General features: G+C 60.0%; 56 protein-coding genes and 2 pseudogenes (2 of these 58 cut by a window edge). 33 read left to right on the top strand and 25 right to left on the bottom strand.

Going from position 1 to position 55299, the window contains the following annotated elements; genetic code table 11:
* The 10 genes from GVK32_RS10505 to nifM form a co-directional block, all read left to right on the top strand.
* A protein-coding gene (locus tag GVK32_RS10505) for a NifB/NifX family molybdenum-iron cluster-binding protein (protein WP_159869163.1) crosses the window boundary here: on the top strand, positions 1-144 show its 3' portion. It extends 519 nt beyond the left edge of the window; 144 of the gene's 663 nt are visible here — the last part of the coding sequence; its start codon lies beyond the left edge, outside the window; its stop codon occupies positions 142-144.
* A 194-nt stretch (positions 145-338) separates the two neighbouring features.
* Positions 339-1712 carry a nitrogenase iron-molybdenum cofactor biosynthesis protein NifE gene (gene nifE, locus GVK32_RS10500; protein WP_159869160.1) on the top strand — a complete coding sequence of 458 codons (1374 nt, stop codon included), beginning with the start codon at positions 339-341 and terminating at the stop codon, positions 1710-1712.
* 10 nt (positions 1713-1722) lie between these two features.
* A complete protein-coding gene (nifN, locus tag GVK32_RS10495; RefSeq protein ID WP_159869157.1) occupies positions 1723-3108 on the top strand; it encodes a nitrogenase iron-molybdenum cofactor biosynthesis protein NifN in 1386 nt (461 codons plus the stop codon).
* Positions 3095-3565 carry a NifB/NifX family molybdenum-iron cluster-binding protein gene (locus tag GVK32_RS10490; protein ID WP_076947533.1) on the top strand — a complete coding sequence of 157 codons (471 nt, stop codon included), beginning with the start codon at positions 3095-3097 and terminating at the stop codon, positions 3563-3565. Before nifN ends, GVK32_RS10490 begins: the two co-directional genes overlap by 14 nt.
* A gap of 195 nt (positions 3566-3760) precedes the next feature.
* A complete protein-coding gene (nifU, locus tag GVK32_RS10485) occupies positions 3761-4585 on the top strand; it encodes a Fe-S cluster assembly protein NifU (protein WP_159869154.1) in 825 nt (274 codons plus the stop codon).
* Between the two features lie 29 nt (positions 4586-4614).
* Positions 4615-5817 (top strand): cysteine desulfurase NifS, encoded by a 1203-nt coding sequence (gene nifS, locus GVK32_RS10480; protein WP_159869151.1) that lies wholly within the window; start codon positions 4615-4617, stop codon positions 5815-5817.
* A 13-nt stretch (positions 5818-5830) separates the two neighbouring features.
* A complete protein-coding gene (nifV, locus tag GVK32_RS10475) occupies positions 5831-6973 on the top strand; it encodes a homocitrate synthase (RefSeq protein ID WP_159869148.1) in 1143 nt (380 codons plus the stop codon).
* Positions 6973-7233 (top strand): nitrogenase-stabilizing/protective protein NifW, encoded by a 261-nt coding sequence (locus GVK32_RS10470; RefSeq protein WP_132511187.1) that lies wholly within the window; start codon positions 6973-6975, stop codon positions 7231-7233. Before nifV ends, GVK32_RS10470 begins: the two co-directional genes overlap by 1 nt.
* Positions 7230-7670, top strand: a complete 441-nt coding sequence (locus tag GVK32_RS10465) for a nitrogen fixation protein NifZ (protein ID WP_159869145.1) — start codon at positions 7230-7232, stop codon at positions 7668-7670. The genes GVK32_RS10470 and GVK32_RS10465 overlap by 4 nt, the downstream gene beginning before the upstream one ends.
* A 2-nt stretch (positions 7671-7672) precedes the next feature.
* Positions 7673-8473 carry a nitrogen fixation protein NifM gene (gene nifM, locus GVK32_RS10460; RefSeq protein ID WP_159869142.1) on the top strand — a complete coding sequence of 267 codons (801 nt, stop codon included), beginning with the start codon at positions 7673-7675 and terminating at the stop codon, positions 8471-8473.
* 23 nt (positions 8474-8496) lie between these two features.
* Here nifM and GVK32_RS10455 read toward each other — a convergent pair whose 3' ends face one another.
* Positions 8497-9027, bottom strand: a complete 531-nt coding sequence (locus tag GVK32_RS10455) for a flavodoxin (protein ID WP_159869139.1) — start codon at positions 9025-9027, stop codon at positions 8497-8499.
* 320 nt (positions 9028-9347) lie between these two features.
* On the opposite strand from GVK32_RS10455, the gene nifL reads away from it, so the two are divergent.
* From nifL to GVK32_RS10430, 5 genes are all read left to right on the top strand, one after another.
* On the top strand, positions 9348-10835 hold the full coding sequence (nifL, locus tag GVK32_RS10450; protein WP_159869136.1) for a nitrogen fixation negative regulator NifL: 1488 nt from the start codon (positions 9348-9350) through the stop codon (positions 10833-10835).
* Positions 10832-12406, top strand: a complete 1575-nt coding sequence (gene nifA, locus GVK32_RS10445; RefSeq protein WP_159869133.1) for a nif-specific transcriptional activator NifA — start codon at positions 10832-10834, stop codon at positions 12404-12406. The genes nifL and nifA overlap by 4 nt, the downstream gene beginning before the upstream one ends.
* 154 nt (positions 12407-12560) lie before the next feature.
* On the top strand, positions 12561-13967 hold the full coding sequence (nifB, locus tag GVK32_RS10440) for a nitrogenase cofactor biosynthesis protein NifB (protein ID WP_159869130.1): 1407 nt from the start codon (positions 12561-12563) through the stop codon (positions 13965-13967).
* Entirely contained in the window at positions 13967-14470 is a 504-nt protein-coding gene (locus tag GVK32_RS10435) for a nitrogen fixation protein NifQ (RefSeq protein WP_159869127.1), read from the top strand. Before nifB ends, GVK32_RS10435 begins: the two co-directional genes overlap by 1 nt.
* Positions 14471-14636: 166 nt before the next feature.
* Positions 14637-15182 (top strand): dihydrofolate reductase family protein, encoded by a 546-nt coding sequence (locus GVK32_RS10430; RefSeq protein WP_159869124.1) that lies wholly within the window; start codon positions 14637-14639, stop codon positions 15180-15182.
* 43 nt (positions 15183-15225) lie between these two features.
* On the opposite strand, the gene GVK32_RS10425 is transcribed toward GVK32_RS10430, so the two are convergent.
* The gene (locus GVK32_RS10425) at positions 15226-16560 is read right to left on the bottom strand and encodes a PLP-dependent aminotransferase family protein (protein WP_159869121.1); all 1335 of its coding nucleotides are present in this window, start codon (positions 16558-16560) and stop codon (positions 15226-15228) included.
* Positions 16561-16664: 104 nt separating this feature from the next.
* Between GVK32_RS10425 and GVK32_RS10420 the strand changes: the two genes are divergently transcribed.
* Together GVK32_RS10420 and GVK32_RS10415 are read left to right on the top strand one after the other, a co-directional pair.
* A complete protein-coding gene (locus tag GVK32_RS10420) occupies positions 16665-17552 on the top strand; it encodes a DMT family transporter (RefSeq protein WP_159869118.1) in 888 nt (295 codons plus the stop codon).
* 51 nt (positions 17553-17603) lie between these two features.
* Complete coding sequence (locus GVK32_RS10415; RefSeq protein WP_159869115.1) at positions 17604-18497, top strand: dihydrodipicolinate synthase family protein; 894 nt, start codon at positions 17604-17606, stop codon at positions 18495-18497.
* Between the two features lie 15 nt (positions 18498-18512).
* On the opposite strand, the gene GVK32_RS10410 is transcribed toward GVK32_RS10415, so the two are convergent.
* Complete coding sequence (locus GVK32_RS10410) at positions 18513-19739, bottom strand: MFS transporter (RefSeq protein WP_159869112.1); 1227 nt, start codon at positions 19737-19739, stop codon at positions 18513-18515.
* Between the two features lie 69 nt (positions 19740-19808).
* Here GVK32_RS10410 and GVK32_RS10405 point away from each other — a divergent pair, with 69 nt between their 5' ends.
* The gene (locus GVK32_RS10405; protein ID WP_159869109.1) at positions 19809-20258 is read left to right on the top strand and encodes a helix-turn-helix domain-containing protein; all 450 of its coding nucleotides are present in this window, start codon (positions 19809-19811) and stop codon (positions 20256-20258) included.
* 35 nt (positions 20259-20293) lie between these two features.
* Here GVK32_RS10405 and GVK32_RS10400 read toward each other — a convergent pair whose 3' ends face one another.
* Positions 20294-21493: an MFS transporter gene (locus GVK32_RS10400; protein WP_159869106.1), complete on the bottom strand. Its 1200-nt coding sequence runs from the start codon at positions 21491-21493 to the stop codon at positions 20294-20296.
* Positions 21494-21602: 109 nt separating this feature from the next.
* On the opposite strand from GVK32_RS10400, the gene GVK32_RS10395 reads away from it, so the two are divergent.
* Entirely contained in the window at positions 21603-22559 is a 957-nt protein-coding gene (locus GVK32_RS10395) for an AraC family transcriptional regulator (RefSeq protein ID WP_159869103.1), read from the top strand.
* 122 nt (positions 22560-22681) lie between these two features.
* Entirely contained in the window at positions 22682-23107 is a 426-nt protein-coding gene (locus tag GVK32_RS10390) for a hypothetical protein (RefSeq protein WP_159869100.1), read from the top strand.
* Between the two features lie 6 nt (positions 23108-23113).
* Here the strand turns inward: GVK32_RS10390 and GVK32_RS10385 are convergent, their stop codons facing one another.
* The gene (locus tag GVK32_RS10385) at positions 23114-23401 is read right to left on the bottom strand and encodes a VF530 family DNA-binding protein (protein WP_159869097.1); all 288 of its coding nucleotides are present in this window, start codon (positions 23399-23401) and stop codon (positions 23114-23116) included.
* Between the two features lie 289 nt (positions 23402-23690).
* Here GVK32_RS10385 and GVK32_RS10380 point away from each other — a divergent pair, with 289 nt between their 5' ends.
* From GVK32_RS10380 to GVK32_RS10365, 4 genes are read left to right on the top strand one after another with little or no spacing between them, the layout of a single operon-like run.
* Positions 23691-24719: an isopenicillin N synthase family oxygenase gene (locus tag GVK32_RS10380; protein ID WP_159869094.1), complete on the top strand. Its 1029-nt coding sequence runs from the start codon at positions 23691-23693 to the stop codon at positions 24717-24719.
* Positions 24720-24742: 23 nt separating this feature from the next.
* Entirely contained in the window at positions 24743-25549 is an 807-nt protein-coding gene (locus tag GVK32_RS10375; protein ID WP_041145614.1) for a MetQ/NlpA family ABC transporter substrate-binding protein, read from the top strand.
* Positions 25546-26337 carry a methionine ABC transporter ATP-binding protein gene (locus GVK32_RS10370; RefSeq protein WP_159869091.1) on the top strand — a complete coding sequence of 264 codons (792 nt, stop codon included), beginning with the start codon at positions 25546-25548 and terminating at the stop codon, positions 26335-26337. Before GVK32_RS10375 ends, GVK32_RS10370 begins: the two co-directional genes overlap by 4 nt.
* Positions 26334-26993, top strand: a complete 660-nt coding sequence (locus tag GVK32_RS10365; RefSeq protein WP_166646187.1) for a methionine ABC transporter permease — start codon at positions 26334-26336, stop codon at positions 26991-26993. Before GVK32_RS10370 ends, GVK32_RS10365 begins: the two co-directional genes overlap by 4 nt.
* A 44-nt stretch (positions 26994-27037) precedes the next feature.
* Here GVK32_RS10365 and GVK32_RS10360 read toward each other — a convergent pair whose 3' ends face one another.
* On the bottom strand, positions 27038-28093 hold the full coding sequence (locus GVK32_RS10360) for a nitronate monooxygenase family protein (protein WP_159869088.1): 1056 nt from the start codon (positions 28091-28093) through the stop codon (positions 27038-27040).
* Between the two features lie 95 nt (positions 28094-28188).
* Here GVK32_RS10360 and GVK32_RS10355 point away from each other — a divergent pair, with 95 nt between their 5' ends.
* Positions 28189-29031 carry a LysR family transcriptional regulator gene (locus tag GVK32_RS10355; RefSeq protein WP_159869085.1) on the top strand — a complete coding sequence of 281 codons (843 nt, stop codon included), beginning with the start codon at positions 28189-28191 and terminating at the stop codon, positions 29029-29031.
* On the opposite strand, the gene GVK32_RS10350 is transcribed toward GVK32_RS10355, so the two are convergent.
* The 3 genes and pseudogenes from GVK32_RS10350 to GVK32_RS10340 form a co-directional block, all read right to left on the bottom strand.
* Positions 29028-30209, bottom strand: a complete 1182-nt coding sequence (locus GVK32_RS10350; RefSeq protein WP_370461151.1) for a YbfB/YjiJ family MFS transporter — start codon at positions 30207-30209, stop codon at positions 29028-29030. The two genes, GVK32_RS10355 and GVK32_RS10350, sit on opposite strands and share 4 nt — an antisense overlap.
* A 257-nt stretch (positions 30210-30466) precedes the next feature.
* The gene (locus GVK32_RS10345) at positions 30467-30907 is read right to left on the bottom strand and encodes a VOC family protein (protein ID WP_159869265.1); all 441 of its coding nucleotides are present in this window, start codon (positions 30905-30907) and stop codon (positions 30467-30469) included.
* Between the two features lie 87 nt (positions 30908-30994).
* A pseudogene (locus tag GVK32_RS10340) lies at positions 30995-31581 on the bottom strand (LysE family translocator); the annotation flags it as partial.
* Between the two features lie 151 nt (positions 31582-31732).
* Between GVK32_RS10340 and GVK32_RS10335 the strand changes: the two are divergent.
* The 4 genes and pseudogenes from GVK32_RS10335 to GVK32_RS10320 form a co-directional block, all read left to right on the top strand.
* On the top strand, positions 31733-32971 hold the full coding sequence (locus GVK32_RS10335) for an MFS transporter (protein WP_159869082.1): 1239 nt from the start codon (positions 31733-31735) through the stop codon (positions 32969-32971).
* Between the two features lie 181 nt (positions 32972-33152).
* Positions 33153-33443, top strand: a complete 291-nt coding sequence (locus GVK32_RS10330; RefSeq protein WP_041145621.1) for a hypothetical protein — start codon at positions 33153-33155, stop codon at positions 33441-33443.
* A gap of 142 nt (positions 33444-33585) precedes the next feature.
* Positions 33586-34350 carry a trans-aconitate 2-methyltransferase gene (gene tam, locus GVK32_RS10325; RefSeq protein ID WP_159869079.1) on the top strand — a complete coding sequence of 255 codons (765 nt, stop codon included), beginning with the start codon at positions 33586-33588 and terminating at the stop codon, positions 34348-34350.
* A gap of 163 nt (positions 34351-34513) precedes the next feature.
* Positions 34514-34736 (top strand): annotated as a pseudogene (locus GVK32_RS10320) (EamA/RhaT family transporter); the annotation flags it as partial.
* Positions 34737-34759: 23 nt separating this feature from the next.
* On the opposite strand, the gene GVK32_RS10315 reads toward GVK32_RS10320, so the two are convergent.
* From GVK32_RS10315 to GVK32_RS10290, 6 genes are read right to left on the bottom strand one after another with little or no spacing between them, the layout of a single operon-like run.
* A complete protein-coding gene (locus tag GVK32_RS10315) occupies positions 34760-35365 on the bottom strand; it encodes an HXXEE domain-containing protein (RefSeq protein WP_159869077.1) in 606 nt (201 codons plus the stop codon).
* 18 nt (positions 35366-35383) lie between these two features.
* Positions 35384-36877, bottom strand: a complete 1494-nt coding sequence (locus tag GVK32_RS10310; protein WP_159869074.1) for an efflux transporter outer membrane subunit — start codon at positions 36875-36877, stop codon at positions 35384-35386.
* 13 nt (positions 36878-36890) lie between these two features.
* Entirely contained in the window at positions 36891-38006 is a 1116-nt protein-coding gene (locus tag GVK32_RS10305; RefSeq protein ID WP_227697841.1) for an ABC transporter permease, read from the bottom strand.
* Between the two features lie 6 nt (positions 38007-38012).
* Entirely contained in the window at positions 38013-39140 is a 1128-nt protein-coding gene (locus GVK32_RS10300; protein WP_159869071.1) for an ABC transporter permease, read from the bottom strand.
* Positions 39137-40909 (bottom strand): ATP-binding cassette domain-containing protein, encoded by a 1773-nt coding sequence (locus GVK32_RS10295; RefSeq protein ID WP_159869068.1) that lies wholly within the window; start codon positions 40907-40909, stop codon positions 39137-39139. The genes GVK32_RS10300 and GVK32_RS10295 overlap by 4 nt, the downstream gene beginning before the upstream one ends.
* 1 nt (position 40910) lies before the next feature.
* Positions 40911-41900 (bottom strand): HlyD family efflux transporter periplasmic adaptor subunit, encoded by a 990-nt coding sequence (locus tag GVK32_RS10290; protein ID WP_227697840.1) that lies wholly within the window; start codon positions 41898-41900, stop codon positions 40911-40913.
* A gap of 143 nt (positions 41901-42043) precedes the next feature.
* Between GVK32_RS10290 and GVK32_RS10285 the strand changes: the two genes are divergently transcribed.
* Positions 42044-42685 (top strand): TetR/AcrR family transcriptional regulator, encoded by a 642-nt coding sequence (locus GVK32_RS10285; protein WP_159869062.1) that lies wholly within the window; start codon positions 42044-42046, stop codon positions 42683-42685.
* Positions 42686-42954: 269 nt separating this feature from the next.
* Here the strand turns inward: GVK32_RS10285 and GVK32_RS10275 are convergent, their stop codons facing one another.
* Positions 42955-43395, bottom strand: a complete 441-nt coding sequence (locus GVK32_RS10275; RefSeq protein WP_159869059.1) for a GNAT family N-acetyltransferase — start codon at positions 43393-43395, stop codon at positions 42955-42957.
* 240 nt (positions 43396-43635) lie between these two features.
* Here GVK32_RS10275 and GVK32_RS10270 point away from each other — a divergent pair, with 240 nt between their 5' ends.
* Positions 43636-44646 carry a LacI family DNA-binding transcriptional regulator gene (locus GVK32_RS10270; RefSeq protein ID WP_159869259.1) on the top strand — a complete coding sequence of 337 codons (1011 nt, stop codon included), beginning with the start codon at positions 43636-43638 and terminating at the stop codon, positions 44644-44646.
* Positions 44647-44761: 115 nt separating this feature from the next.
* Positions 44762-45787 carry an AraC family transcriptional regulator gene (locus GVK32_RS10265; RefSeq protein WP_159869056.1) on the top strand — a complete coding sequence of 342 codons (1026 nt, stop codon included), beginning with the start codon at positions 44762-44764 and terminating at the stop codon, positions 45785-45787.
* On the opposite strand, the gene GVK32_RS10260 is transcribed toward GVK32_RS10265, so the two are convergent.
* The 7 genes from GVK32_RS10260 to sad all read right to left on the bottom strand — a co-directional run bounded on the left by GVK32_RS10260 (position 45741) and on the right by sad (position 53556).
* The gene (locus GVK32_RS10260; protein ID WP_159869053.1) at positions 45741-46793 is read right to left on the bottom strand and encodes an alpha/beta fold hydrolase; all 1053 of its coding nucleotides are present in this window, start codon (positions 46791-46793) and stop codon (positions 45741-45743) included. The genes GVK32_RS10265 and GVK32_RS10260 overlap by 47 nt on opposite strands.
* Positions 46794-47092: 299 nt before the next feature.
* Positions 47093-48544, bottom strand: coding sequence for a tagaturonate reductase (locus tag GVK32_RS10255; protein ID WP_159869050.1), 1452 nt, complete (start codon positions 48542-48544; stop codon positions 47093-47095).
* A gap of 103 nt (positions 48545-48647) precedes the next feature.
* Positions 48648-49178 carry a GNAT family N-acetyltransferase gene (locus GVK32_RS10250; RefSeq protein WP_123707980.1) on the bottom strand — a complete coding sequence of 177 codons (531 nt, stop codon included), beginning with the start codon at positions 49176-49178 and terminating at the stop codon, positions 48648-48650.
* 90 nt (positions 49179-49268) lie between these two features.
* Positions 49269-50681, bottom strand: coding sequence for a GGDEF domain-containing protein (locus GVK32_RS10245; protein ID WP_200842859.1), 1413 nt, complete (start codon positions 50679-50681; stop codon positions 49269-49271).
* A gap of 115 nt (positions 50682-50796) precedes the next feature.
* Positions 50797-51162: a DUF4186 domain-containing protein gene (locus tag GVK32_RS10240; protein ID WP_159869044.1), complete on the bottom strand. Its 366-nt coding sequence runs from the start codon at positions 51160-51162 to the stop codon at positions 50797-50799.
* A complete protein-coding gene (gene glsB / locus GVK32_RS10235; RefSeq protein ID WP_159869041.1) occupies positions 51162-52088 on the bottom strand; it encodes a glutaminase B in 927 nt (308 codons plus the stop codon). Before glsB ends, GVK32_RS10240 begins: the two co-directional genes overlap by 1 nt.
* 79 nt (positions 52089-52167) lie before the next feature.
* Entirely contained in the window at positions 52168-53556 is a 1389-nt protein-coding gene (sad, locus tag GVK32_RS10230) for a succinate-semialdehyde dehydrogenase (RefSeq protein WP_200842858.1), read from the bottom strand.
* A gap of 115 nt (positions 53557-53671) precedes the next feature.
* Here sad and GVK32_RS10225 point away from each other — a divergent pair, with 115 nt between their 5' ends.
* Positions 53672-54550, top strand: a complete 879-nt coding sequence (locus GVK32_RS10225) for a LysR family transcriptional regulator (RefSeq protein WP_159869038.1) — start codon at positions 53672-53674, stop codon at positions 54548-54550.
* On the opposite strand, the gene GVK32_RS10220 is transcribed toward GVK32_RS10225, so the two are convergent.
* Both GVK32_RS10220 and GVK32_RS10215 read right to left on the bottom strand, forming a co-directional pair.
* Positions 54504-54986, bottom strand: coding sequence for a GNAT family N-acetyltransferase (locus GVK32_RS10220; RefSeq protein ID WP_159869035.1), 483 nt, complete (start codon positions 54984-54986; stop codon positions 54504-54506). The two genes, GVK32_RS10225 and GVK32_RS10220, sit on opposite strands and share 47 nt — an antisense overlap.
* Before the next feature lie 97 nt (positions 54987-55083).
* Positions 55084-55299, bottom strand: partial view of a PhzF family phenazine biosynthesis protein gene (locus tag GVK32_RS10215; RefSeq protein ID WP_159869032.1) — the final stretch only. It continues 588 nt past the right edge of the window; the window shows 216 of its 804 coding nt (coding positions 589-804); the start codon falls outside the window, past its right edge; it ends in the stop codon at positions 55084-55086.

The raw sequence follows: 55299 nt of genomic DNA, 5'->3' as shown, positions 1-55299 counted from the left end.
CAGATCCATCCGATGAAAGCGCCGCCCGGTACCGCTATTCAGGCCCAGTGCGAGGCCATCAACACCCTGCTGGCCGGGCGCCTGCCGCCGTGGCTGGCGAAGCGACTTCACAGGGATAACCCGCTGCAGGAGCGTGTCTTTTAACCCCTGCTATTTGCCCGTTGCCCGCTGACCTCGCGGGCTTTTTCTCTCGTCCCCGGTCCACGCCCCACAACATTCTCGTCCCATTGTGGGCTTTGTCGCAAAGCTCACAAGCCTTTCTCCTTAAAAATCAATGTCCATCGCGTGGATCGCGAATTGCATTTCCATCATCATCCCCCACGGTCAACGAGGTCACTATGAAGGGAAATGAAATTCTGGCGCTGCTGGATGAGCCCGCCTGCGAACATAACCATAAACAGAAGTCCGGCTGTAGCGCGCCAAAACCCGGCGCCACCGCCGGCGGCTGCGCGTTCGACGGCGCCCAGATAACCCTGCTGCCGATCGCCGACGTGGCGCATCTGGTGCATGGCCCCATCGGCTGCGCCGGCAGCTCATGGGATAACCGCGGCAGCATGAGCTCCGGGCCGAATATTAACCGGCTGGGGTTCACCACCGATCTTAATGAGCAGGATGTGATCATGGGCCGCGGCGAACGCCGCCTGTTTCACGCGGTTCGCCATATCGTTACCCGCTACCACCCGGCGGCGGTCTTTATCTACAACACCTGCGTGCCGGCAATGGAGGGCGACGACCTGGAGGCGGTTTGTCAGGCCGCGCAGACCGCCACCGGCGTGCCGGTTATCGCCATCGACGCCGCCGGTTTTTACGGCAGCAAAAATCTCGGCAACCGGCTGGCCGGCGAGGTGATGGTCAAGCGGGTTATCGGCCAGCGCGAACCGGCCCCCTGGCCGGAGGCATCCCCATTCGCCCCGGAGCATCGCCACGACGTTGGCCTGATCGGCGAATTTAATATCGCCGGGGAGTTCTGGCACATTCAGCCGCTGCTCGATGAGCTGGGGATCCGCGTGCTCGGCAGCCTCTCCGGCGACGGCCGCTTTGCTGAAATCCAGACCATGCACCGGGCGCAGGCCAATATGCTGGTCTGCTCGCGGGCGTTAATCAACGTCGCCAGATCGCTGGAGCAGCGCTACGGCACACCGTGGTTCGAAGGCAGCTTCTACGGCATCCGCGCCACCTCCGACGCCCTGCGTCAGCTGGCGACCCTGCTGGGCGATGACGACCTGTGCCGCCGCACCGAGGCGCTGATTGCGCGCGAGGAGCAGGCGGCGGAGCTGGCGCTCAGGCCGTGGCGCGAGCAGCTGCGCGGGCGCAAAGCGCTGCTCTACACCGGCGGCGTTAAATCCTGGTCGGTGGTGTCGGCGCTGCAGGATCTGGGGATGAGCGTGGTGGCGACCGGCACGCGCAAATCCACCGAGGAAGATAAACAGCGGATCCGCGAGCTGATGGGCGAAGAGGCGGTCATGCTCGACGAAGGCAACGCCCGCACCCTGCTGGACGTGGTCTACCGCTACCAGGCCGACCTGATGATCGCCGGCGGGCGCAATATGTACACCGCCTACAAGGCCCGGCTGCCGTTTCTCGATATCAATCAGGAACGCGAGCACGCCTTCGCCGGCTATCAGGGCATCGTCACCCTCGCCCGTCAGATCTGCCAGACCATCAATAGCCCGGTCTGGCCACAAACCCATTCCCGCGCCCCCTGGCACTAAGGAGCACAGCATGGCAGAAATTTTTCGCACCGATAAACCGCTGGCGGTCAGTCCGGTTAAAACCGGCCAGCCGCTCGGCGCAATCCTCGCCAGCCTCGGGATCGGACACTGCATCCCGCTGGTCCACGGCGCGCAGGGCTGCAGCGCATTCGCCAAGGTCTTTTTTATTCAGCACTTCCACGACCCGGTGCCCCTGCAGTCGACGGCGATGGACCCGACCTCGACGATTATGGGCGCGGACGGCAATATCTTTACCGCCCTCGATACCCTGTGCCAGCGCAACACTCCGCAGGCCATCGTCCTGCTCAGCACCGGACTGTCGGAGGCCCAGGGCAGCGATATGTCCCGGGTCGTGCGCCAGTTCCGCGAGGAGTATCCCCGGCATAAAGGGGTGGCGATATTGACGGTCAACAGCCCTGATTTCTATGGCTCGATGGAAAACGGCTTCAGCGCCGTGCTGGAGAGCGTCATCGAGCAGTGGGTTGCGCCGACGCCGCGCGCCGGCCAGCGAAATCGCCGGGTCAACCTGCTGGTGAGCCACCTCTGCTCCCCCGGCGATATCGAGCTGCTGCGCCGCTACGTGGAGGCCTTCGGCCTGCAGGCAACGATCCTGCCGGACCTCGCACAATCGATGGACGGGCACCTCGCGCAGGGGGATTTTTCGCCGGTCACCCAGGGCGGGACGCCGCTGCGCCAGATAGAGCAGATGGGGCAGAGCCTGTGCAGCTTCGCCATCGGCGCCTCGCTGAGCCGGGCGTCCTCCCTGCTGGCCCGGCGCAGCCACGGCGAGGTTATCGCCCTGCCGCACCTGATGACCCTTGAGCACTGCGATACGTTCGTCCATCAGTTGGCGAAGATTTCCGGGCGCGGCGTTCCGCAGTGGATTGAGCGCCAGCGTGGACAGCTCCAGGACGCGATGATCGACTGCCACATGTGGCTCCAGGACCAGCGCATGGCGATGGCGGCAGAAGGCGATCTGCTGGCGGCGTGGTGCGATTTTGCCGCCAGCCAGGGAATGCGCCCAGGTCCGCTGGTCGCCCCCACCGGCCATCCCAGCCTGCGCCAGCTGCCGGTCGAACGCGTGGTGCCGGGGGATCTGGAGGATCTGCAAACCCTGCTCGGTTCCCAGCCCGCCGACCTGCTGGTGGCCAATTCTCACGCCTGCTACCTGGCGGAACAGTTCGCGCTACCGCTGATCCGCGCCGGCTTCCCTCTCTTTGACCGTCTCGGCGAGTTCCGCCGGGTGCGACAGGGCTACAGCGGGATGCGCGATACGCTGTTTGAACTGGCCAACCTGATGCGCGAGCGCCACCGCCACGTCGCCCTTTACCGCTCGCCGCTGCGCCAGAACGCCGAACCGCCCTTCACCCCAGGAGCCGATTATGCCGCCCATTAACCGCCAGTTTGACATGGTCCATTCCGACGAGTGGTCCATGAAGGTCGCCTTTGCCAGCTCCGACTATCGCCACGTCGACCGCCACTTTGGCGCCACGCCGCGGCTGGTGGTGTATGGCGTCAAGGCGGATCGGGTCACCCTGATCAGGGTGGTTGATTTCACGGTCGAAAGCGGCCATCAGGCGGAGAAGATCGGCCAGCGGATCCACGCCCTTGAGGACTGCGTCACCCTGTTCTGCGTGGCCATCGGCGATGCGATTTTTCGCCAGCTGCTGCAGGTTGGCGTGCGCGCAGAACGCGTGCCCGCCGACACCAAAATTGTCGATTTACTGCAGGAGATCCAGCTCTACTGGTACGCCAAAGAGCAGCGCAAAAGCGCCCGCAGGCGCGACCCGGAGCGCTTTACCCGGCTGCTCGAGGAGCAGGAGTGGCGGGAGGACCGCGAGCCGCGCGGCTAGCCCTGTCGTTTCTGTGACAAACCCCACAAAAAATAGCGACACTGTTGGGTGGTATTGTCAGATGTAGATTCTAACTCTTTAAAAATAAACATCTTTACGCATTGGTACTGCATTTGCTTGTTGATAGCTACCACCGTGTTTTCCGCGGTGGAACGCGCCCCGGCGTTTTCCGTCATCATCCCTGGAGCTGACAGCATGTGGAATTACTCCGAGAAAGTGAAAGACCATTTTTTTAATCCCCGCAACGCGCGCGTGGTGGACAACGCCAACGCGGTGGGCGATGTCGGTTCATTGAGCTGCGGCGACGCGCTGCGCCTGATGCTGCGCGTTGACCCGCAAACTGAAATTATCGAGGAGGCCGGGTTCCAGACCTTTGGCTGCGGCAGCGCCATCGCCTCCTCTTCCGCGCTGACGGAGCTGATCGTCGGCCGCACGCTGGCCGAAGCCGGAGAGGTCACCAACCAGCAGATCGCCGACTACCTCGACGGACTGCCGCCGCAGAAAATGCACTGCTCGGTGATGGGTCAGGAGGCGCTGCGTGCGGCCATCGCCAACTTTCGCGGCGAGAGCCTCGACGAAGAGCATGAAGAGGGTCGGCTGATTTGCAAATGCTTCGGCGTCGATGAAGGGCATATCCGCCGCGCGGTGCTCAACAACGGCCTGACCACGCTTGAGGAGGTGATTAACTACACCAAAGCCGGCGGCGGCTGCACCTCCTGCCATGAACAAATCGAGCTGGCGCTGGCGGCGATCCTCGCCGAACGGCCGCAGAAGCCCCTCCCCGTCGCCAGCAGCAAAGATCCGCACTGGCAGAGCGTGGTCGACACCATCGCCGAACTGCGCCCGCATATTCAGGCCGACGGCGGGGATATGTCCCTGCTCAACGTCGCCAACCACCAGGTCACCGTCAGCCTTTCCGGCAGCTGCAGCGGCTGCATGATGACCGACATGACCCTTGCCTGGCTGCAGCAAAAGCTGATGGAACGTACCGGCTGTTATATGGAAGTGGTGGCGGCATAGGCCGCGGTTAACTGACCCAAGGGGACAAGATGAAACAGGTTTATCTCGATAACAACGCCACCACCCGGTTAGACCCGATGGTTCTCGAAGCGATGATGCCCTTTTTAACCGATTTTTACGGCAATCCCTCGTCCATTCATGATTTTGGCGTTCCGGCCCAGGCGGCGCTGGAGCGGGCGCATCAGCAGGCAGCGGCGCTGCTCGGGGCGGAGTATCCCAGCGAGATCATTTTTACCTCCTGCGCCACCGAGGCCACCGCCACCGCCATCACCTCGGCGGTGGCCCTGATGCCGGAGCGCCGGGAGATAGTGACCACCGCGGTTGAGCATCCGGCGACGCTGGCGGTCTGTGAACACCTGGAGCGCCAGGGCTATCAGATCCACCGTATCGCGGTGGACGGCAACGGCGCGCTGGATATGGCGCAGTTCCGGGCGGCGCTCACTCCCCGGGTCGCGCTGGTCAGCGTGATGTGGGCGAATAACGAAACCGGCGTCATTTTCCCGGTGGTCGAAATGGCGGAACTGGCCCATCAACAGGGCGCGCTGTTCCACTGCGACGCGGTGCAGGTGGTGGGCAAGCTGCCGATAGCGGTCGGCAAAACCGCCATCGACATGCTCTCCTGCTCGGCGCATAAGTTTCACGGCCCGAAGGGCGTCGGCTGCCTCTATCTGCGGCGGGGAACGCGCTTTCGCCCGCTGCTGCGCGGCGGCCATCAGGAGTACGGGCGGCGGGCCGGAACGGAAAACATCTCCGGGATCGTCGGCATGGGCGCGGCCTGCGAGCTGGCGCAGATCCATCTGCCGGGCATGGCGCAAACCGGCCTGCTGCGCGATCGCCTCGAACGATGCCTGCAGGCCTGCGTCCCATCGGTCATGGTGATGGGCGGTGGCCAGCCGCGCGTACCCGGCACGCTGAATCTGGCCTTTGAGTTTATTGAAGGTGAAGCGATCCTGCTGCTGCTCAATCAGGTCGGGATTGCCGCCTCCAGCGGCAGCGCCTGCACCTCTGGCTCGCTGGAGCCCTCGCACGTGATGCGGGCGATGAATATTCCCTACACCGCAGCCCACGGCACCATCCGTTTCTCCCTCTCGCGCTACACCCGGGAAAAAGAGATGGATTACGTCATTGCCATGCTGCCGCCGATTATTGAGCGCCTGCGGGCGCTGTCGCCCTACTGGCAGGACGGCAGGCCACATCCGACGGCAGATGCATTTACGCCGGTTTATGGCTAAGGCGGAGACGACGATGAGACGCGTGCTGATCAACGACACCACGCTGCGCGACGGCGAACAGAGCCCCGGCGTGGCCTTTCGCCCCAGTGAGAAGGTGGCCATCGCCGAGGCGCTGTATGCGGCGGGAATTACAGCGCTGGAGGTGGGAACCCCGGCAATGGGGGATGAGGAGCTTACGCGGATCCAACTGGTGCGCCGCCAGCTTCCCCACGCCACGCTGATGACCTGGTGTCGGATGAACGCGCTGGAGATCCGCCAGAGCGCCGATTTGGGCATCGACTGGGTGGATATATCCATTCCGGCCTCGGATAAGCTGCGGCAATATAAACTGCGCGAACCGCTGGCGCTGCTGCTGGAGCGGCTGGCGACCTTTATTCAGCTTGCGCGGACCCTTGGCCTGCAGGTGTGCATCGGCTGCGAAGATGCCTCCCGCGCCAGCGACCAGACCCTGCGCGATATTGCCCGGGTGGCGCAGGACGCCGGTGCGGCCCGCCTGCGCTACGCCGATACGGTTGGCATACTCGATCCCTTTACCACCTTCGAGCACATCTCGGCCCTGCGCGAAGCCTGGCCCGGCGACATCGAGATGCATGCCCATAACGATCTCGGCCTCGCCGCCGCCAATACGCTGGCGGCGGTGCGCGCCGGCGCCTCCAGCGTCAATACCACCGTGCTTGGCCTCGGCGAGCGCGCGGGCAACGCGGCGCTGGAAACCGTCGCCCTGGGCCTTGAACGCTGCCTCGGCGTTGAAACTGGCGTCTATTTTCCGGCCCTCCCCGCGCTCTGCCAGCAGGTGGCGGCGGCGGCGCTGCGCCCCATCGACCCGCAGCAGCCGCTGGTCGGCGAGCTGGTCTTTACCCACGAGTCGGGCGTCCACGTAGCGGCGCTGCTGCGCGATCGCGAGAGCTATCAGGCGATCGACCCGGCGCTGGTCGGCCGCAGCTACCGGCTGGTGCTGGGAAAACACTCCGGGCGTCAGGCGGTCAACGGCATTTTCGACGCCATGGGCTATCACCTCAGCTCAGCGCAAATTAACCAGCTGCTGCCCGCCATCCGCCGCTTTGCCGAGAACGGCAAGCGCAGCCCGCGGGACTATGAGCTGGTCGCGATGTATGACGAACTGTGCGGCGCTACCGCGCTGCGAACAGGGGGGTAATCATGGAGTGGTTTTATCAAATTCCCGGCGTGGACGAGCTGAGCTCCGCCGAGTCTTTCTTTCAGTTTTTCGCCGTACCCTATCAGCCGGAGCGGCTCGGCTGCTGCTGCCTGCCGGTGCTGGCGACCTTTCACCGCAAGCTGCGCGCCGAAGTCCCGCTGCAGAACCGGCTGGAAGAGAACGCCCGCGCCTCGTGGCTGCTGGCGCGACGGCTGCTTGCTGAAAGCTACCGGCAGCAGTTTCAGGAGGAGGACCAATGAGACCAAAATTCACCTTCAGCGATGAAGTGCGGGTGGTGCGCGCGATCCGTAACGATGGCACCGTGGCGGGCTTCGCCCCCGGCGAGCTGCTGGTCAGGCGCGGCAGCACCGGCTTTGTCCGCGACTGGGGCGTCTTTTTACAGGATCAGATTATTTACCAGATCCACTTTCCGCAGGGCGACCGGGTCATCGGCTGCCGCGAGCAGGAGCTGATCCCCATCGCCCAGCCGTGGTTGGCCGGAAATTTGCAGTATGGCGATACCGTCACCTGCCGGATGCCGCTGGCCGTCGGCGGCGTGGTGGTGGTTAACGTTGGTCAACAGGGGCGCATCGAGGCGACCGATCGGGGCGAGCGCGGCGACAGCTTTACCGTCGACTTTAGCGGCCGCTGGTTTACCGTGCCGGTTGGGGCCATCAGCCTCGTCGAGGAGAGATAATCATGAACGCATGGGAACGGTTTGGCCGCCAGCGCCTGGCGCGCAGCCGCTGGAACAGTGAACCGGCGGCATTAAACGCCGCCGACAGCCAGGCCTTTGAGCAGGCCTGGCAGCGCCAGCGTCAGATGGAGCTGGCTATCGTCACCCTGGCGCCGGCGCACGATATTGCGCCAGAGCTGAGGGATAGCGTGGCCGCGTCGCTTGGGATCTGGCTTAGCGAAGGCGGCTTTACCCCCGAGGAGCGAGCGGCCATCGTGCTGCATCACACCCGCCTGGAGATCGCCTTTGCCGTACTGGCGCAGCAGGTGCCGCAGCCGGACCCGTCAACGGTGCAGGCCTGGTATCTTCACCATCAGGCGCATTTTATGCGCCCGGAGCAGCGCCTGACCCGCCACCTGCTGCTGACGGTCGATGGCGACCTCGAGGCGGTTCATCGGCAAATTCTCGGGCTGCATCAGCAAATCAGCACCTCCCGCGATGCCTTTGCGCCGCTGGCGCAGCGCTATTCCCAGTGCCCGAGCGCGCTGGAGGGCGGACGCTTAGGCTGGATTAGTCGGGGATTGCTCTATCCGCAGCTGGAGACGGCGCTGTTTTCGCTCACGGAGGATGCGCTGAGCCCGCCGATCGCCAGCGAGCTGGGATGGCACCTGCTGTGGTGCGAAGCGATTCGCCCCGCCGTGCCGATGGAGCAGCAGCAGGCGCTGGAGAGCGCCCGCGATTATCTGTGGCAGCAAAGCCAGCAGCGCCATCAGCGCCGATGGCTGCAGGAGATGATTTCATGCCAGCCGGGGTTGTGCGGGTAGCCCTGGCGGCTACCCGCGAAAACTCACAGCACCACGCGTTTGATCTCCTCAAGCCAGCGGCTCAGGCGCTCTTCGCTGCGATCGAACTGGTTATCCTGGTCGAGAACCAGTCCCACAAACCGCTCTCCCTCCAGCGCCGATGAGGCGCTGAACGCATATCCCTCATTCGGCCAGCTGCCGATAATCTGCGCCCCGCAGCGGCTCAGGACATCATACAGCGGGCGCATTCCGCTGGCGAAGTTGTCCGGATAGCCCTGCTGATCGCCGAGACCGAATAGCGCCACGGTTTTACCGCTCAGGCTGATGCCGTCGAGGGCAGGGATAAATTCGCTCCACGATTCGCTCTCGCATCCGGCCGCAAGGCCCGGCAACTGCCCGTCGCCCAGCGTTGGCGTACCCAGCAGCAGCACCGGATAGGCCAAAAATGCCTCCAACGTCGTGCGGTTAATGTTGACCGGGGCATCCGCTACGCCGCCCAGTTGCTTGTGGATCAGTTTCGCAATTTTGCGCGTTTTGCCGGTATCCGTGCCAAAGAAAATGCCAATGTTCGCCATGTTACGCTCCTGTCGGGAAGGGGTTTAAAACACCAGTTGTCGGCAGGGGTATTGCGAAGACTGTGCCAGGTTTATTTGCACCACTGCGGCCCAGGTCTGCCCCATAACGATCGCCCCTTCGCCCTTCTTCCGCTCGCAGCGGGCCCTTCCGGGCCGCAGCAACGCAAAAATAACCCGATATTCCGCTGTTGGATCAATGTTTCATCAGGTCGCTTTGATAAGGGCTCACGATTTGCATGGTTATCAGGATGCGAATAACACCGCGCCGTTGGCGTCGCGGTGTCGGACAAATTGTCATAACTGCGACACAGGAGTTTGCGATGACCCTGAATATGATGCTCGATAACGCCGTGCCGGAGGCGATTGCCGGCGCGCTGACTCAACAACATCCGGGGCTGTTTTTTACCATGGTAGAACAGGCGTCGGTGGCGATTTCGCTGACCGATGCGAGAGCCAATATCATTTACGCCAATCCGGCGTTTTGCCGCCAGACCGGCTATTCGCTGGCGCAGTTGCTGAACCAGAACCCGCGGCTGCTGGCCAGCAGCCAGACGCCGCGCGAAATTTACCAGCAGATGTGGCAAACGCTGCTCCAGCGCCAGCCCTGGCGCGGCCAGCTGATCAATCAGCGCCACGACGGCGGGCTCTATCTGGTAGATATCGACATCACGCCGGTACTCAATCCCCAGGGCGAGCTGGAGCACTATCTGGCGATGCAGCGCGACATCAGCGTCAGCTACACCCTCGAGCAGCGCCTGCGCAATCACATGACGCTGATGGAAGCCGTGCTCAATAATATTCCCGCCGCCGTAGTAGTGGTCGACGAGCAGGATCGGGTGGTGATGGATAACCTCGCCTACAAAACCTTCTGCGCCGACTGCGGCGGGAAAGAGCTGCTGGTCGAACTGCAGGTTTCGCCGCGTAAAATGGGGCCCGGCGCGGAGCAAATTCTGCCGCTGGCGGTGCGCGGCGCGGTACGCTGGCTGTCGGTGACCTGCTGGGCGCTGCCCGGCGTCAGCGAAGAGGCCAGCCGCTATTTCGTCGACAGCGCCCCGGCGCGGACGCTGGTCGTTATCACCGACTGCTCGCAGCAGCGCCAGCAGCACGAGCAGGGCCGCCTCGACCGGCTCAAGCAGCAGATGACCGCCGGTAAGCTGCTGGCCGCCATTCGCGAGTCGCTCGACGCGGCGCTAATTCAGCTTAACTGTCCGATCAACATGCTGGCGGCGGCGCGGCGGCTGAACGGCGAAGGCGGCGGTAACGTGGCGCTGGAAGCGGCGTGGCGCGAAGGTGAAGAGGCGATGGCCCGCCTGCAGCGCTGCCGGCCCTCCCTGGAGCTGGAGAGCAACGCCGCCTGGCCGCTGCAGCCCTTCTTCGACGATCTGTGCGCGCTCTACCGCACCCGCTTCGACGATCGCGGCGTGCTGCTGGTCGATATGGCCTCCCCGCACCTGATCGGCTTCGGCCAGCGCACGCAGCTGCTGGCCTGCTTAAGCCTGTGGTTTGACCGCACGCTGGCCCTCGCCGCCGAGCTGCCCTCCGTGCCGCTGGAGATGCAGCTCTACGCCGAAGAGGAAGAGGGCTGGCTTTCGCTCTACCTCAACGACAATGTGCCGCTACTGCAGGTGCGCTATACTCACTCCCCCGACGCCTTAAACTCTCCCGGCAAGGGGATGGAGCTGCGGCTCATCCAGACCCTGGTCGCCCACCATCGCGGTGCCATCGAACTCACTTCCCGCCCGCAGGGGGGAACCTGCCTTGTTCTGCGCTTCCCCCTCTTTAACACCCTGAACGGAGGCGAGCTATGACCCACAAACCCGACCCAGACACCACCGTCAGGCGCTTTGACCTCTCTCAGCAGTTCACCGCCATGCAGCGCATCAGCGTGGTGCTGAGCCGCGCCACCGAGGCCAGCAAGACGCTCCAGGAGGTGCTGAGCGTGCTGTACAACGACGCCTTTATGCAGCACGGCATGATCTGCCTTTACGATAGCGAGCAGGAAATTCTCAGCATCGAAGCGCTACAGCAGACGGATGGCCAGACGCTGCCGGGCAGTACGCAGATCCGCTACCGGCCGGGGGAAGGACTGGTCGGCACCGTGCTCGCGCGGGGCCAGTCGCTGGTGCTGCCGCGCGTCGCCGACGATCGGCGCTTTCTCGACCGCCTCAGCCTCTATGATTACGATCTGCCGTTTATCGCCGTGCCGCTGATGGGGCCCAACTCTCAGCCCATTGGCGTGCTGTCGGCCCAGCCGATGGTGCGTCAGGACGAGCGTCTCCCGGCCTGCACGCGGTTTCTTGAAACCGTGGCTAACCTGATAGCCCAGACCATTCGCCTGATGATCCTCCCGACCTCCGCGCAGCAGCCAGCTCAGCCCCTCGCCAGAGCCGAGCGGCCGCGCACCTGCGCGCCTGTGCGCGGTTTTGGCCTCGATACGATGGTCGGTAAAAGCCCGGCAATGCGCCAGATTATGGAGATTATTCGTCAGGTCTCCCGCTGGGATACCACGGTGCTGGTACGCGGCGAGAGCGGAACCGGGAAAGAGCTGATTGCCAATGCCATTCACCATAACTCGCCGCGCGCCGCCGCCGCGTTCGTCAAGTTTAACTGCGCGGCGCTGCCGGATACCCTGCTGGAGAGCGAGCTGTTTGGTCATGAGAAAGGCGCCTTTACCGGGGCGGTGCGGCAGCGCAAAGGCCGCTTTGAGCTGGCGGACGGTGGCACCCTGTTTCTCGATGAGATTGGCGAAAGCAGCGCCTCATTCCAGGCTAAGCTGCTGCGTATCCTGCAGGAGGGAGAGATGGAGCGCGTGGGCGGCGATGAAACCCTGCGGGTAAACGTGCGCATTATCGCGGCGACCAACCGCCATCTGGAGGAGGAGGTGCGGCTGGGGCATTTCCGCGAGGATCTCTACTATCGCCTCAACGTGATGCCTGTCGTCCTGCCCCCGTTGCGCGAGCGCCAGGAGGATATCGCCGAGCTGGCGCATTTTCTGGTACGCAAAATCGCCCAAAATCAGGGGCGGTCGCTGCGGATCAGCGACGGGGCGATCCGCCTGCTGATGGAGTACAGCTGGCCGGGAAACGTGCGCGAGCTGGAAAACTGCCTTGAGCGTTCGGCGGTGATGTCGGAGAGCGGACTGATCGACCGGGACGTGATTTTGTTCAATCACTACGACACGATGCCGAAAACGCAACCCGCCAGCGGCCCGTCAGAGGATGGCTGGCTCGATAATACCCTCGATGAGCGCCAGCGGCTGATCGCCGCGCTGGAAAAAGCCGGCTGGGTGCAGGCCAAAGCGGCGCGCCTGCTCGGGATGACGCCGCGCCAGGTCGCCTATAGGATCCAGATTATGGACATCGCCATGCCGCGAATCTGACCCGTCGTGTGAGGTTCAGGACATTGTCAGCAACGGGGCGGAATTGCGACAATTCATTGCCTAATATTCTCTTTAATTTTCAGTGCGTTGGTAAATCGACGTTTGGTACAGCATTTGCAGCAGGAAAGTATCGCCCAACCATGAAGGTACGACCATGACTTCCTGCTCCTCTTTCCCTGCCGGTAAAGCCTGTCACTCCGCGGACAGCGGCGCGTTAACGCCTTTCGTTACCGATAAGGCCGCTGCGCACCCCTGCTATTCGCGCAGCGGGCATCACCGCTTTGCGCGGATGCATCTGCCGGTCGCCCCCGCCTGCAATTTGCAGTGCAACTACTGTAACCGCAAGTTCGACTGCAGCAATGAATCCCGCCCCGGCGTCTCCTCAACGCTGCTGACGCCTGAACAAGCGGTGCGCAAAGTACGCCAGGTCGCCGAGGCCATCCCGCAGCTTTCAGTGGTCGGGATCGCCGGTCCCGGCGACCCGCTCGCCAATATCACCCGCACCTTCCGCACCCTCGAGCTGATACGCGACCAGCTGCCGGACCTGAAGCTGTGCCTGTCGACCAACGGCCTGATGCTGCCCGATGCGGTGGATCGTCTGCTGGATGTCGGCGTTGACCACGTCACGGTCACCATTAATACGCTGGATGCCGATGTCGCCGCGCAAATTTATGCCTGGCTCTGGCTCGACGGTGAGCGCTACAGCGGGCGCGAGGCCGGAGAGATCCTCATCGCCCGCCAGCTGGAGGGCGTGAGACGGCTGACCGCCAAAGGGGTGCTGGTGAAGATAAACTCGGTGCTGATCCCGGGGATTAACGACAGCGGCATGGCCGACGTCAGCCGTCGGCTGCAGGCCAGCGGCGCTTTTATTCACAATATTATGCCGCTGATCGCCAGACCGGAGCACGGCACGGTTTTCGGCCTTAACGGCCAGCCGGAGCCGGATGTTGAAATGCTCGCCGCCACCCGCAGCCGCTGCGGCGAAGTGATGCCGCAGATGACCCACTGCCATCAGTGCCGCGCCGACGCTATCGGTATGCTGGGGGAGGATCGCAGCCAGCAGTTTACCGAGCTGCCGGCCGCGGTAAGCCTCCCCGCCTGGCTGCCCATTCTCCATCAGCGCGCCCAGCTTCATGCCAGCATCGCCACCCGAGGAGAGTCCGAGGCCGACGACGCCTGCCTGGTTGCGGTCGCCTCAGGCCGCGGAGACGTGATTGACAGCCATTTTGGTCACGCCGGCCGCTTCTACATCTACAGCCTGTCGGCCGCCGGCATGGTGCTGGTCAATGAGCGGTTTACGCCGAAATACTGCCACGGCAGCGACGGCTGCGAGCCGCAAGATAACGACGCCAGGTTTGCGGCGATCCTTGCGCTGCTGGCGGACGTTAAAGCCGTATTCTGCGTGCGCATCGGTCATGCGCCGTGGCAAAAGCTGGAGCAGGCGGGCATTGAGCCCTGCGTCGAGGGGGCATGGCGGCCGGTTTCCGAGGTGCTCCCCGACTGGTGGCAGCAGCGTCGAGGCAGCTGGCCCGCCGCGCTGGCGCAGCAGGGGGTCGCCTGATGCCACCGCGCGACTGGCTAAACCGCCTGTGGCTGCTCTATCACGTGGGGAAAGGCAGCTTTCCCCTACGGATGGGGCTCAGCCAGAGCGACTGGCTGGCATTAGGTCAGCGTCTGGCTCAGGTCGAAACGCCGCTGGACGGCGAGGCGCTCACCCGCCGTCGTCTGATGGCGGAGCTGAACGCCACCCGCGAAGAGGAGCGCAGGCAGCTCGTTACGTGGCTGGCGGGGTGGATGCAGCAGGATGCCGGGCCGATGGCGCAGATCGTCGCCGAGGTCTCTCTGGCCTATAACCATCTCTGGCAGGATCTTGGCCTTGAGTCACGGGCCGAGCTGCGCCTGCTGATGAGCGACTGCTTTCCGCAGCTGGTGGTGATGAACGAACATAATATGCGCTGGAAAAAGTTCTTCTACCGCCAGCGCTGCCTGCTTCAGCAGGGAGAGGTCGTCTGCCGCTCGCCGAGCTGCGACGAGTGCTGTGAGCGCAGCGCCTGTTTTGAGTAACTGGCCGAACGGGCCGTCGCAAAATCGCCCCTTGAGTACCGATTTTAGCGGCTTGTCCTTGGCGGAATTTTTCCGTACTTTTAGGCCTGCGTTTTTCTCTGCGTTTATGCCCGCCTCGCCAGGGCCCTAAACTCAACTTAATCTGCAGCCTGAATACGGAGCGCTCATGGTCACCACACACGTTTTTATCGCGGTCAGCCTTGATGGCTACATCGCCCGGCAGGATGGCGATATCGGCTGGCTGCTGCAGCGCGACGATCCGACGGAAGATCACGGCTATATGGCGTTCATCGCGGACAAAGACTGGATCGTGATGGGCCGGGGAACCTATGAGAAGGTGCTGGCCTTCGACGAATGGCCCTATGACCTGCCCGTGCTGGTGCTCTCCCGCCAGCTGACCGATACCCCCGTGCCCGAGGCGCTGAAGGGTAAAGTGCAGTTCTCCCGCCGCACGCCGAAGGAGGTGCTGGACGACCTGGCGGCGCAGAACGCGCACCGCGTCTATATCGACGGCGGGCAGCTGATCCAGTCGTTCCTGCGCGAAGGGCTGGTCGCCGATATCATTATCACCACCGTTCCCGTCCTGCTCGGTTCGGGCAAGCCGCTTTTCGGATCCCTGCCCCGGGATATCGATTTGACGCTGTTATCAAACCACAGCTTCCCTTCGGGCCTGGTGCAGTCGCACTATCGGCTGACGCCAGAAGCCGCATAGATGCACGCGCGGCCTGCGCGAAGGCGTGACGGCCGTCCTGCTGCTAACGATACCGTTCTGCTTCCACCGCCTCGCGAACCTTAACCAGCGCGGGCCGCAAACTCTCCGTCGAGACCGATCCCAGCGCCAGCCGGATGGCCTGGGGGATGGTTTGCGCGGTGCAGAAAGGCTCCGCCGTCGAAACGGAAATATTGTCGTCCATCAGCGCCTTGACCACCCGATCCGCCCTCGCCTCATCCGGCAGCGGCAGCCAGGCAAAATAGGCGTCCGGATGGCTCACGCAGGGAAGATCGCCCAGTGCCTCTCTTAACACCACCTGCCGCTGGCGCGCATCGGCTCTTTTCAGCGTTTCAAAGCGCCTGACGGTGCCGTCCTGGATCCAGCCGCAGACCAGCGCCGTCAGCACGGAGGGGGTATTCCAGGTCGTGGCGCGAATCGCTCTCTCCAGCGCGGAGCGATAGCTTTCAGGGCAGATAACTACCCCGACCCGCAAGCCGGTCGCCACGTTTTTTGAAAATCCGCTGATATAGACGGTGCGCTCTGGCGCATAGCACGCCAGCGGGGGCGGCGGCCGTCGCACCAGGTAGGCGTAGGCGGTATCTTCGACGATCAGCAGATCGTGGGCGCGGGCAATCTCGGCCAGCGCCTTGCGCTGGGCGCGGCTAAGTACCCAGCCCAGCGGATTGTGCAGCGTCGGCATGACGTAGACCGCCCGGACGCGTCTTTTTTGACAGATCTGCCTGAGGGCCGCTAAATCCGGGCCATCGGCGAGGGACGGGATGGCGATAAGCTCAAGATGGTAGAGCTCGGCCAGCGCTTTGAACCCCGAATAGGTCAGCGCATCCACGGCGACGACGTCGCCGGGCCTCAGCAGCCCCATCACCGTGACGGTCAGCCCGTGCTGGGCGCCGTTGACGATCAGCAGGTTGTCCGCCGTCGGCCGAAATTCGTACCGGCAAAAGTGCCTGGCCATAATCTCGCGCTCACCGAGCCTGCCGGCGTGGGGTTGATAGCGCAGATGCGACTCGATGTCGCCGGCCGCCGAAAGCTGCCGCAGCGCGTCGCGCAGCATCTCTCCCTGCCCCGGCAGCGCCGGATAGTTAAAATTCAGGTCGAGCACGTCCGTCGCCACCGTCTGCTGATCGACGCCGTGGCCCGGGGGCAGCGACCGCTCTCTGACAAAGGTGCCGCGCCCGGTTTCGCCGCTCACCAGCCCCATCGCCTCCAGCTCGCTGTAGACCCGGGTAGCGGTCGCCAAAGAGATATGCTCCTGCGCGGAGAGATGCCGGTGCGTCGGCAGGCGGGTTCCCGGCGACATTTCGCCGTTTCGAATCGCCTCCGCAAATTTATCAACAATGCCTTTGTAGCGGGCTTTCATCAAATGTATCCATGACAATAATTTGATTGTATTAGATAGGCGAGGCTACCATCCGCTGACTCCAGGCTCAAGCCCGTAAACGTGAAAAAACAGATGAGGTTACAGTGGTGAATTCAGCGGTACATAAAGCCGACCCCGGCGTCGTTTCCGGCTGGCTCAACGGCCTGCTCGGCGTGATTATTTTCAGCGGCTCTTTGCCCGCTACGCGCGTGGCGGTGCTGGAGATGGCCCCTTTCTTTCTGACCTTTCTGCGCGCGTCTATCGCCGGAGTAGTGGCCTGCGCGCTGATTTTGTGCTTTCGCCAGCGGCGCCCCCACGCCTCGCAGCTCGTCGCGCTGGCCGTGGTATCCCTGGGGGTGGTGGTGGGTTTTCCGCTGCTGACCGCCCTCGCACTGCAGCACGTCACCGCCGCACACTCCATTGTGTTTCTCGGTCTTTTGCCGCTGACCACGGCCATTTTCGGCGTTCTGCGCGGCGGTGAACGGCCCAAAACGGCCTTCTGGATCTTTTCAGTCATCGGCAGCCTGCTGGTTGTGGGCTTCGCGCTCTCGCAAAGCGCCTCGGCGTCGCTCACCGGCGATCTGCTGATGCTGGCCGCCGTTATTATCTGTGGCCTGGGCTACGCCGAGGGCGCAAAGCTGACCCGCGCTATCGGCGGCTGGCAGGCGATCAGTTGGGCGCTGATCATCTCCCTGCCTTTCATGCTGATCGCCACCGTTATAACCCTGCCGGCAACCCTCAGCGGCATTAGCGCCCCGGCTTGGGCGGCGTTAGGGTACGTATCGCTTTTCAGTATGCTGATCGGCTTTATTTTTTGGTACAAAGGGCTGGCTATCGGCGGGATTGCCGCCGTCGGCCAGCTCCAGCTGCTGCAGCCGTTCTTTGGCCTGGCGCTGTCGGCGATCCTGCTGCATGAAACGGTCAGCCCGATAATGGTTTTCGTCACCTTAGGCGTTATTCTGTGCGTTAGCGGATCGCGAAAGTTTGCCTGATAAAACGCTGCGGTCGCCTGGGTTACTCCCATTTTTTAAAAGGAATCAACGATGTTTACAGGCCTGAGCGCATTCCCTCTCACCCCGCTGGCGGGGGCGGAGATCGACGAGAAGTCGTTTGTGTCACTGATTGAAAACCTTGTCGATGCCGGCGTGGATTCCATAGGCGCGCTGGGTTCGACCGGCAGCTACGCCTACTTGACCCGGGATCAGCGGCTCAGGGTCACCCGCCTCGCCGTCGACGCCGCGTCCGGTATTCCGGTGATGACCAGCATCAGCAGCATCAGCTCAGATGAGGTCATGAGGCTGGCGGAGGATGCGCAAAACGCCGGCGTTAGCGGCGTGCTGCTGGCGCCGCTGTCGTATCAGAAACTGAGCGCCGATGAGGCGTTTCGCCTGTATGACCGCGTCACCGCCGGGCTATCGGTCCCGCTGTGCGTCTACGACAATCCGGCAACCACCGGGTTTCACTTTTCCGACAACCTGCTGGTCGCCCTGTCGAACCTCAACCGCGTCGCTGCGATAAAACTCGGCGAACTTCCGGCAGAGTGGAGCGCCGCCTCGCAGCGCATCGCCGTCCTGAAGAGCCGGATCGCCGGACAGGTCACGCTCGGCATCAGCGGCGACGCCCGTGCCGCGGCGGGCCTGATTGCCGGCTGCGGCGTCTGGTACTCCGTACTCGGCGGACTCTTCCCCCGCTACGCTCTGCGTCTGACCCGGGCGGCTCTGCGCGGAGATGAAGACGAGGCGCTCAGGCTTAGCGCGAAACTTGAGCCGCTGTGGGCCTTCTATCACCGCCACGGAAGCCTGCGCGCGATCGCCACCGTTGTCGAGATCCTTGGCATGGCGCCGGCGCCGTGCCTGCCGTTCCCTCTGCAGACGCTGAGCGGTCAGGAACGGTTCTCCCTGGAGCAGATCCTCGGCCAGCTGCCGCGGCTGGATTGACCCGCAGCGGCAGCGTTACTTTTTCAGGCGCCAGGCGAGCACGATGCCGATAGCGGCGGTCATCATGATGCCGGCAAGCAGGAAGGTGAACCGCATGGCGCCGCCGATGGCCGACGCCGGAGCGTGAACGAGATCTTGCGTGCCGGCGGCAAACGAAAAAACGCTTCCCATTACCGCCGCACCGGCGATTAGCCCCATATTCCGCGCGAGACTGAGCAGTCCTGAGACCGTGCCCTGCTGGCCCGGTATCGCGTCGAGCAGCGCGGCGGTATTGTTGGCGGCCTGGAAAAGCTGATAGCCGGGGGTCAGAACCATAATCGACAGCACATAGCCGATAATGCCCGTCCGGTTCGGCAGCTCTGCCAGCATAAAGGCCCCAGCCGCCAGCAGAATCAGCCCCACGTAGAGCGTGCGACGGGTTCCCCAGCCGTCAACCAGGCGGCCGGCCGGCACGCCGCAAAAGATAGAGACCACCGGGCCGATGGCCATCACTAAGCCCACTTCAGCGGTGCTCAGGTCACGCGCGATGCCCAGATAGAACGGCCCGACCACCAGGGTAGCCATCATCACCGCGGCCACCAAAAGATTAACCAGCAGCCAGGGCGCCAGACGCCCGATCGGCGCCGGGCGCTGGCTTGTTCGTGACTCGGCGCGCGCGCGGCGATCGGCCGGCAGGGCGATAAACACCAGCAGCAGCGCCAGGCAGGCGATCGGCAGCTGAACCCAGAAAATACTGCGCCATTCAGCCCAGGCTATCAGCAGCCCGCCGAAGGAGGGACCGAGCGCCGTGCCCAGCGCCGAGGTGGTTCCCAGCAGCCCCATCGCCCGGCCGATGCGATCCTTCCCGGCGGCCTGTCTCATAAGGGCCATGCTTAGCGTCATCAGGAAAGCGGCTCCCGCCCCCTGCAGCGCCCGCGCCGCGGTTAAAAACCACAGGCTGGCGGCCAGGCTACAGAGCAGTGAGGCCAGGATAAAGAGGCCGAGGCCGACCATCAGCATGCTCTTCAGCCCCCATCTATCGCCAAGGCGACCGGCAACCAGCACCGAGATCGTCAGCGCCGCCAGATAGACGGTGACCACCGCCTGCACCTGCGGGAAAGGGGCGGAAAAGGCCGCGGCCAGCGTGGGCAGCGCAATGTTAGCGATGCTGGTGCCCAGCGAGGCCAGCAGCATACAGAGCGCGAGCGCCGTCGTTATTGCCGCCTGTTTGTGTGTCGGGATCGGTAATTCCACCTGTGCCATAGCCTTGCCCTCTTGCCGGAAATTCGGTTCAGGAGCATGCTACGACTTCAAGTCGAATTGAGGTCAAGCATGAAATTTCTGGATATCGGTGAAGTTTCAGCCCTGAGCGGGATCAGGCCCTCGGCGCTGCGCTACTACGAAGAGATAGGCCTGATCGCGTCAATTTCACGCCACGGGCTGCGCAGGCAGTTTCCGCACGACGTGCTTTTGCATCTGAAGCTCATCACCATGGGCAAAGCGGCGGGCTTTTCGCTCAATGAGATCGCGAGCATGTTCGGCAAGCAGGGTTCTCCCGACCTTCCGCGCGCCGGGCTGCACCAGCAGGCCGACCGCATCGACCGCCAGATCCAGCAGCTCACCGCCCTGCGCGATACGCTTCGCCACGTCGCCGACTGCCCGGCGTCTTCGCATATGGAGTGCCCGACCTTCAGGCGTCTTGTTGAGCTGGCGGGGAAAAGCGGCGCCAAGGCTGCCAGGAAAAAAGATCCGACCGGCCGATCGCTGAAGCGTGCCGGCTGACGGCGAAACGAAAAAAGCGCCCGCAGGCGCTTGCTTTACTCTCCGTTCGGCACCGGTTTTACCCGTACGCCGACCAGGACAATGATCATCGCGCTGAGCAGCAGCACCCCGCTGCCGGTAAAGACCCCGCTGGCGCCGGTGATGTCGAACACCGCCCCGCCGCCGGCCGCACCGGCGCTGATGGCCAGCTGGATGGAGGCAACCAGCAGCCCGCCGGCGCTTTCGGCCTCATCCGGCACCGTGGTGGCAAGCCAGGTTGACCAGCCCACCGGCACCAGGCCAAAGGCGAAGCCCCACATGGCTACCATCAGACCATCAAGCAGCATCAGATGGCCGAATGTCACCATCATCAGCGCCAGAATGCTCATCGCAAACGGCACGAGCGCCAGCGTCAGGCGCAGGCTGCGGGCCAGTAAATGCCCGGCAATAGAGGTCCCGACAAAGTTCGCCAACCCAAAGCCTAGCAGGATCAGTGAAACCCCTTCCACGCTCGCCTGGGCGACGGTTTCCAGAAACGGCCGCAGGTAGGTAAAGAACGCGAAATGGCCGCTGAAGATCAAAATGGTTGCCAGCATGCCGCCCAGCATCCCCGGCCGGCGCAGAACCTTAAACAGCGTCGCAAAGCTGCCTGCGCTTTCCGGACGCATGGAGGGCAGAACCCACAGCTGCCAGAACAGGGCCGCCAGGCTCGGCAGCGCGCAGATGATAAATACGTTGCGCCAGCCGATCATCCCGCCTAAATAGCTGCCCAGCGGCGCGGCCACGACGGTCGCTATCGATACGGCGGAGAAGATAATGGCCAGCGCTTTTGGCACATACGCGGCGGGAACCAGACGCATTGCGGTAGCGGTGGACATCGACCAAAACCCGCCGATCGCAACCCCCAGCAGCAGACGGCCGAGGAGTAAAAACTCAAGCGAAGGCGCAAAGGCAACCATCATGCTGGAGATAATTTGTAGCAGCGAAAAAAACATCAGCACCCAGCGGCGATCGATATTTCTGGTCGCCGGGGTAATGAGCAACCCGGTAACCAGCGCCACCAGTGCCGTGGCGGTCACCGCCTGCCCCGCCATCCCTTCACTTACGCCCAGGCTTGTCGCCATCGGCGTTAACAGACTGGCGGGAAGAAACTCTGCAACAATCAGGCCGAAAACGCCCAGCGCCAGCGCATAAACGGCCCGCCATGCGGGTTTGGCGTTTAGCTGGCTCTCATCGGCTACAATGCAGGAACTCATATACATCTCTCCAGAACAGTTAACAATCCGACACAGCTTAGAAACTTCTCTTCGGACGATCTATGATGCATACTCTGCCATTATTGATAATTCGTCCGGGATTCGCGTTATGACTCATCAGGCCCTCGATCTCACCAGTGAACTGCTGCGCGGCATGCGCCTTTCAGGCGTCAACTACCGGCGCATTGAATCCGGACGGCCGTTCGGGGTGGAGTTCAGCTATGTGCCAGGCAAGGCGCAGTTCCACTTCATCAGCCGCGGCCCGGTTGTGCTGCGCATGGCCAGCGGGCAGCAGCTGGCTCTGGAGAGCGGCGATGCGCTGTTTATTCCCAACGGCGACGGCCACGTGCTGATGTCCGACGCGCAGGCGCAAATCGTCAACGTACAGCAGCTGCCTACCGAGCCGGTGTGCAGTACGGTGTGCTGCATCAAAAACGAGGGTCCGCAGCCGGAGCAGGACAACGCCATTATTTTCAGCGGCTGTATGGACTTTGAGCTCGGCGGCATGCAGCCGCTAGTAAAAGCGATGCCGGAGGTGATGATGGTGAGCAGCCTGCTGAACACCCGGCCTGAGATCCAGCCTCTTCTGGCGGCAATGGAGCGAGAAACCCTCACCCGCCAGGCGGGCTATGCGGGTATCCTCGCGCGGCTGGCGGACGTGGTGGCGGCGCTGATCGTTCGCGGCTGGGTGGAGTGCGGCTGCGGCAATGCCACCGGCTGGGTGCAGGTGCTGCGCGACCCGAAGCTGGCGCGGGCTATCTACGTGATGCATCAGCAGCCGGGGGTTAACTGGAAGGTTGAGGATTTGGCCCGTGAGGCCGGCACCTCGCGTTCGGTGTTTGCCGAACGCTTTCTGGCGGCGACCGGCACGACGCCCGCGCGCTATCTGACCGAATTACGCATGCGTCTGGCCGTTCAGTACATTTCCCATGAAGGCCAGGCTCTGGAAAAGGTGGCCTTTAAGCTGGGCTACAGCTCCCATGCCGCATTTAGCCGCGCTTTCAAGCGTATTACCGGCAAGGCGCCAGGCGCCCTGCGCGCTATTTCACCCGGGGAAGAAATATAGGCAGAATATCCGCCTCCCGTTTATTGGCAGTGCGGCTGAATTATATTTGCTCAATTCGCCGGTTAATATCACTATGGGGCATGCGCTATTGCGTCCCGGCTAAGCAGGATAATTAACAGGAAGTGAGCAGAAAAAACAGCCACCGCCAATCGCGGAAAACGGGAAGCCGCAGGCCGCGGCAGCGCGCGGTCCGCATCGTGCATCCGGCGATGCTTTTTATTAAGCGTACGGATTTTATCGGTAAGCTGGCGTGGGGCGTTTTCCTTTTCGGCCTGCTTATTTACGACCTCTATGATGAGGTCGGCTGGCCGCTTATTGCGCTCGGCTGGCTCTCTATTTTGCTGTTCCCCTTTGCGAAACGCGGGGCCGATGACACGCTTCTTCACCTGACGTCGGAGCGCACATTTAACACGATTAACGGCGGGGGAATAGGCCAATTCGGCGCGTTGTATCTCTTCGCATTAGTGCCGCTGACGTTGCCTTTAGCCGCCGGCTATTTTATTTATCACACCGTGAAGTGGCGGCAGATGCGCAGGCAGACGCCTTAACCGCCGCTAGCGCGGTTCCTTCTTACTTTGCCAGTTTGCCCACGGGCCGTCGGTGGGTATATCCTCCCGTTCATCGGCAATATCTTCCAGGCTATCAATATAGAGTTCTTCCACTTCCTTGCGCGCCCAGGGCGTCCGGCGTAAAAACTTGAGGCTGGATTTGACGCTGGGATCGCTCTTAAAGCAGTTAATATTGATGCGCTTTGCCAGCTCCGCCCAGCCATATTTTGCCACCAGTACGTTGAGTAACGCCTCAAGCGTGACGCCGTGGAGGGGATCGTTTGAAGGCTGCATAATGTCCTGTCCTGAAATACCTGAGAAATTGCGCACACCATACTGACTCCTTCGGCCCCGCGCAACTCGCAAGGCGGGCGGCGAGCGCTATCGCCCTTATCTATTATTCGCAAAAGCACTGAACCCCCGACGGTCATAAATTAGAAAAGAAGGTTATTGGTTGATTATTTTCGCTTAAGGCAAGCTGTTTTTGACCACCTGACTGAGGAAATGATTATGCGCTGTTGTTGTCCCCGAACCCTGAATCTGGATACACGAAAATATATGCACACCGCCTTCGGAGAACACAATGAACGCAACCACGCTGCCGATTCTCGATCTTGCTCGCTACGCGGACTCCGCTGAAAAGTCGGCTTTTCTCGCCGACCTGCGCCACGCCGCGCGCGATATCGGCTTCTTTTATCTGATCAATCATGGAGTGGATGACGAACTGCAGCGCAGCGTGCAGCAGCTCTCCCGCCGCTTCTTCGCGCTGGCCGATGAGCAAAAGCAGCCGGTCGCCATGATCCACTCTCCGCACTTTCGCGGCTACAACCGCGCCGCGTCTGAGCTCACCCGTGGGCAGCCGGACTGGCGCGAGCAGTTCGATATTGGCGCCGAGCGCCCCGCTCTGACGCTGAGTGACGATGCGCCGCGCTGGCAGCGCCTGCAGGGGCCTAACCTGTGGCCGGAAGCGTTACCTGACCTGAAACCGACGCTGCTGAGCTGGCAAAGCGCGATGACGCAGGTCGGTATTACCGTGCTGCGCGCGTTTGCCGAAGCCTTGAATTTGCCCAATGACGCCTTTGATACCCTCTACGGCCAGCAGCCCAATGAGCATATCAAACTGATCCGCTACCCCGGCCAGCAGGAGACGCAAAGCACCCAGGGCGTTGGCGCCCACAAAGACTCGGGGTTCCTCAGCTTTTTACTCCAGGATGAGCAAAAAGGGCTGCAGGTTGAGGTTTCCCCCGGCTGCTGGATCGATGCGATCCCGCTGGCCGGCAGCTTTGTCGTCAATATCGGCGAACTTCTTGAGCTGGCGACCAATGGCTATCTGCGCGCTACGGTGCATCGCGTCGTGTCGCCGCCGGCGGACCAGCAGCGCCTCTCTATCGCCTTCTTCCTCGGCGCGCAGCTGGATGCCGTGGTTCCGGTCTACACCCTGCCGCCTGAGCTGGCGCAGGAGGCACCTGGACCGGACAGCGATCCGCAAAACCCGCTCTTGCGCGAGGTGGGCTGGAACTACCTGAAGGGGCGCCTGCGCTCGCATCCGGACGTTGCCGAACGCTACTACCAGGATGTGTTTCGCGAACGCGCCGAACAACCGATCGTTTAAACATAACAATAAAGGAAAACACCATGAAAAATGCCGCTTTTAAACTGGCAGGGGTAGCACTGTCTCTTTCTTTGGCATGGACGTCGGCGCAGGCCGCCGCGCTGCGCGTCGCCGCTGACCCGGTACCGCATGCCGAGATATTGAATTACATCAAGAAAATCGATCCGAGCCTCGATCTGAAAATTGTTGAGCTCACCAGCGGCGTGAACGCCAACGAGCTGCTGGCTAACGGCGACGTGGATGCCAACTATTTCCAGCACGTTCCCTACCTGAAAGACCAGGAGAAAGCGCTGGGTAAAACCTTTACCGTCGCGGCAACGGTACATATTGAACCGCTGGGTATTTATTCGCGTAAACATAAAGACTTCAAATCCCTGCCGGAGAATGCCACCGTCGCGGTGCCGAACAACACCACCAACCTGAGCCGGGCGCTGTTCCTGCTGCAGAGTCAGGGGCTGATCAAGCTGGCGGCGAAATTTACCGATCCGGCCACCACTCTGGCAACGCCAAAGGATATTGTGGAGAACCCTAAGCATCTCAAAATTCTTGAGATTGAATCACCGCAAATCCCCCGCTCGCTCGACGACGTCGACCTGGCGGTGATTAACGGCAACTATGCGCTGGAAGCGGGCCTGACGCCGGCAAAAGATGCGCTGGGTCTGGAAAGCGCGGCGCATAACCCCTACGCCAATATCCTCGTCACCAATCCGTCCCTGGCCAACGATCCGCGGATCAAGCAGCTGGCGAAGGATCTGACGTCGCCGCAGGTGGCGGAATTTATCCGCAAACAGTACAACGGCTCGGTGATACCGGTCGCGCCGCAGTCATGATTGAGGTGCTGGGGCTGAGTAAAACTTATGCCGGAACGGGCCGACCGGCGCTCAACGATGTCTCGCTGCACGTCCCTAAGGGCGCCGTTTACGGCATCCTCGGGCGCAGCGGCGCGGGCAAAAGTACGCTGATACGCTGTCTGAATCTGCTGGAGCGGCCCACTGCGGGCCGCATTATTGTGAACGGGCATGATATTACGCAGATGGACAAATCGTCCCTGCGCGCCTATCGCCTGCGAACCGGCATGATCTTCCAGCATTTTAATCTGCTCCATGCGCGCAGCGTCGCCGACAACATTGCGGTGCCGCTGGAAATCGCCGGCATGGCGAAGGCCGACCGCCGGTCCCGGGTGGAAGAACTGCTCGATTTGGTGGGGCTCAGCGATAAGGCCGAGGCCTTTCCCTCCCAGCTTTCGGGTGGGCAGAAACAGCGCGTGGGGATTGCCCGCGCGCTGGCCGCGAGGCCCGACGTGCTGCTGTGCGATGAAGCGACCAGCGCGCTGGACCCCGAAACTACCGCTTCGGTGCTGGCGCTGCTGGCGGATATCAATCAGCGCCTGCATCTGACCATCGTGCTGATCACCCACGAACTTGAAGTGGTTAAAACCCTGTGCGATCACGCCGCGCTGCTGGAAAAAGGAGAAATTGTTGAAAGCGGTAAAATTGCCGATCTGCTGGTGGCGCCGTGGTCAAAACTGCGTCAGTCGCTGCTGCACGATCCGCAAACGGAGCGTGATTTTCTGGCGCGTCACGGCTTTCACGGGAGGCCTTTATGCGGAGTAGCATGAGCTGGGAAGACCTCTGGCCACTGCTGGTGGGCGGCACGTTGGATACCCTTTATATGGTCGGGCTGGCGGCATTTTTTACCGTCCTGCTCGGGCTACCGACCGGGATTATCCTGTTTATCTCGCGCAAAAACGGCCTGCTGCCGATGCCAAAACTCAACGCGCTGCTGGGGGCGGCGATCAATTTCGGCCGTTCGCTGCCGTTTATTGTGCTGCTGATTGCGCTGATCCCGTTTACCCGACTGATTATCGGCACCACCCTGGGAAGCACCGCCGCGGTGGTTCCGGTGACTATCGGCGCCTTTCCCTTCTTCGCCCGGCTGACGGAAAACGCGCTGGACGAGGTGGACTACGGGCGGATTGAGGCGATTTTATCGATGGGCGGCAACATCTGGCACGTGATTTTTAAATCCCTGCTGCCGGAAGCGCTGCCGACCCTGCTGGCCGGAGTAACGCTGACGATCGTTATGCTGATTGGCTTTTCGTCGATGGCCGGAGTGATTGGCGGCGGCGGACTGGGCGACCTGGCGATCCGCTACGGCTATCAGCGCTTTAATAACGAGGTGATGGTAGGCACGGTATTGATCCTGGTGGCGATGGTCCAGGGCGTACAGATGACCGGAGACCGTCTGGTTCGCCGCCTGGCGCACCGCCGTTAGACTCAGCAAGGGCGATGATCCCCCATCGCCCTTTTTCCCCGCCGCTAGCGGAAGCCGCACTCGTGAATTAAGGTCTGCATCAGCTCCGTCGCCGACAGCTCGCGGATCAGACCAACCCCCTGTCCTGCCCAATGGGCGCCGTAGCCCTCATCGCCCTGGGCCTTAGCCGCGGTCGCCAGTGCTTTACCGACATCATAGGCCAGCGGATAAGCCGGGATCTCTGAGGCATCAGCCTGTTGCGCCAGCGCGCTCCAGGCATTATGCACGCAGCGCGCCGGACGGCCGGAGATGGCCGCGGTCAGCACCGTTTGCTGGTCAGGACTGTTTTTAATCGCCCGCCGATAGCCGTTATCCGCTGCCGATTCCGGGCACAGCAGAAATGCGGTCCCCAGCTGCGCGCCCTCGGCGCCGAGGCTTATGGCGCTGCAAATTCCCGCGCCGTCCATAATGCCGCCGGCGGCAATAATTGGCAGGCCCACCGTCCGCTTCAGCCTTTGGACCAGCGTAAAGGTGCTCAGCTGCTGGTCGTCGCCGCGCGGGTCAAAGATCCCGCGATGGCCGCCCGCTTCGTAGCCCTGAGCTATAACGATATCCACTCCCTGCGCCTCTATCTGCCGGGCCTCCTGAACGCTGGTGGCGCTGGCCATAGTGACAATGCCTCTCTCCTTCAGACGCAGAATGACGCTGCGTGGCGGAATACCGAAGTGAAAACTGACCACCGGCGGCGCCAGTTCGAGCAGCAGCTCAAGCATCGGCTGGTGCCCGAGGAAAGTTTGATAAATCTCCCTCAGCGCCTGCGGCGGCTGGCTTCCCGCTTGGGCAAACGCCGGGCGTAGCCGCTCAATCCACTGCGCTTCGACCTGCGGATCTCTGCGTGCCGGAAGGTGGCAAAAAAGGTTAACGTTAAACGGTCGGGCGGTGAGCTGGCGCGTTTTGCCGATCAGCGCCCGCGCCTGAGACACCGAGGAAGCGCCTAATCCCAACGAACCCAGGCCGCCGGCATTGCTAACCGCCGCCGCCAGTTCAGGCGTGGACACGCCGGCCATCGGGGCCTGTATAATGGGATAGACAATATCAAGCTGCTGCGTCAGGCGGTTCATGATGATTGATCCTGCGTAAATTTGTGATATCCGGTGCTTAACATCTCTTTTTGAGATGTTAAGATCAATATTATTTCCATATTTAGAAGAAAAACATGGACCACAGCACGCTGGAAATCTTTAAAATTGTGGCGCAGGAGCAAAGCGTCACCCGGGCGGCAAAAAGGCTGGGCCGCGCGCAATCGAACATCACCACGCGCATTCAGCAGCTTGAGGAAGAGCTCAGCGTTGAGCTGTTCGTTCGCGGCAATAAAAAAATGGTGCTCTCCGCCGCCGGGGAGCGCTTTCTTGACTACACGCTGCGGATCCTGAGCCTGGCCGAAGAGGCGAAACAGGCGCTGCATCCGACGCAGCCCGCCGGAAGCCTGCGGATGGGGGCAATGGAGGCCGCCGCCGCCAGCCGCTTAACCTCGATTCTGCCGTGCTTTCACCAGCAGTGCCCGGCGGTCGCCCTGACCTTACAAACCATGCCTACCCAGCAGCTGGTCGAACGCGTGCTTAGCGCCGCGCTCGACTGCGCGCTGGTGAGCCTGCCGCTGAACGCCAGCGGCCAGCCGGAGTGTCCCGAGGCGCTGGAATACCTGCCGATCTTCGCCGAGGAGCTGATGTTGATAAGCCCCGCGGGACGGGAGGAGTTCAGGCTGGCGGCGTTTGCGCAGGGCTGCAGCTATCGCAAGCGGGCGGAATCATTTTTGTCCGCAATGAAAAACGTTGAAATACAGGAGATCGGTTCGTATCACGCGGTCATTGCCTGCATTGCCTCCGGCGGATATGCCGGGATCGTCCCGCAGAGCGTGCTGGCGCTAATGACGTTACCGGAAGGCTGCGATTCGCAGCCGGTCGGCACGGCGATAACCCAGCTTATCTGGCGCCAGGGCTACGTTTCGCCGGCGCTGGATGCCATGCGCCAGCAGCTGCTGCTGGCGGCCGATAGTTAACTCCCCCGCTGTTGCCCGGCGGGTTTGCCGATCGTCACCAGTGCGGCGGCCACAAACAGCGCCCCGCCCGCGGCGCCGAGGGCGGCATTAAAAGATCCGCTCAGACCGTACAGAACGCCGGCCGCCAGCGGGCCAATAATCTGGCCGATGCCGTAAGTAGCGGTCATGGCGGCGATCATGTTGAATGTCACCAGATGATTCAGCCGCCGCCCTTCAGGAAGGGCAAGGGTAACGGTGCCCATAAAGGTGAAGCCAACCAGCAGGGCGCTCAGCATGCAAAACGCTAACGAGTGGCTCCAGGCGGGCAGGATCACGCCTGTCGCCTGCACCATCAGGTTAATGGTAAACGCTCGCCGGTAGCCGAGCTTGAGCGCCAGCTTGTGCCAGACAAAACAGGACGGTACCGCCGCCAGGCCAAACAGCGCCCAGAGCTGCACCGGGTCGATGCCGGTGAGCGAGCCGGAGAGAAACAGCGGCAAATAGGTGGCGGTGATGATATAGCCGAATCCGGCTAAGCCGTAGATAATCAATAACTTCCATGCATCCCCGCGCTGGCCTTCTGCGCCTGCTGCCTGAGCCGATACCGTCGGTTTCCAGTCCACGAGGTAGTCCGACGGGCTGAGCAGCAGGCGCAGAACCAGCGCAAATAAAAGTGCGGCGCTGGCGGCGCAGATCAGCCAGATCTGCTGGCTGGTAAAGGCGTGGCTTTTGGCGAGCGAAATAAACTCCGCCGAGAGAAAAATGCCCATTCCGACGCCCGAATAGAGGATCGGCGCGCCGTTATGATGCTTCATATGCTGCAGCAGCCACAGCGAGGCGGCGATCAGGGTCACCGCACTCAGCACGCCGGCAACGCCCCTGACCGCAATAATTGCCAGTGGCGACCGTAGCCAGCCTATCGCCGCCAAACACAGCAGGGTTAAGAGTACCGACGCGAGGTTTAACCACTTCGCATCGCCCGGCCTGGCCTTCGCCAGCATCAGCGCCCCCAGCAGATACCCCGCGTAGTTCGCCGACGCCGCGAGATTGCCTTCACGCAGGGTTAAAATATGCTCATCCAGCATCAGCGGCAGGATCCCGGTAAAGGCAAAGCGCCCGTACCCCATCCCGACGATCAGCACCACCGAACCGGCCAGCGCCAGCAGGAAAGCCTTCAGTTCTGGCCTGTATTCAGTCACGTTGCGTACTCCTTTCAACAATAATTCTCAAAAAGAGAATTATAAACAATTAAAAATCTCATATTAGTATGATTATAAATCGACGGACAGGCAAGCGGCGTTGGATCAGCGCCGCGGATCGTCAGAACTGGAAACTAGAAGAAAACGCCGGGGAATGCTTCGTCGGTCAACGAAATATGCAGGATATTAAGCGGGAAACGCCCCGCCTCCGCTGCCGGCGCAAGCCGTCGCGCAGCAGAGGCGGGAACGGATAGCATCTACTCGCCGCGCAGCCACGGCGTGATGGTGATGCCGGTCAGCAGCCCTTCCGGACTCAGCAGACGCGTCACCGTCTGCCCCCACGGCTCCAAGCGGTTGGCGATAAGCAGGCGGTAACCCTTCGCCAGCAGGTCGTCGCTGGCCGCCTGAATATCGCGCACCTCAAACTCGATCCACGCCTGGGGCTGCGGGAGATCCGCCGGCCAGCGGTCAACGCCAAAACATGATTGCGCCGCCTGCTCCAGCGGCCATAGCGCAAAGTGCTTCACCCCGGCCAGCGCGTCCTGCTCCGTGAGCAGGTAGTCGGGGTTACCCTCCATCGCCTTCAAAGGCAAACCCAGCGCCTCGGCATAAAACGATCGGCTGCTTTCGGCGCTGCGGGTAATGGGCCCAAACCCGGCGACGAACAACACCTCAATTCCGGCTAAATCGGCTGTCATACTCCCTCCTGGACGTTGATATACGAGATGAGATATATACCGCGAATTGGCCCCGCTGCCCAGGCAATCAGGCCAGCAAATGGCCTGGCGGCTGCTGAGCGCCAGCCGCGCGGCGAAGAGCATAAACACGCCGCCCGTCACCCGGTCCATCCACTGGATAAATCCCGGCGCCTTCAGCAGGCCCGACGCAAAGCGGGTAGCCATAATCAGGGTTAAGGACCACAGGGTGCCCAGCAGCACGTGGATGCCGACCAGCAGGAAGGTCCAGACCTCCGGAGAGTGGCCGCTCGGGATAAACTGCGGCAGGAACGAGACGTAAAAGATGCCTATTTTTGGGTTCAGCACGTTGCCGAACATCCCCCTTAAGAACCAGTTACCGGCAGCGGGCGCGGCCGGAGGATCAGCTGCAGGCCCAGCCAGCACAGCCAGGCGGCGCCGCACCATTTTAACAGGCTGTAGGCCAGCTCCGATGTCGCCAGCAGTGCGCCTAAGCCCAGGGCGACCAGCGCCCCCCAGATCAGGCATCCCGCGTCGATACCCAGCGCGGCCTGAAAGGCTTTTTTACCGCCTTCCGCGGCGGAGGTTCGTAGAATGAGGGCGGTATCGAGACCCGGGGTTAATGTCAGGAGCAGCGCAGAAAATGAAAAGGCAAGAAGGGAATCGGTGACGGACATTTTCTTTCTCCGAAAGAGCGGATTCTAGAGAAATTTGGCGGCAGAGGCATAAATTTCATCAGTGAAACGTGCGGAAAACACATCCTGGGCTCGTGCTGGCCGCAGGGTCTGCGCTATGCTAATCCCCCTTTTGTTTTAAATACCTGACGTTATGACTTCTTCGGCTACTCAGACTCAGCTCAACCTGCGCATTATTTCGATCGTGGTTTTTACCTGCATTTGCTATCTGTCGATCGGCCTGCCGCTCGCCGTTTTACCCGGCTACATTCACTATCAGCTCGGCTATAGCACCTTTATTGCCGGCGTAGTCATCAGTCTGCAGTACATCGCCACCCTGCTCAGCCGGCCGCACGCCGGGCGCTACGCCGATATCTGGGGACCGAAAAAAGTCGTCAGTCTCGGTATCGTCTGCTGCCTGCTGAGCGGGGTCTTTACGCTGGCTGCGGTACTGCTGCAATCCGTTCCGCTGCTGGCGGTAGCCGCGCTGCTGGTTGGCCGAATCTTCCTCGGCGTGGGCGAGAGCTTTACCGCCACCGGGGCGACGCTGTGGGGAATTAAAACCGTCGGCGCGATCCATACCTCCAGGGTTATCTCCTGGAACGGGGTCGCCACCTACGTGGCGATGGCGGTTGGCGCCCCGCTGGGGGTGCTGCTCAACGGCTATTTTGGCATTAGCGGTTTTGCCGTGGTGGTGGTGGCGGTGGCCTTTATCGGGCTGCTTTTTGCCCGCACGCGCCAGGACGTCAGCGTTAGCGGCGGGGTTCGCGCCCCCTTTCACGTGGTGGTGCGCAAAATTTGGCCCTACGGCCTGGGGCTGGCGCTGGGGACGGTAGGCTTCGGGGTAATAGCCACCTTCATTACCCTCTACTTCTCCGCCCACGACTGGCAGGGCGCGGCGTTTACGCTGTCGCTGTTCAGCGTCGGTTTCATCTGCATTCGTCTGGTGCTCGGCAACACCATCACCCGCTACGGCGGCGTGCCGGTGTCGCTGGCCTGCTTTGTTATCGAATGCATCGGCCTGCTGATTATCTGGCAGGCCTCGTCTGCGTGGGTGGCCGGGATCGGCGCCTTCCTGACCGGCTCCGGTTTCTCGCTGGTCTTCCCGGCGCTAGGCGTCGAGGCGGTGAAACAGGTTGAGGAGCAGAACCAGGGCACCGCGCTGGGCACCTACTCGGCGTTCCTCGATCTGGCTCTCGGCCTGACCGGCCCCGTTGCCGGCTGGGTTGCCGGGTATTACAGCCTGGGAACTATTTATCTGCTGGCGGCGGCGGTTGTGGTGATGGCATTTATCTTGATATTCCGCGTATACCTGCAACAACGCGCCGCTTTGCGGCGGGCCAGAGGAATTGTATTCGGCGGACCGCCCCCGCTGAAAAAGGTAAAAAAGTAATCAAGAATTGACTGTTATTCGGCATCCGTGACACCATCCGCTCAACGCCCGGCAACGGGCGTACTGGAGAAACGGGTGAGATATCAGAGATCGAATAATAAACGATCCGTGCCCGTTATCATGCCCAATCCGAATCACTGACCTCGACGGTGAATTCCTGAGTCTGGCGGGAAATACATACATGCATCAAAGTTTTAATCAGCGGGTTCATTTCTATTACTGCATATTAATCGCGCTGAAAATACACGGAAAATCTAAGAAAGCGGGCGGGATCAGAGGGAAAAATAACTTCCTGCTGAAATGGCTGCGTAAAGCGCAGGACAACAATATTTTCCACCCGGATATTACCAGCGAGATTGAGTGGCTGCGGGGGAAAATAATCCAGGCCGGATACGATACCGATCTTGAGCCGATGCTGGATTTTGTCTATGCCACCGCTAAACGCGCGGAGTCGCTAAAGGACGCCGATTAAGCCGGCGGACGGGCGCAGGGCATTTACCCGCCGCCGCTTTACGTGACGCTGTCACGTAAAGAATAAAAATGGGTAAAGTTATTTTACCCGCAGTCAATGCCATCTATGCTGATGACCGAGTTTATCTAACCCGGAGTCATTGATGGCAGACTGGAATCCCTCGTTATATCTACAGTTCGGCGCCGAGCGTACCCGCCCCGCCGCCGAACTGCTCGCCCGTGTCGCCCACCATCCCGTTACCCTCGCCGTTGACCTTGGCTGCGGGCCGGGGAACAGTACCGCGCTGCTGCATCATGCCTGGCCCACGGCGACGGTGATCGGCGTGGATAATTCGCCGGCGATGCTGGAAGAGGCCTCCCGGGCGCTGCCGGCGTGCCGCTTCGTCACCGCAGATATCCGCGAGTACCGGCCCGAGCGTGCGGCGGATGTGATTTACGCCAACGCCTCCCTGCAGTGGCTTACCGACCACCAGACGCTGTTCCCGCAGCTCGTTGCGCAGCTGGCGGATAATGGTATTCTGGCGGTGCAGATGCCGGATAACTGGCAGGAGCCGTCGCATACTCTGATGCGTCAGGTCGCCCAGGAGCTTGGGCATCCGGAGAGCGGACGCCACCCGCTTCCCACCGCCCGACAGTATTACGACATCCTGACGGCCAGCGGCTGCGAGGTCGATATCTGGCGCACCACCTATTACCATCAGCTCGATTCTCATCAGGCGATTATTGACTGGCTACAATCGACGGGGCTGCGTCCCTACCTGCAGCGCCTCGACGACAGTCAGCGCGACGCCTTTCTCAGCCGCTATCTGACGCTTCTGCAGGAGCACTATCCGTTACAGTGTAACGGGAAGGTACTCCTGCTGTTCCCTCGCCTGTTTATCGTCGCCCGACGCCGGGCCGCTGGCTGATAGCGCCTGCCGGGCGCGCAGAATGGCGCCCGGCCTGCACCGCCAATCGTCCCGGTTCAGGATTAATTATCAAAAATGTGGCGATATTAAGAAGCATTGCCCTGTGCCACTCTCTGTTCATCCTCTTATGACAACCGGAGATATGAACGATGGCATCACCTAAAAGCGTTTGAAAGAAGTGCCACCGCACCTGATCGTGCTGATTCAGCTCACCCTGGGCGTCGTGCTGCTGGTGCCGTTCGCCGGCTGGGCCCAACTGCCGTCAACGGCCAACGGCTGGTTGCTGCTGGCGACTCTGGGCCTGGTGCACACCGGGCTGATGTCTTCGCTGCTGTCAGCGCAATCCAGAAAATCCCCCCCTGGTAGGCGCATTGTCTTTCATCTATCTTATTTTTCTTTAAAAATGCAGTCATTTTGCGAATAAGCGACGTCTGACATTCTTCAAAAACTCACTGTACTTCATCCCGCTTGCAGAGATGACGAGTCGCTGGGCTATCAATAACCCGACTAACATGTATAGAAAGGCCATCAGCCAGGTGGAGAAATGCGTCTCCATATGGGTTGCTATATAGTGCAGCGTGTACAGCGAAAGCGGCATCAGCACCACAACGGCGGTGACCAGTCCCGGGGAATAATAGCGCGTTGATGACATGCGTATTGCCAGCAAATGCGCAACGGGTTCCAGCAGGCCAAGCAACATCGGTGCGATTGCCAGGAACAATACATGCGGGAAAAATAGCGGTACGAAAACGATAAACACCACATAGCAGGATGTGATGATTTGCCCGAAATGGATGTCGTCAGCTTTAAAATTCAGCTTCTCAGCAATCATTTCGGTAAAACCACCCGGGAACCGGCCTTCTTCCCACAAATGTAGGGTAATACCAAAGACAAATAACCCCAGCATTCGCTGTGTAACGGGCATGGCCTGCCAGCTTGCCAGCGTATAAATCAGAACGCAGGTCGCCACCAGACTGAATAACGCCAGATTATGCTTCATCAAAAATTGTTTCATCGTAACCTCTTTCATTTTCTAGCGCGGGTAATTGCCCACTGCGCGGTTCACAGCGGCCCATGCGGTTTTCACATCCCGCTGACTCATTGCCAGCGACTGCCGCGCCTGGATGTAGCTTCGCTGGCTGTCGAGCACGTTGATAAAGCTGGTCAGCCCACCGTCATAACGTGCCTGTATAAGAGATTGCGCCTCTCCTGCACTCTTCTCACGCTGTTGCTGCTCAACCAGTTTTTGTTGCGCAGCAGCGTAACGGCTGAGCGCATCATCAATTTCCTGCCAGGCTTTCAGCACGGTTTTGTGGAAATCTACAGCGGCCTGCTGTTGATCGGTTTCACGTAATACCACCGTCGCCTTACGTCTTCCACCGTCAAATAAAGGCAGGTTCAGGCTCGGACCCACTGACCAGGTACGGCTCCCCCATTCGGCAAAGTTACTTTCACTGTAGGAGTCAAAACCAATTCGGGCACCCAGCGTAATACTCGGGTAGAGCTCCGCCTGTGCGACACCAATCCTGGCGGTAGCGGCGTGCAGATGTGCTTCAGCGGCGCGGATATCCGGACGCGTCAGCGCCACTTCGGACGGTATACCCAGACTCAGGGGTGGCAACGTTGCCTGATTAGCATCGGGTTTATAAGCCAGCTGCTGTTGTAATGCGCCTGGGTGCTCGCCCAGCAGTAATAACAGCTGATTCATCGCGATACCTTCCTGCTGTTGCAGATCGATGAGGTTTGCCCGGGTGGCCGACAGCTCACTCTGCTGGCGTTCAACATCGGTGTAGTCCAGTTCACCCCCTTCAGTACGCGCCCGGATCAGCGAAAGGCGCTCATTCATCGCCTGCACATCTTCTTTTGCCAGTACGATTTGCTGCTGGATACCCCGCAGAGTGTAGTAATTATTCACCACGTCACCGACGATGCTGAGCCTCGCAAGCTCCAGCATCGCCCCCTGAGCAGAGAGATCGGCATCAGAGGCTTCAACAGCACGTCTGACATGCCCCCACAAGTCTATCTCCCAGGAGAAATCCAGCCCGGCCTGATACCAGTTATAGGGTTCGGACATTAAATCAATCAGCTCATCCGGCTGCGGCAATACTTCTTTCAGTGCGCGCGTGGATGGGCTGTTTTCGCTGAGCTGTTCGCGGGTGACTTTCCCGGTAGCGTTAATGTCCGGAGTCTGCGATGAAGCCGTAATGCGATATTGCGCTCGAGCACCCGAAAAACGTAATGCAGCGGTTTTGATATCGGGACTGGCTGACAGTGCCCGGTTAACCAGACTGTCAAGAACGGGATCTTTGTAGCGTTTCCACCACTGACTGTCCGCCATCACCCCGGCGCCTTTCACCGTGTGCAATGATGCATCCCCGCTGCGCCAGGTAGCCCAGTCAGCAGGCGCATCCGATTTTTGCTTCTGAAAATCGGGGCCTACCGTACAACCACACAATGCAGCGGCAACCATTAACGTCACCAGAACAGGTCCTTTATTGTTTGATATAGGGGAAAAACGGTGTTTCATCGGAATACCTGTCTCAGTAAAGTCGATTGCGGAACAGCCACGCAGCAAGCGGCAAGGTGATCGCCGCCATAACCAGCATGGGAATAAAATTAAAGGCCACATCAGTAAAGCCGGCCCCTTCCAGATACACCCTCCTGACCAGGTCAATAGCAAACCGTAGCGGATTAGCATAAGTGAGGGTATCGAGGATGGCAGGCATGGTCTGCACAGGCGTAAGCAGGCCGGACAGCAGCATCAGCGGCATCATCAACAAGAAGGTGTAGAGCATCGCCTGCTGCATATTGATGGAAACAGCAGAGATAGACAGGCCAATACCCACCGCCGCGATGTTAAAGCTCAACAGGCCAAAATAAAGCAGCGTGACAGAACCGTTCATGGGTATCTGGAACCAGAACAGGATTATCAGCAGGATAATTGTTGACTGGACCAGACCGACCATCACCGAAGGTAAAGCCTTGCCAATCAGAAGTTGCATTGGCGTGAAAGGCGTTACCAGCAACTGGTCGAAAGTTCCCTGTTCCCGCTCCCGGGCTACCGACAGGGCTGACAGCATCAGCGTCTGCATCATGCTTAACGCGGCGATCAGGGTAGGCATTAGCCCCCAGCGGGATTCCAGGTTGGGGTTGTACCAGGCACGGGTTTCGACGGAAATCGCTGGCTTGCTGCCGCTTCTGCGCTGATTAAAATCAGCCACCACGGCACTGATATAACTGGCCGCAGCACCGGCTGTGGAGGAATTACGGCCATCCAGGATCACCTGAAGGGGCGAGGTATCGCCATTATTGAGCTTGTCTTCAAAGTCTGCGGGGAATGTCAAAACCAGCAACGCATCTCCGGCAAGCACGACATCCTGAATCTGTGACGCTGCCGTGAGCGTGGCCGTGCGGTTGAACACGCCCGTCCCGTCCAGATGTGTTAACAGTTCTGTCGATGCCTGTCCCCGGCTCTGATCGAGCACGGCGTATGATACATGGTTCACATCGTAGGTCGCGGCATAGCCAAACAGCAGCGCCTGCATAAACGCAGGGGCGAACAATATTACCCGGTTAGCCGGTTCCTTCAGAATGGCGAGAACCTCTTTGCGGATCAAAAAGCTGATGTGGTGCAGCCAGGTGGTTAAACTATTCATCAGCGTTTATCTCAGTCTTTTGCGCAAAGAAATGCGCGAAGCGTTTATCAGGACCAGCGCATAAAGCGATAAGATCCCGCACTCTTTGAAAAACATCTTCCAGTCATCGCCGCCCAGAAAGAGCGTTTTGATAAGCGACATAAAGTGAGTGGCTGGCAGGATCTGGCTTATGACCTGAATGACGACCGGCAGATTGCGGATATCAAAGACAAACCCTGACAGCATCATGGCGGGCATAAAGCTGGCTATCAGCGCCACCTGGCTTGCCAGGAACTGCCCAGGTGCAAACCCTGATATGGTGAGCCCAAGCCCCAGTGAAACCAGCAGATAAAGCAGGGAAGAAACAATAATTGCCCACAGGGACCCGCGAATCGGCACGTCGAACAGATAATGTGAAGCCAGCAGACAGACCACCAGATCTATAGTGCCGAGCACCATATAGGGCGCGAGCTTCGCCAGCACCAGTTCAAGAGGCCGCACCGGGGTAACAAAGAGCGCTTCAAGCGTGCCACGCTCCCGCTCTCGGGCAATTAATAGCCCGGTGAGGAATGCGCCTATCAGCGTCAGGATCAGGACGACCAGGCCGGGAACAATGAACCAGGTACTGTTGCCGGATTCGTTAAACCACATGCGCTGTTCAACGGTGACGCTGCCTACAGAAAGCTGACTCCCGCCCCGATCGGCAATTACAGCAGACTGCGTAGCCAGCGCCCCGGTAACGTAACCCTGGGCAGCGCTGGCGACACTGGTTGATGCGCCATTCACAAGGAGCTGGAGCTGTGCATTACCCGCTGTCAGACGTTGCGCGAAGTCGGAAGGAATACGCAATATCGCATCCGTTTCCCCCTTACGCAGCGCATCCTGTGCGGCATTAAAACTGGTATATTCCTGAACCGATAAGTACCGACTGCCCTGTAACGCCGTGACAATCTGCCAGGACTGCGGTGTCCGCTGCTCCTGAACCACGCCGATCCTGGCATTGCTTAAATCAAACGAAAGTCCGTAACCAAACAGCAGGATTAGCACAACTGGCAGGAGCAACCCGACCGCAAGGTTACTTTTGTCCCGTAAAAGCTGACGCGTTTCTTTGCGTGTCAGGGAGATAAGACGGCTGCGGAAAGTGGAGTTTTTCATGCCTTCGCCTCCTGCTTGTGTTCCTTCGCCCGGGCATTTTCCACAATGGCAATAAACGCGGTGTTCATATCAGCAGCATGCTCCAGACCCGCTTTCTGCCGCACTTCTCGCGGCGTACCCAGCGCCAGCATTTTCCCCGCGTCCTGAATCGCTATACGGTCGCAGTACTCCGCTTCTTCCATAAAGTGGGTGGTCACGATGACCGTGATACCTTTGTTGGCCAGTTCGCCAATGGTGTACCAGAAAGCACGTCGTGCCAGCGGATCAATACCGCTGGTCGGTTCATCCAGAAAGACAATTTCGGGTTCATGCAGCAACGCTGCCGCCATAGATAAACGTTGTTTGAAGCCGCCTGGCAGTTCCCCGCTGATAGCATCGGCATCCAGGTCGAATTGAGCGAGGGAAGTCTCTATTTGCTGCACCAGATGTTTACCGGACAAACCGTAGGCCCCACCGAAAAACGTCAGATTTTCACGCACCGTCAGGTTGCCGTATAAGGCAAATTTCTGAGAAACGTAGCCGATACGGGCGCGGGCTTTTGCCCGTGCTGTCCGCAGATTCATTCCGGCTACCTCAAGATGACCGCTGGTTGCTGGTAGCAGTCCGCAGAGCATTCTGAAGGTTGTCGTCTTTCCGGCCCCATTCGGTCCGAGCAGGCCAAATATTTCGCCACGTCTGACCTCGAAGGAGGTACTGGCAACGGCCGTAAAATCACCGAATTTACGCACAAGATCCCGAACAACGATAACGGGTTTGCCCTCAGCTTCTGCGCTTTGCTGAGTGGAAACCATATCGGCCTTTACCGGACCTGAAGGGGCCTGTTCATCCTGATGCTGCGCCTGATGAAGCAGAACCATAAAGCCATCTTCCAGTTCGGCATCGCGGCGAGTGGCATGATGTTCCCGGGCAAGGGACTCATCTCTTTCAGACTGACAGATAAAACGTACGGCATCGCCTTTCGGGACGGCGTCGATAACGTGTTGGCGATTCTCCAGCAATCGGGCCTGTAGGCTACGAGCTTTCATTCCGTCTGGCGGTGTGGCCTGCCACGTCAGACCATCGGCCTTTTTACGCAATTCGTCCGGCGTTCCCTGCGCCAGAATGCGTCCCTGATACATGACATAGACCTGAGCACAACGCTCAGCTTCATCCATGTAGGCCGTGCTGATTATCACGCTCAGCTGTTCATCCTGAACCAGCTGCTCGATGATTTTCCACAAATCGCGGCGCGACAAGGGATCAACCCCCACACTGGGTTCATCTAACAGCAATAAGTCAGGCGAACGCACCAGGGTGCAGGCCAGGCCGAGTTTTTGTTTCATCCCTCCGGACAGCTTGCCAGCCGGTCGGTCTGTAAACCGGGTGAGATCGGTTATCGTCAGCAGACGTTCAAAACGTTCCTTTCGGGTCTGCTGGTCAACGCCATGTAAATCGGCGTACAGATCCAGGTTTTCCTGAACGCTCAAATCTTCATACAAACCAAAGCGCTGAGGCATATAGCTGATGCGGTTCTGTACCGACTGAGGGTCGGTGTTGACGTCCGTCCCCAGCACGGTAAGGCTGCCGGAAGAGGGTGCATACAGACCGGCGATAAGACGCTGGAAAGTGGTTTTCCCTGCACCGTCAGGCCCGACGAGCGCGGTGAGCTCCCCCGCCCGAATGTTCATGGTCAGGCTGTCCAAAGCACGGACTTCAGGCGCGTTTTTTGTCGTGCTGGGGAAAACTCTGACCAGATCCTGCGCAATGACGACGTCAGTTTCAGCTGCCATGTTATTTGCCACTGTCCGCAGAAGGCGTATTGATGGTGACGGTGGCTGGCTGCCCCATGCGCAGCACGTTATCAGGGTCTTTGACCACGATACGTACCTCGTAAACCAGATTGGTTCGCAGCTCTTCAGTCTGCACAGATTTTGGCGTGAACTCAGCCACTGAGGAGATATAACCAATCCTGCCGGTGACCGGTTTATCCGGGAAAGAGTCAGTGACGATATCAGCATTCATACCTGATTTGATGCGTCCCAGATCGCTTTCATTGACCCAGACACGTACCCATTTTGGTTCGCTCAATGCCAGGGTATACACCGCTTTCTGGGCGCTGGTCATATCACCCGCTTCCTGCAGGCGTGCTCTTACCACCGCATTAACCGGTGCATGTAATTCCGCCTGTGAAAGCCGGTATTGCAATAACTCCAGATCGGCTTCAAGTGCTTTGACCTGGGCCACGGTGGCTTCCCGCTGCTCTTTGCGCACGCCTTTAACCATCAGCGCCAGACTTGCCTGGCGCTCTTTCACGCTGGCCTGAGCAATACTCAGGTTATTTCTGGCCGTATCCATTTCCTGTTTGCTGATGCCTTTGCCACGGGTGTTTGAGGCAATACGCTGAATGCGCGAGAGATCCTCCCGGGATTTGGTTTGTTGCGCCACGGCTGACGCCAACTGCGCTTTTGCCTGAGCTATTTCTTCAGGACGTGCGCCGGACTGTTGCTCTCGCACCGTTTGCTTCTCAGCATCCAGACGTGCCTGAGCCTGTTTCTCCTGTATCTTCAGCGCCCGGGTATCGAGTGTGGCAACCACTTGCCCTGCCTCAACCTTATCGCCTTCCTCAGCCATTAATGCGGCTATCCGGCCGCTCTCTTCAAACGCCAGTGATACCTGACGGATATCCACGTTGCCATGTAAAGTCAGACGATTTTTATCATCATTATTTCGACTATAAAGCCAGGCTACAGCGGCCACCGCTACAAGCGCAATAATCACCACGCCTGCTATTATTTTTTTATTCATTGCGACTACTTCCCTCTACTGACGCTCATTTCACGCACTTAGTTTAAATTCAATTTAAACTTTAATTGTGAGATAATAAACCCTGTCGCTGAAAAAAAATCTTACAACTGGATTTATCTATGAGCCGAGCACGTCGCAGTGATGGTGAGTTAACCCGGGAAAAAATTCTGGAAGCCGCAGGTGAACTGATAGCCGAACAGAGCCTTGCCCGAACGACGAACAAGTCGATAGCCAGTGCCGCTGAGGTTGACCTGGCGGCCATCAACTATCACTTCGGTGGCAGAGATGGGCTGTATCTGGCGGTTTTGGCACGGGCACACCGCCACTATCTGGACGGTGAAAAGCTGACAGCCCTGGCAACAGGCGCACTTCCTCCGGAGCAAAAGCTCGGTCAGTTTCTGGAAATGTTCATCTCAAAACTGAATGAAGGAAATGGCTGGCACGGGCGGGTCTTTGCGCGGGAATTGCTGGCACCTTCAGTTCAACTCACCGATTTTGTGAACAGCGAAGGAATGGGGAAAATACAGGCGGTGCGGAAAATTGTCAGTGAAGCTGCCGGTATCAGCGAAGACGATCCTGCATTACTGCCCTGCATGTTAAGTGTGGTCGCACCCTGCATGATGTTGATCGTGGCAGGTAACAGAATTCCCGGGCCGGTGAGAGAAATTGCGGCGATGCAGACTCAGGCACTGACCGACCACTTTAAGCGTTTTTCACTGGCGGGGCTGAAGGCAGTCAGAGACGTTAATCACAGCATTTGATAGATAACAGGCCGATTAAGTAATCCTGTCCTAACATTTTCCCGATGGGACCGGCTGAGGTCTAACTAACGGCGCCGCAGCGGGCGCCGTACTGCCGGATTTACCAGGGGAGATGGTGCACCAGGGAAAGATCCCAGGCGGTAGCCAGCAGTGAAAGAAAGATGATCACATTAACGGTCGTCTCGATGCGTTTTTCCATTTTTGATTCTCCTGAGTCGTTTTCCGCTATTAGACAGGGAAAATCTTAATAACTTCTTATCGCCAGCGGCTTAGAGCATGACCCGATAGCGGACGTAATCATCCGCTGGGGTGAACTCATCATACAGCTTACGGGCGGGATTATCAGCACGCGTATGCCAGTAGAGGCGCGACCACCCTTTCGCTTTCCCTTCCGCGTGCAGCGCCTGCACCAGCGCTCTGGCGACTCCGCGTCCGCGCATTGCCGGGTCAACGAACAGATCTTCCAGATAGCAAACGGGCGTTTTCACCCACGTTCCTTCGTGAAGGACGCAAATAGCGAACCCGACCACCCGGCCGTCAACGACCGCAGCCCGGCCGATAACCGGAGATGCGCCGCCCAGCAGGCGTTGCCAGGTGTATTGCGTCACATCGTCAGGCTGAGGACTGCCGTAAAAACAGGTGTAACCCTCCCACAGCCCAAGCCACTGCGATTTGTCCTGCGGCTGCAGCTCGCGAATATTGATAACCATCGTACTCTCCCACCTCATCTGAATAGGCCATTATTTTCCTCGAAGAAAATGACTTCAAGCGCTTCCGGCGCAATTTGCCACTGTCGGCCCTCGGCGGCGAAAGTTTTCCTGTGGCCGCTAAAAGCGATGAGGGTCACAAACCGTGCCGATGAGCCGCAGGAAAGGTCAACGGCAGCGCTTTAGTCTGCCTATGTGCCGGGTCGTTAAGGTATAATGCGGTTTCTCAAGGGGAGAGGGATGATGAAGCGGAAAAACAAAGTCACAATGAACGATATCGCCCGTACGGCGGGTGTGTCACAGGCAACGGTATCGTTGGTCCTTAATCAGTCCCGGAATATCAAGCTGAGCGAGGAGACCCGTCAGCGGGTGATCGCCGTCGCGACCGAGCTCGGCTACGACCGTCTTCCGGCGATTCACGCCCCGCGAAATCAGGAAGAAGTGGCGCTGCTGGTCAGCACCCTGCAAAGCTACGATCCCTTTATCGATGCCATCAGTCAGGCGCGGGAGGCGGCCTGGCGCAATGAAGTGCTGCTGACCGTCTATGATTACGGCGACGACGTCGAGCTGGCAATTAATATTATTCGTCAGCTGGAACAGCGTAACTGTATCGGCATTATTCTCGCCTCCCCGGTGACCACGCTTGTAGATATGACCGATTTTCAGGACTGCACCCGCCTGCCGCTGGTTCTGCTCAACCAGCGCGACCCGGATTCGCCGCTGCTGCCTTCGTTTGTTCCCGACGACTACGCCAACGCGTTTCAGGTGACCCGTCATCTGATCTCCATGGGCGCGACGCGCATCGCGCACATCACCGGAGAAAGCTGGATGGAGGCAACCCGCCAGCGGCTGGCGGGGTATCAGGCGGCGCTGGAGCAGGCCGGACAGACGTACGATGAGCGCCTGGTGCGCCGGACCAACTGGCAGTTCAGCGAGTCCTTCACCGCCACCTGTTCTCTACTGGAGCAGCAGGATCGCCCGGACGCCATCTTCTGCGCCAGCGACTGGCTGGCGATCGGCTGCTATCAGGCGCTGGCGGTCAACGGTGTCCGGCTGCCGCAGGATATCCTGCTGGCGGGATACGACGATCAGAAAATATCGGAACAGCTCACCCCGCCGCTCACCAGTATTCAGCTGCCCTACAGCGAATTAGGGCGACTGGCGGTGGAGTATCTGTGCAATCAGGAGGATGCGGCAACGCACGTGATGCTGGCCGGTCGGCTAAAGGTGAGATCCTCCAGCACTCGGGAATAAATTCTTAATAAACGCCTGCTTGCAGAACATCACGTCGGAGGCGACAGCGCGCCGGGATATGTGTCACTATTCCCGGTAATCATTCCCGGCAACTTTCCGTTCTGGTACGGCTGACATGCTTTCAGTTCCTTTTCCGCTTATTACCTTATCCGCCCTGCTTATCCTGCTGGCAACGGCCCTGTTTGCGCCAAAACAGCGCCACGCGGGCACCCTGCGTTTCGTGCTTGCCTGTATCGTGCTGGTTGCCGTCAGCACGCTGCGCTGGGAATATGAATCCAGCATCCTGCGCAATATCCAGTCCGGGCTGGCCATAATGCTGCCGCCGCTCGCCTGGCACTGTTTTGTCTCGCTGACTGAGATCGGCCGGCGACGTCACCTGCTGCTGCTGTTCGCCCCCGCCGCTGTCGCCATCGTTATCAGAATTTTCTGGCCGCCGGCGACGGATCCGGTCCTGTTTTTACTTTTTGCCGGCTACGGGTGCAGCCTGCTGCGCCTCGCATGGCGCGGGGAGCACCGCTTCACCCTCAGCCGTCTCACCGAGTCGCCGCAGACCACGAAAATGGCCTTTTTTGCCGGCTGTTTTCTCTGTCTATCGGCACTGACCGACCTTGCAGTGACGTTTGACTTCAGCCTGACCGGCGGCAGGCTGGCGCCGGCGATCGTGATGGGTTTTCAGGCCGCGCTCCTTCCGCTGATTGCGGCGGCTATCGTCATTGCGGGACGGCCGGCGGCGGTTGCGCAAGCTGAGAGTAAAGCCGCGCTCCCGACGCGGGCCGCGCCGCCAGCGGAAGAGCTGGCGAAAGTTTACGCCGGCCTCGATAAGCAGGTGCGGGAGACGGAGCTCTATCTCAATCCCGACCTTACGCTGAGCCTTCTCGCCAGAAAAACCGGGATCCCCGCACGCCAGCTCTCAGGGGCGGTCAATGCTATCAGCCAATGTAACGTCTCGCAGTGGATTAACGGTTTAAGGATTGAACGGGCGCAGGCGCTGCTGCTCAGCACCCCGCTGCCCGTTACTGAAATCATGTTCGCGTCTGGATTTACCACCAAGTCCAATTTTAACCGCGAGTTTCAGCGCATCTGCGGCCTGTCGCCTACTTCGTTTCGTCAGCAGGCGGGTGGTAATCCAGTGCCGAATTAAGAAATCTGCCGATCTTAGGTATCAGCGCCTGGTGAATAGCGGCGCGGTCTCCTCCGCTACCGTCGCGACAAACGATGCCGTCACCGGGCGTCTCTTCCTCAATAAGCGCCTCGGCGCCAGGCTTGCACAGCTGCATAAAGCTGAAATGGGTGGCCCCTTCAACGACCTCATACTGCCTGCGCTGCGGATTCAGGTTGGCCGCAAGGTAGCCTGACTCCTGCTCCGCATCGAGGTCCGCCAGCTTGTCCGCCTGGGCCGAAAGGATCAGTACCGGAATACCGATCGCGCGCAGGCTCTGCGGGGTAAAGCCGGGGGCGAAGCCGGGATCCACAGAGACCACCGCCTTGATTCTGGCATCCCGGAGGTCCGCAAAGCGCGCATCCTGAGAGCGGGCGCCATTGATGCCGAGCTTTTGCGTTAACCGGCAGTCGCCTCGCTGCGCATGGTGCTGGCAGTCGCGCAGCATGCGGGCAGAATCGAAGCGGGCTCCCGCCAGCGACATCACCGTCCATCCGCCGAGAGAGTGACCTAACGCGGCAATTCGACCGGCGTCTACCTCCCCGACCAGCGCGGAAGAACGCAGAGTAAAGTCAATTACCTGGCTGAGATCCTGCGGACGTCGCCACAGGCGCTTTGCATCGCGCGGATCCTGATTAAAGGTGGTGGTTCCGGGATGGTCCGGCGCCACGACAATATATCCCTGCGCGGCCATGGCCGCCGCTATCCACGACAAATTTCGCCAGTTGCCGTTATAGCCGTGAGAGATAACCAGCAGAGGGTGGGCTCCGGGCCGCACGGGCGCATCGCGGATAACGGCAACCCCTTCGAAAGCGGGATTGGCGCCGACATTTTCCGCTTTTCCTTCAGCAGACGTTGGATACCATACCGCCACGTCCAGGCTTTTCCCCTGCGGATCGGTCAACGCCAGCTGACGAAACCCCGGATCGGCGTGAACCTGGATACAGATAAGTAAAGCCGGTAATAAAAGAAACCCTCTTCTGAACATTATGATGAATCCTGCTGTGCTGAATTGAGGCCCATTTATAGATGAGCCGCAGCGTCAGGGCGTCCCGAAACGCGATCGAGGCCGTGAATTAGCTCATTTACGCTATTTTCGGCATCAGGAGGAGACCACGCCCTCGGATTCAGGCGCGGAGAATGCGCCACCTCCCGTTCTGTAGAACGAAGCGGCGCGGAAGCATCAGGTCTGCTCGCTCAATTTAATTCGCGACCAAATGTATGTTGTAACTATTTTAAAAAGATAAATAACCCGGCAATCGCCGGGTCAACGTTTTGAACTGGATATCAGCAGAGCGGCTTAACCGCCTCGCGCATACCTCTGAGCAGGATGGCATCGAGGTCGAGGGTCACCTGATCCACCAGACCGGGAACCTGGCTCAAATCCTGCTGCCAGTGCGCCTCGACCGACAGCACGGTCTCCACCAGTTCACGGGTACTCAGCTGCGCGTCGCGATGCGCGGACCACAGCGCCCGATAGCGCTCCATCCATTCCTCGTCATCCTGCAGCGGATAGTTTTGCTCATTGCGCTCTCCGCGATAGAACGCCATTAAGGCCGCCAGCGCGAAGGTCAGTCGGGGGGCCAGTTTACCGTTTTTCGCCTGCCCCGTCAGCAGCTGCGGCAGAATGCGGGTACGGTATTTTGTCATGCCGTTGAGCGCAATCGACAGCAGCTGATGCTTAATGTAGGGATTGCGAAAACGCCCGGTCACCGCGCTGGCGAAAGTCTCCAGCTCCTCGCGGGGTAAATCCAGCTGCGGAATAATTTCCTCGTAAATTGCCTTTTCGACGAACGAGCAGATCTGGCTATCGTTCATCGCTTCCCCGACGGTATCCAGCCCTGCCAGGTAGGCAACCGGCACCAGCGCGGTATGCGCGCCGTTGAGAATCGCCACTTTACGCTCTTTGTAGGGCTTAATATCGTCGACAATCAGGACGTTAAGCGGCAGCTTATCAAGGCGCAGCTCCGCGGCCAGCGATTTAGGCCCTTGAATAACGAACAGATAGAAGTGCTCCGCGGTCGCCAGGAAGGCGTCTTTGTAGCCGAGCTGCTGCTCGATTTGCTGCGCTTCATCGCGCGGATAGCCGGTGACAATGCGGTCAACCAGCGTTGAGCAGAAGGTATTCGCCTCATCCAGCCAGGTGCTAAAGGCTTCCGGCAGCGCCCACTCTTTGGCATAGCGCAGGACCAGCTCGCGCAGGGCTTCGCCGTTATAGTCGATAAGCTCGCAGGGAATAATGACCCAGCCTTTATCGCTGGCGCCGGAGAAGCAGCTGTAGCGCTCAAACAGCAGGCGCGTCAGCTTAGCCGGGTAGCTCACCGCCGGGGCATCGTCAAAGCGATCTCCCGCGTGGTAGCTGATGCCTGCTTCGGTGGTATTAGAAAACACAAAGCGGATATCCGGGTTGTGCGCCAGGCGCAGGTATTCGGCATAGTCCGCATAGACGCTGATTTCCCGGGTGACGCTGCGGATCATGCGTGCATCGCTGACCGCCTCGCCCTTCTCGTTCAGCCCGCGAATAATCGTGGTATAGAGGCCGTCCTGAACGCTCAGCGACGGCGGAAACTCGCTCTCAATGGGGCGCACGATGACGACGCCGGCGTTCAGGTCGGTATGCTCATTGAGCAGATCGATCTGCCAGTCGATAAAGGCGCGTAAGAAGTTACCTTCGCCGAACTGGATGATGCGTTCAGGATACTGCGCGCCGGGAAAATCGCGACGATTTAGTGTTTTCACAATGGGTTCCCTCATAGAGTAGTCATACAACCTGAGTAATTGGTGTAATAACTTATCAGCTTTCTCTACGACTAAAACCCCGTTTTGATCAAACCATCGGCGGTTATTGCAGGAACTTATAGAACAACGAGGTGGCGGTCATCTTTCCGTCCGGCATCAGCGCATAGCGCGGAATTTCCCCGGCTTTTTCCCATCCGCACTGAACGTAGAAGCGCTCGGCGCCGCTGCCTGTTGCGGTATCCAGCACCAGAACGGATTTGCCCTGGCCGCGGGCGACCTCCTCCAGATAGTTCATCAGCGCGTTGGCCAGCCCCTGCCGTCTGGCATTTTGGTGAACCAAAAGTTTAGCCACGTCCGCACGGTGAGGCTGGTTTTCCGGCTGGCTGACAATAAGCTGGACGGTACCGACAATCTGATGACGTTCATTTTCCGCCACCACCACAATACGCTCGCCGGCGGCAACGCTTTGCGCCGTCCGCTGCCAGAAGTCGCTGGCCGTTTGCGCGGAGAATGGCAGCATAAAGCTGACCGACGCTCCGCCGTTCACGCAGCTGGTCAAAATGTCGGTTAACGCTTGAATCTGGTCGAGGATTTCTTCACGCGAGAGCGTGCGCAGGGAAAAGGATGTGGTCATGATAGGTTCCTTAAAATTGACCACATCACTATGTTTTTAACCTAAATTTAACACAAGAAAAATCACTATCGTTTTTTCTTATTACCGCCTTCAGGCCAGTCCGGGGGTACAAACGCGATTGCGCCCCGCTTTCTTGGCGCTTACCAGATAGTCGTCGGCGGCCATCAGCAGCTGGTTAAAGAGTTCGGTTATCCGCTCGTTCCCTACCTGACGGGACTCCAGCCCCATGCTCACGGTCAGGCGGATCTGATTCTGTCCCCAGACGAAGGTCTGCGCCTCAACGCCCTGGCGGATTTTCTCCGCCAGCGCCTGGCTCTCCTTCAGCGATGAGGTCAGGGTCGCCACGGCGAACTCCTCCCCGCCGATGCGCGCCACCATTCCCTGCTCGCCCGCCAGCTGTCGCACCTGCTGGGCAAACTGCGCGAGAACGCAATCGCCGCACTCGTGCCCCCAGCTGTCGTTGACCCGCTTAAAGCCGTCAATATCCAGCACCATTACGGTCAATAGCTGCCCTTCCGCCAGCGGCTGCCGCTTCAGCGCCTCGCCCAGCCCGGAGCGCGAGTAAACGCGCGTCTGGAAATCAAAATCGGCGCGCAGCGCCAGCTGTTTCACCAGATTATTTATCGCCTCGACGCTCGAGGCGACGATCACCGGGCTAATCAGCATCGCGGCGATGCCAAGACGGGTGGAGAAGAGCTGCCACGGCTGCATCCGCGCGTCGGGAGAGAGATGAATCAGCGAGTTTGCCACCAGCAGAATTTCGCTGATGCCGGTTATAAACGTCAGCAGGCAGGTCAGCGGTAGCGGATAGCGAATGGCGCACCAGATCAGCGCCGGCAGCGGGAAGGTGATGCTCCCTGCTCCGCCCACGCTAACCCCTAGAATAATCGACAATACCAGCGCGATAACCGGCAGAAGCTGGCGGAAACGGAAGGCGCCGAGCGCGGAAGGCAGCGTCAGCGTCAGAATAAACGGCAGGATCAGCACCGCGGTCGAGAACTGCTCGCTAAACCAGTCCGCCAGCTGAGGAATAAAGGTGGCGCGTTCGACGTCCACCGAACCCAGCGCGCCGACGGCCGCGCACAGCAGCGCCGCCAGCAGGCAATAGAAAAACAAGTTCAGCGCATTAATCGGCCCGGGCATAGAATCGGCGCGTCGTTTATCCCACAGCACCAACTGCGCCAGGGTCACAATAAAAACAATATTGGAGAAATTAATCAGCAGCGAAGCAAAGCCCATTCCCCAGCGCGAGGTTAAGCCGTCATAAACCAGCATCGCGGCAAAGCAAACCGCGTAAAAATAGCTGCGGTTTAGCCAGACGTAACGCGCAAAGATCCCTGCCATCACGGCATTCAGCGGCCAGAAAAACGAGAGTTCCTGTACCAGGCGCAGCATGGCGCCAAAGAAATGAAGCAGCAGCGTTAACGTGAACAGCACCAGCGCATCACGCACGGGCCGCTCCTCACGAAACAGCGTGAATGACCGAATCGACAGTGAAGACATTCAGTAATTATCCGTCTAATTGTTTCAGGCAGTTATTATGTTAATAATTAGTTAGCGGATTATCATAACATGAGAATATTTATCAGGCATACATATGCCTGATTGTTGCGCACTATCAATGGCCGGGAGAATTCATCTGCAGCACCAGCCAATGGTGAATAACCTGCACAACGTAGCGCTGCTCGTCGGCGCTCAGCACCCGGCCAGGCGGGATCGCGTGCCACTTTTCGAGGCAGCCGCGACAGCAGGTGGCGGTGGCGTGCTGGGCGATAAATACCGGATGACCGCGCATCGGTGTTTGCTTGCCGTCATTCAGGATATTCGCCGGCGCCAGGCGGCGGGCAATAAAATCCGCCGCGTGCTGGTCAATGGTCTCCGCGCCTTTATCGAAACAGTATTGCCGCTCTTTTATTCCCAGCTTAAAGCGGGAGCGAAAGGCCGAACGCTGCAGCCGGCTAAATAAATCGTTTATCGTATCCATCAGAATACTGACCTTCCCACCTTCTGCGTAAGTTTCTCCAGTACCGCAATCCCGGCCAGCGAGTTCCCGGCCTGGTCCAGCTCCGGGCTCCATACCGCAATGGCCATCTCTTGGGGAACGATCGCCACGATCCCGCCGCCCACGCCCGATTTTGCCGGCAGCCCGACGCGCCAGGCAAACTCCCCGGCGTTTTGATACATCCCGCTGGTCATCATCAGGGCATTGACCTGGCGCGACTGAATCGGTGCGATCACCGGCGTATCGAGATGCGGCGCCATTCCGCGATCGGCGAGGAACAGAAAGGTCCGCGCCAGCTCAACGCAGCTCATCTCCAGCGAACAGTAGTGGAAATAGTTTTGCAGCACCGTCGCGACGTCGTTATGAAAATTGCCGAAGGACTTCATGAGCCAGGCAATCGCCGCATTGCGCGCCGAATGCTCAAACTCGGAGCGCGCCACCAGCGGGTCGTAGGCGATATCCGCCACGCCGCTCAGGCGTCGGACAATTTCCAGCATCCGCTGGCGCGGCGCGCTGAGGCGGCTTTGCAGCATATCGCACACCACCAGCGCCCCGGCGTTAATAAAAGGATTGCGCGGTTTTCCCTGCTCGATTTCCAGCTGCAGGAGCGAGTTAAACGGCTGGCCGGAGGGATCTTTCCCCACCCGCCGCCAGATCTCCTCCTCCTGGTAGTGGTTCATCGCCACCACCAGACTGAGCACTTTAGAGATGGATTGAATGGAAAAACGCTCATGGGCGTCACCGGCACAGTAGTGCTGTCCGTCAACCGTGCAGATCGCGATGCCAAGCTTATTGCCGCTCACGCTGGCCAGCGCCGGAATGTAGTCCGCCACCTTGCCGCGCCCAATCAGCGGCCTGATATCTGCCAGAACTGCATCCAGCATTGCATTATTGATGACCATCGCCACACCCGGCTCCTTGCCCACATCCAAATTCGGGCTGCGAGTATAGCAGAGCGCGGCGACAGGCGTCAGGCGCTAACGTCGATTAGCGGCGGTCTTTCCATACGGTCTGCACGTTACAGAACTCATGCAGCCCAAAGTGCGAGAGCTCGCGACCAAAGCCGCTTTTCTTCACGCCGCCAAAGGCCACCCGGGCGTCGCTGGCGCTGTAGCCGTTGATAAAGACGCCGCCGCACTCCAGTTGGCGGGAGAAGCGGTCGGCCTGTTCATCGCTGGCGGTATAGACGGTGGCCGAAAGGCCAAATTCGCTGTCGTTAGCCAGTTCGAGGGCGTGTGCGGCGTCGCGAGCCACGGTTATGGTGGCAACCGGGCCAAACAGCTCCTGGCGGAAACCGGTCATTTCCGCGGTCACGTTACCCAGCACCGTCGGCGCATAGTAGTTACCGGCGCCGGCAACCTTTTCGCCGCCGAGCAGCAGGGTCGCCCCTTCCGCCAGCGTCGCCGTCACCTGCTGATGGAGCTCGTCGCGCAGGTCGAAACGCGCCATCGGCCCAAGATAGTTGGCCTCATCGCGCGGATCGCCCATTTTCAACGCCTCAACGGCGGCAACGAATTTTTTGCTGAACGCATCGGCGATTCCGGCTTCAACAATAAAGCGCTTTGATGCGGCACACACCTGCCCGGTGTTCTGGTAGCGTCCAATGACCGCCGCCTTCACCGCCTCGTCGAGGCTGGCATCGTTGAGCACGATAAACGGATCCGACCCTCCGAGCTCCAGGACGCACTTCTTCAGCGCGGCGCCGGCCTGGGCGCCGATCGCCTTCCCGGCGCGCACGCTGCCGGTTACCGTCACCGCGGCGATACGCGGATCGTTAATGGTCTGCGATACGCCTTCATTGGTGGCGTTAACCCAGCCAAATACGCCGGTCGGCAGCCCGGCCTGAGCGAAGATATCGCCGATCAGCGCCGCGCTGCCCATCACGTTCGGCGCGTGCTTGAGCAGATAGCTGTTGCCCGCCAGCAGGATCGGTACCGCGCCGCGCAGGACCTGCCACAGGGGAAAGTTCCACGGCATAATCGCCAGAATGGCGCCGAGCGGGCGGTATTCGATAACGGCCTTATTTTCTTCGACCTGGGTGGCTTCGGTTTCCAGCATTGCCGGACCGTGCTCGGCATACCAGTCGCAGAGATTGGCCGATTTGGTCACTTCGCCGCGGGCCTGAGCAATCGGCTTGCCCATCTCCAGGCTTATCATCTGCGCCATCTCTTCCGCCCGGCTGCGCAGAGCGCTGCCGACCTGACGCAGCGCATCAGCGCGCTGGGCTACGCTGGCGGCGCGCCACTGGCGATAGCCCTGCTCCGCAAGACCAATAGCCGCATCGACCTCTTGTTCAGTAGCCCAGGGCAGAGACGACACAATTTCACCGGTGGTCGGGCTCACGGAAACCGCATGAGTTGCAGATAAATTCATCATTATTCTCTCTGTTTTGATGGCGAATGTTGATTGCGAACTGACCTCATTCTGGCTTACGCTTCCATTCATTGAAAATGAATAATATTAAGCAACCCGTTCACAAAAGAAGAATACTATGGACCTGACCCAGCTTGAGATGTTCAACGCCGTCGCCGCGACCGGCAGCATTACCCAGGCCGCACAGAAGGTGCATCGCGTCCCTTCGAACCTCACCACCCGCATTCGCCAGCTGGAGGCCGACCTCGGCGTGGAGCTGTTTATCCGCGAGAACCAGCGCCTGCGCCTTTCTCCCGCCGGCCATAGCTTTCTGCGCTATAGCCAGCAGATCCTGGCGCTGGTCGATGAGGCGAGAATGGTGGTTACCGGCGATGAGCCGCAGGGGCTGTTTTCGCTCGGGTCGCTGGAGAGTACCGCCGCGGTCAGGATCCCTTCAGCGCTGGCGCTCTATAACCAGCGCTACCCGAAAATCCACCTGGCGCTGTCGACCGGCCCTTCCGGCAATATGATCGACGGCGTGCTGGAGGGCACCCTGAGCGCGGCATTTATCGACGGACCGCTGGTGCACCCGGGCCTCGAAGGCCTGCCGGTATTCCCGGAAGAGATGATGATCGTCGCACCCATGGGCCACGCGCCGATTACGCGCGCCAGCGAGGTGAACGGCGTCAGCGTTTACGCGTTTCGCGCCAACTGCTCCTACCGGCGTCACTTTGAAAGCTGGTTTCACGCCGACCGCGCCACCCCCGGGCGGATCCACGAGATGGAGTCCTATCACGGCATGCTGGCGTGCGTGATTGCCGGCGCCGGGCTGGCGCTGATCCCGCGCAGCATGCTGGAGAGCATGCCCGGCCATCAGCAGGTTTCCGCCTGGCCGCTGGCCGAAGAGTGGCGCTGGCTAACGACCTGGCTGGTGTGGCGGCGCGGGGCGAAAACCCGCCAGCTGGAGGCGTTTATAGCGCTGCTGAACGAAGATCGGCAACGAGCAGTTTCTCCATAAACAGGCTCAGCGGGTCCTCCTGATAGGGGGCAAAGGGGCTGCGCGTTTGATAGCCGCTGCGGGTATAGAGCCTGACGGCGGCCTGCTGGTAAATGCCGGTTTCGAGGCGCACGGTGTGGCAGTCGCGGCGGCGGGCTTCGCTTTCCAGCGCCTCCAGCAGCCGTTCGCCCAGCATCTGCCCGCGGTGGTTAGGATCGATAAACACCCGCTTCATTTCGCCAAAGCCATCGTCGTCAAGGACGATAGCTCCGCAGCCCACCGCCTGCTGGTTGTCATCCCTGATCAGCAGCACGATAACCGACTCCACCTTTAGCTGGCTCAGGTCGACAAGGTGGTTGCTCTCTGCGGGATAGAGTGATTCCTGAAAAGCATCCAGTTGGGCAATCAGGGCGGTCAGGTCAGGGTGGGACAACGAGGTCGGGGCGATGGTGTACATTACTGACTCCTTTTTTTGAGCCACTGTAGCGCACGCGTACGCCGATCGTTCATAGCATTAACTTATCGCGCCGCGCCTCCCTGAGCGGCGCGCTCTTTTACACTTTGACCGGGCGCAGGCTAATTTTGCCAATCAGGTAGGTTACCGCCTGGCCGCCAATCAGCACCCGCTCGCCCTGCCACTGACAGCGCAGGTCGCCGCCGCGGGCCGATACCTGACGCGCCTGCATCTGCGTTTTGCCAAGCTTCTCGCCCCAGTAAGGGATCAGCATGCTGTGGGTCGAGCCGGTGACCGGATCTTCGGCAACGCCCTC

It is taken from the genome of Klebsiella sp. 18074, assembly GCF_902705905.1.
Lineage (GTDB): Bacteria > Pseudomonadota > Gammaproteobacteria > Enterobacterales > Enterobacteriaceae > Klebsiella > Klebsiella terrigena.
This window is presented reverse-complemented; position numbering and strand designations above follow the sequence as displayed.

What these genes read in the sequence shown, in the direction of transcription:
- nifE (WP_159869160.1), top strand. Translation starts at nt 339, where the DNA reads ATGAAGGGAAATGAAATTCTGGCGCTGCTGGATGAGCCCGCCTGCGAA.
- nifN (WP_159869157.1), top strand. Translation starts at nt 1,723, where the DNA reads ATGGCAGAAATTTTTCGCACCGATAAACCGCTGGCGGTCAGTCCGGTT.
- GVK32_RS10490 (WP_076947533.1), top strand. Translation starts at nt 3,095, where the DNA reads ATGCCGCCCATTAACCGCCAGTTTGACATGGTCCATTCCGACGAGTGG.
- nifU (WP_159869154.1), top strand. Translation starts at nt 3,761, where the DNA reads ATGTGGAATTACTCCGAGAAAGTGAAAGACCATTTTTTTAATCCCCGC.
- nifS (WP_159869151.1), top strand. Translation starts at nt 4,615, where the DNA reads ATGAAACAGGTTTATCTCGATAACAACGCCACCACCCGGTTAGACCCG.
- nifV (WP_159869148.1), top strand. Translation starts at nt 5,831, where the DNA reads ATGAGACGCGTGCTGATCAACGACACCACGCTGCGCGACGGCGAACAG.
- GVK32_RS10465 (WP_159869145.1), top strand. Translation starts at nt 7,230, where the DNA reads ATGAGACCAAAATTCACCTTCAGCGATGAAGTGCGGGTGGTGCGCGCG.
- nifM (WP_159869142.1), top strand. Translation starts at nt 7,673, where the DNA reads ATGAACGCATGGGAACGGTTTGGCCGCCAGCGCCTGGCGCGCAGCCGC.
- GVK32_RS10455 (WP_159869139.1), bottom strand. Translation starts at nt 9,027, where the DNA reads ATGGCGAACATTGGCATTTTCTTTGGCACGGATACCGGCAAAACGCGC.
- nifL (WP_159869136.1), top strand. Translation starts at nt 9,348, where the DNA reads ATGACCCTGAATATGATGCTCGATAACGCCGTGCCGGAGGCGATTGCC.
- nifA (WP_159869133.1), top strand. Translation starts at nt 10,832, where the DNA reads ATGACCCACAAACCCGACCCAGACACCACCGTCAGGCGCTTTGACCTC.
- nifB (WP_159869130.1), top strand. Translation starts at nt 12,561, where the DNA reads ATGACTTCCTGCTCCTCTTTCCCTGCCGGTAAAGCCTGTCACTCCGCG.
- GVK32_RS10435 (WP_159869127.1), top strand. Translation starts at nt 13,967, where the DNA reads ATGCCACCGCGCGACTGGCTAAACCGCCTGTGGCTGCTCTATCACGTG.
- GVK32_RS10430 (WP_159869124.1), top strand. Translation starts at nt 14,637, where the DNA reads ATGGTCACCACACACGTTTTTATCGCGGTCAGCCTTGATGGCTACATC.
- GVK32_RS10425 (WP_159869121.1), bottom strand. Translation starts at nt 16,560, where the DNA reads ATGAAAGCCCGCTACAAAGGCATTGTTGATAAATTTGCGGAGGCGATT.
- GVK32_RS10415 (WP_159869115.1), top strand. Translation starts at nt 17,604, where the DNA reads ATGTTTACAGGCCTGAGCGCATTCCCTCTCACCCCGCTGGCGGGGGCG.
- GVK32_RS10410 (WP_159869112.1), bottom strand. Translation starts at nt 19,739, where the DNA reads ATGGCACAGGTGGAATTACCGATCCCGACACACAAACAGGCGGCAATA.
- GVK32_RS10405 (WP_159869109.1), top strand. Translation starts at nt 19,809, where the DNA reads ATGAAATTTCTGGATATCGGTGAAGTTTCAGCCCTGAGCGGGATCAGG.
- GVK32_RS10400 (WP_159869106.1), bottom strand. Translation starts at nt 21,493, where the DNA reads ATGAGTTCCTGCATTGTAGCCGATGAGAGCCAGCTAAACGCCAAACCC.
- GVK32_RS10395 (WP_159869103.1), top strand. Translation starts at nt 21,603, where the DNA reads ATGACTCATCAGGCCCTCGATCTCACCAGTGAACTGCTGCGCGGCATG.
- GVK32_RS10385 (WP_159869097.1), bottom strand. Translation starts at nt 23,401, where the DNA reads ATGCAGCCTTCAAACGATCCCCTCCACGGCGTCACGCTTGAGGCGTTA.
- GVK32_RS10380 (WP_159869094.1), top strand. Translation starts at nt 23,691, where the DNA reads ATGAACGCAACCACGCTGCCGATTCTCGATCTTGCTCGCTACGCGGAC.
- GVK32_RS10375 (WP_041145614.1), top strand. Translation starts at nt 24,743, where the DNA reads ATGAAAAATGCCGCTTTTAAACTGGCAGGGGTAGCACTGTCTCTTTCT.
- GVK32_RS10370 (WP_159869091.1), top strand. Translation starts at nt 25,546, where the DNA reads ATGATTGAGGTGCTGGGGCTGAGTAAAACTTATGCCGGAACGGGCCGA.
- GVK32_RS10365 (WP_166646187.1), top strand. Translation starts at nt 26,334, where the DNA reads ATGAGCTGGGAAGACCTCTGGCCACTGCTGGTGGGCGGCACGTTGGAT.
- GVK32_RS10360 (WP_159869088.1), bottom strand. Translation starts at nt 28,093, where the DNA reads ATGAACCGCCTGACGCAGCAGCTTGATATTGTCTATCCCATTATACAG.
- GVK32_RS10355 (WP_159869085.1), top strand. Translation starts at nt 28,189, where the DNA reads ATGGACCACAGCACGCTGGAAATCTTTAAAATTGTGGCGCAGGAGCAA.
- GVK32_RS10345 (WP_159869265.1), bottom strand. Translation starts at nt 30,907, where the DNA reads ATGACAGCCGATTTAGCCGGAATTGAGGTGTTGTTCGTCGCCGGGTTT.
- GVK32_RS10335 (WP_159869082.1), top strand. Translation starts at nt 31,733, where the DNA reads ATGACTTCTTCGGCTACTCAGACTCAGCTCAACCTGCGCATTATTTCG.
- GVK32_RS10330 (WP_041145621.1), top strand. Translation starts at nt 33,153, where the DNA reads ATGCATCAAAGTTTTAATCAGCGGGTTCATTTCTATTACTGCATATTA.
- tam (WP_159869079.1), top strand. Translation starts at nt 33,586, where the DNA reads ATGGCAGACTGGAATCCCTCGTTATATCTACAGTTCGGCGCCGAGCGT.
- GVK32_RS10315 (WP_159869077.1), bottom strand. Translation starts at nt 35,365, where the DNA reads ATGAAACAATTTTTGATGAAGCATAATCTGGCGTTATTCAGTCTGGTG.
- GVK32_RS10310 (WP_159869074.1), bottom strand. Translation starts at nt 36,877, where the DNA reads ATGAAACACCGTTTTTCCCCTATATCAAACAATAAAGGACCTGTTCTG.
- GVK32_RS10305 (WP_227697841.1), bottom strand. Translation starts at nt 38,006, where the DNA reads ATGAATAGTTTAACCACCTGGCTGCACCACATCAGCTTTTTGATCCGC.
- GVK32_RS10300 (WP_159869071.1), bottom strand. Translation starts at nt 39,140, where the DNA reads ATGAAAAACTCCACTTTCCGCAGCCGTCTTATCTCCCTGACACGCAAA.
- GVK32_RS10295 (WP_159869068.1), bottom strand. Translation starts at nt 40,909, where the DNA reads ATGGCAGCTGAAACTGACGTCGTCATTGCGCAGGATCTGGTCAGAGTT.
- GVK32_RS10285 (WP_159869062.1), top strand. Translation starts at nt 42,044, where the DNA reads ATGAGCCGAGCACGTCGCAGTGATGGTGAGTTAACCCGGGAAAAAATT.
- GVK32_RS10275 (WP_159869059.1), bottom strand. Translation starts at nt 43,395, where the DNA reads ATGGTTATCAATATTCGCGAGCTGCAGCCGCAGGACAAATCGCAGTGG.
- GVK32_RS10270 (WP_159869259.1), top strand. Translation starts at nt 43,636, where the DNA reads ATGAAGCGGAAAAACAAAGTCACAATGAACGATATCGCCCGTACGGCG.
- GVK32_RS10265 (WP_159869056.1), top strand. Translation starts at nt 44,762, where the DNA reads ATGCTTTCAGTTCCTTTTCCGCTTATTACCTTATCCGCCCTGCTTATC.
- GVK32_RS10260 (WP_159869053.1), bottom strand. Translation starts at nt 46,793, where the DNA reads ATGTTCAGAAGAGGGTTTCTTTTATTACCGGCTTTACTTATCTGTATC.
- GVK32_RS10250 (WP_123707980.1), bottom strand. Translation starts at nt 49,178, where the DNA reads ATGACCACATCCTTTTCCCTGCGCACGCTCTCGCGTGAAGAAATCCTC.
- GVK32_RS10245 (WP_200842859.1), bottom strand. Translation starts at nt 50,681, where the DNA reads ATGTCTTCACTGTCGATTCGGTCATTCACGCTGTTTCGTGAGGAGCGG.
- GVK32_RS10240 (WP_159869044.1), bottom strand. Translation starts at nt 51,162, where the DNA reads ATGGATACGATAAACGATTTATTTAGCCGGCTGCAGCGTTCGGCCTTT.
- sad (WP_200842858.1), bottom strand. Translation starts at nt 53,556, where the DNA reads ATGATGAATTTATCTGCAACTCATGCGGTTTCCGTGAGCCCGACCACC.
- GVK32_RS10225 (WP_159869038.1), top strand. Translation starts at nt 53,672, where the DNA reads ATGGACCTGACCCAGCTTGAGATGTTCAACGCCGTCGCCGCGACCGGC.
- GVK32_RS10220 (WP_159869035.1), bottom strand. Translation starts at nt 54,986, where the DNA reads ATGTACACCATCGCCCCGACCTCGTTGTCCCACCCTGACCTGACCGCC.